Genomic DNA, 49,065 nt, shown 5'->3' on the forward strand with positions numbered 1-49,065 from the left:
ACCGGCACAAATCCATCCATAATTCTCTATTTTTGTAAAAGTAAAATCCATCCTGTAGACTTAACTCTTACAACATGGATTTTACTCTTACAAACTGGACGTTATTTTTACAAGTCACCTTTATTTTGATAGGTCAAAAAATCAAAAAGGCTTCCTTTTGAAACCTCCGCATTCACTCCTATTCTTTCAAAAACGAGATAATACCGACTGCCTTCTCATCACTCACATCTTTTCCCTTCTAAAGCTTCCGTCTTTACACCTCCGTTCCTCGGAATTCTGTCCCTTTCCGCATTCAATGCTCTAGTGACTCGTCACTCTGTTTCCTCTGACTTCGGTTCCTAAAGTTTCTGCTTTAGTCCTTTCCTCCGGTTACCTTTGACCACCCGGCCAGTAACCCAAAGGCATGCTCTCAATTTCTGCAATCGGTATTATCTATTTGTCTGTTCGGTTTGCATTTCTGGTGGACTCACCCTCTTTCTTTCAGTTACCAAAATCTTTATGACTTTAACCTTTTTATTTTTAAAGCTTGGAGGAATTTCTTCTCTCTTTGCTTTTGTTGTGTTTATTATAGCACGGTGGAAGATGGTTTGCAAGAATTTTCTGATATTTTTTGAAAAAAATTTTTTCCTTCACCTTTTGCTCTTTCTATATGTAAAAATCGGATTCAAAAAAATGCCCTGCTTCCGACCTTAATCATACAGCCGCGGAGCATGAATCTGCAAATTCCGGCAATTCGACACCGTATCTCCAGTTTCACGCTCCGTAGCTCCGCATTCTTATATCAATCAGTTATGGCATTTATGCCCGCCATCATGGCTGGCGCAGGTATGCCCTTCTCCATGGTGAGAGCATTGTGTATCCGGATCATAGCTCAGGCTTCCGGAAAGAAATGCCTGTACCTGCTCATCCGCATTTCCTGCCGCGCCGGGATAAAGAGTAATCCCCTGTTCCGCGAGAGCGGTCCGGGCTCCCCCGCCGATTCCTCCGCAGATCAGTGTATCTACGCCTTTTTCCTTTAAAAACCCCGCCAGGCTTCCATGTCCTTTCCCTCCAGTGGGAACAACCTCTCCGGAGAGAATTTTTCCGTCTTCCGCTTCATAAATTTTAAACTGCGACGTATGTCCAAAGTGCTGGAATACCTCTCCGTTTTCATAAGTGACTGCAATTTTCATTTTGACAACCTCCTTTTTGACAGCAACCTCTGCCTCTGGGACAGACTTCATAATTGCCGCCCTGTATGACAAGGGGTTTTCCATCCACCAAAGCCTCCGCAAGTTTTTTCCGCGCAGCGTTATATACTGCCTGGACAGTGGTTCTTGCCACACCCATCTGCTGTGAACATTCTTCCTGGTTATAGCCCAGCCGATCAATCAGACGAATAGTCTCATATTCATCGACTGTCATTTCAACAACCTCTGCTTGCGCGTCTCCGTCCAGCGGCCCGAATCGGCACCGCTTAGGGAGACCGCAGATTCTCCTGCACTTCTTTGGTCTTGGCATAACTTCTCCTTGTTTTCTGACTTATGTCAATTATAACCCCGTTTCTGACTTATGTCAATTACTCCCGCGAAACTCGCTCAACTTTTTTGCACAAACCTGAAATTACAGGAATATCAGGGACTAGCCGGTCTTCGCTTTGTATCCTCTTCGGAGCTAAACTCTCTGGTGGATACAAAACTTTCCCATTCGCAGGCCCGAATTTCACGATTTTTTTCGGATTCACGCGATTTTCAAAAAAACAGATCTTTCAACCCACAACTTTTGTATCCTTTTCCCTGTTTTTTGTCTTTCAGGATACAAAACAGGCATTCAGACCAGCCGGGAGCGCTGTGGAAAGGAAGATATATGCAGCCGAGACTTTCTGTGTGGGATTCTTAAAAGTTTATTATAAATAATCCCACCTTTTGCGGAATCCCCCGCATCTGTGTTATAATGATCCCTGTTTTCAGGAATACGCGCTCTGACTGCGAAATTTCGCATTCGCAACTGTTCCTGAATGAGAGATCATGCTGCAAAAGGAGGACAGCAAATACATGGATACTTTTCAGAACATCTTAGACGTGCTGGGGCCGTACTATACCACGGTTATCCGGTGGGTCTTCGTGCTTCTTGCTATCTTTATACTGGTAAAATCCATTAAGTCCCTGCTTCAGGCCAAAAACCCTTCTGAAATATGGGCATATATCGGAGGGCCCGACGGTTCCTCCACCCCGCTGAAGCATTGGGAAAATGTAATCGGACGCGCTTCCAGCGCCGACATTGTAGTAAACCTGAACAGTGTTTCCCGAAACCACGGAACACTGGTACGGGATGAAAACGGGAACTGGCGCTACAAGGATCTTCAATCCAAAAACGGATCCTATATCAACGGAGTAAAAGTCAAAAAGTCGATGCTCCTGAAGCCGGGGGATATCCTTACCCTGGGAGGCGCGAATTTCACGCTGATTCCGGTCAGCATTCAGGAAAAGCAGGAAAACATTCAAAAAAGAAAACGCAAAAGCAAACCGGTATCCCCGTGGACATCCCTCATTGCTTTGACGATTTTCCAGCTGCTGACCATCATTCAGTTCAAAGTCGCTTACGGCGAGGACTGTCCGGCTTCCATTCCAACTGCGTTTCTGGGATTGTGCGCGGTGATGTGGGTGTACTTCCTTCTCCTGCGTTCGTTCAAGCGGGTCGCCTTTGAGATGGAAACCATCGCCTTTTTCCTTTCCACCCTGAGCCTTGCGGTTACGGCTGTACATACAGGCAATGTTATGAAACAGCTTATCTGCGTAATTATGGGCGTTGTTTTGTTTTTTCTTCTATGCTGGTTTCTCCGGGATCTGAACCGCTCCAAAGAAATCCGGATGCTGATTCTGGGAGTGGGTGCGCTACTTCTTCTTGCAACGCTTTTGTTTGGTACAACCCATGGCGGCGCAAAAAACTGGATTGAATTCGGCTCATTATCAATCCAGCCAGGCGAACTGGTAAAAGTGGCATTTATCATCGCCGGTGCAGCTACACTAGATGAATTATACGAAAAAGGAAACCTAACAGTCTTTATGATTTTTTCTGCCTTCTGTATGGGCTGTTTTGCGCTTATGAGCGACTTTGGGACTGCAGCGATTTTCTTCGTGACCTTCCTGGTCATCGCCTTTCTGCGAAGCGGTGATTTTTCCAAACTGATTTTAATCGTAGGCGGCGTCGCATTGGCGGGGATGCTGGTGCTCACGTTAAAGCCTCATGTACGAGCCAGGTTCGCTGCATGGGGGCATGTCTGGGAAGATCCTCTCGGAAAAGGTTTTCAGCAGGTACGGGCCATGACTGCCGTTTCTAGTGGCGGCCTTCCCGGCTGTGGCGCGGGAGAAGGCTGGTTTCATACGACAGCCGCCTCCGATACGGATCTGGTTTTCGCTCTTTTATCGGAAGAGTGGGGGCTTATCATCGCCATCCTGGCAGTCCTCTGTATTGTAACACTTGGTGTGTTCGCGGTTCGCTCTATTATGGCTGGACGGTCCGCTTATTATAGCATCGCGGCCTGCGCCGCAACTTCATTATTCATTTTTCAAACAATGTTGAATGTCTGCGGAGCGTTGGATCTTCTCCCGTTTACCGGGGTAACGTTCCCCTTCGTCTCCAGCGGCGGAACCAGTATGATTGTATCCTGGGGGCTGCTTGCGTTCTTAAAGGCAGCGGATACAAGACAAAACGCCAGCTTTGCGGTACGCCTTGAGGGGAAAGAAAAAGGGGGAATGACATCGTGAGAAAAATTGAGAAACGGGCAATCATGTGCCTGATGCTGGCCGGAGTCCTCGTAATCGGCCTGGGGATTTTCACCTACCGTTATATCGCGGACGGCAGCGACTGGGCAGTGTATACAGCAAATAAACAGATTTACAATGATAAAGGTCGTTTGAAAAGGGGAACCCTCTACGATCGGAACGGCACGCTCCTGATGAGCAACACCAGCGGGAAAATGACATTCAGCGACGACTACGCGACACGGAAGGCAAATGTGCACCTGACCGGGGACCGAAGCGGAAACATCAACACCGGGGCAAATAAGGTATTCGCGAACAAACTGGCCGGTTACAACCATCTGACCGGAACTTATTCCCTGTTAGGAGAGGGGCGCAATGTAAACCTTTCCATTGACTCCGATATCTGTGTTACCGCGAATGAAGCCCTCGGCGACCGGCGCGGCACGGTAGGAGTCTACAATTACAAGACCGGTGAAATCATATGCCTTGTCAGCTCGCCGAATTACGATCCGGAAGATCCGCCGGAAAATCCGGATGATGAATCCGGGATTTACATGAACCGGTTCTTTTCTTCCACGTTTACCCCGGGATCGATTTTCAAGCTGGTAACGGCCGCCGCGTCCATCGAAAACAAGAGCGATTACGCTTCCTGGGAGTACACCTGCACCGGCTCGCAGAACTATGACGATGGCCGCGTAACCTGCCAGGACGCTCATGGAACGGTTAATCTGGAACAGGCTCTCGCCGATTCCTGCAACTGCTATTTTGGAGAACTGGCAAGACAGCTCGGTTCCGATCTTATGAAAGAATATGTAGAAAAAACCGGGCTGACGCTCAGCCGGGATGTAAACGGTATTTCTACCGCCCGGGGTTCCTTTGATTTCCCACAGACCGGCGCGGATCTGGCGTGGGCCGGAATCGGACAGCATAACGACCTGGTAAACCCCTGTACCATGATGACTTATATGGGCGCTATCGCGAATGGAGGCCGGGCCGTACAGCCGAAAATCCTGCACAGCGTTGACTTCAGCACAGGATTCCCTGCCAGCATCCCGTGGAAATGGTGGACCAAACGGATGATCGAAGAAGATACGGCGGAAATCCTGAAAAACCTGATGCGCAACAATGTGGAGGATAATTACGGAACTGACAATTTTCCGGGTCTGAATATCTGCGCCAAATCCGGAACCGCGGAAGTGCAGAAAAGCGAACGCCCCAACGCCTGGTTCGCGGGATTTCTTGATGATGACGATCACCCTTACGCCTTTATCGTGCTTGTGGAAAAGGGTGGGTACGGCAGCGATGTTGCCGGAAGCGTCGCCAATGAAGTGCTCCAGGAAATTGTAGAGAAATATTAATGAAAATCTGGGCGAAAAAAATCGCCAATCGCATTTTGTTCAAACACGGATTGGAGATAAGCAAAAAAGAACCATCACTTTTGGATTACAGTTCAAAAGTGATGGTTCTTTTATTTTGGGGAAGCACTCTTACAAACGCTGTCTGTAGAATGTCCATACGCGAATATTAGCGGTTATACGTTCCCACTTCGCTCAGTTCTTTAATGCAGTCGTCCCACCCTTGAATCAGCTTGTCGATATCCTCATCGGATGTTACAGGCGATACCAGCATCATATTGTGGAATGGAGTGATGATAATGCCTCTGTTGTGCAGATAAATATGGGTATAATACATCAGTTCCCAGTCAAAGTTGTTCTTGGCGTCGGTTCCGTTAACCGGGCTTGTCGGCATGAACTGCATCTCACATCTGGCCCCGGATCTGGTCAGACTCCATGGAACATTGTATTTTTTCAGTACCGCTTCCAGGCCGTCCGCCAGCCGGTTAAGTCCGCGGAACATCTTTTCAAAGGCCTCCTCGGTCGCTACTTTTTCTAACTGAGTGCGCATACACGCGATCGCGAACTGATTTGCCGCCAGGGTTCCGCCTATTCCCATCGGATCGGACACTCCGCCGTTTCCGTACATAGTGTCAATTTTATCCGCGACTTCCTTCGTGAATCCATACACCGCAATCGGAACTCCGCCGGCAATGGATTTACCAAGGGTTACAAAGTCCGGTTTCAGGCCATGGGCTCTTGTGTAGCCTCCGTAACCGTTTGACAGGGTATGGGTTTCGTCAATAATCATGTAGGAACCGTACTTCGTACACAGTTCCCTTACTGCTTCCAGATATCCTTCGGCAGGAAGCACCATACCGCAGTTTGTCATTACCGGTTCCAGCAGAACTGCCGCGCAATCCTCATAGGCCAGTTCCCGTTCCAGTGCCTCAACATCGTTAAATTCTACCACTCTTGTCAGCTGATCCTTGGGAAGGCCCGGATTGGAGTCATATTTTGACCGCAGACAAAGCTTACCGTCTTCTCCGATATGCGGGAGTGTTTCGTCCAGAGAACCATGATAGCATTCCTGCATAACTAAAATTTTCGGTCTGCCCGTCAGAGTTCTCGCGTTTCGGATGACATAACGGTTTGCTTCGGTAGCGGTCATCGCAACCTGCCAGTACGGAAGTCCGAACCGTTTGCTCAGATCTTTTCCGATTTCCAGAGAGTCTTCTGTCGGCATCATAGTCGTGATTCCCATATAAGCGCGTTCCGCAATCGTCTTGGCGGTCGCGTCCGGAGAATGTCCGAACATAGCACCGGTGTCACCGAGACAAAAGTCGATATATTCATTGCCGTCCACATCATAGCATCTTGCGTCCTTTGCCTTTTCCAGGAAGATCGGATGCTCGGTTCCCCAGTCTGCCATCCATGGCATCGGAACTCCATCCAGAAGATTTTCGTGCGCTTTATCAAAGAGCGCTTTGCTCTTCGGTGTCCGCTTCATGAATGTTTCGTTCTCTCTCGCTCTCAGCTTATCCAATTCTTCTTTAGTAACCAGTCTGTAAGGACTTAATTTGTCTGTAATCATTTTTATTCTCCTTTTTATCGTAAACAGTATATGAAACGTTGCTTAATGTTTCACTCATAATAATTAGCAAATATTATGCCAATTCACTTTAAATTGTTCATTCAAAGAACTCTTTCCTATAAATCCATTGGAATTTCAAGGCAGTTTGATTCTTCTCACAAATAGCGGCTTCTCCTGGAATTCCCGGAGTTTATAAAAATTTTTAAAAATTGTCAAGTTTGATAAGTTTGCTTGTCAGATTTGACAAGTGCTTTGCGAAAGGATCCATAAATCGAGCTTTAATAATACAGCTCCGACGGTCCTTTATATTCCTGAATGGTGTTGCCGCCATCCACCACCAGAGCTTCTCCGGTAATGTAAGAGGCTTCTCTGGAAGCCAGAAAAACAATCGCGTTGGCAACTTCCGAGGCGTCTCCGCCCCGCCGCATAGGCGTATTCAGACCGCCTGCCGCCTCACTTTCCGTTTGGGAAGCGGTGGCAATCCACCCCGGGAGTACGCTGTTGACAGTAATATTATGCACGCCTACTTCGATGGCCAGAGAACGGCTCATTCCCAGAATACCGGCTTTCGCCGCGCTGTAGGCGGCTTCTCCGGGATTGCTCACAACCGGACCGGTAACCGAAGATACGTTAACAATTCTGCCATACTTATTTTCCACCATGTACGGAAGCGCCTGCTTGGTCACATTGAAGCATAAGGTCAGATTGCGGCTGATGGAAGTATCCCAGCTTTCGTAGGTGACATTTAAAAAGTCTGTAAAGTCTTCTTCTTCCCCCACCTGGGTCATACCGGCGTTGTTGACCAGCACATGCAGTCCGCCAAAATCGGCAATGACCTCTTTCATCATCCGGGCGGTCTGCTCTCGGTCCATAAGATTGGCAATATAACCTTTCGCCTCAATTCCCATATCCTCCAGTTCCCGCGCCCGCTTGAAAATCCGGTCTGTAGTGGCTACCAGGGCGATTTTTCCTCCCAGGCTTCCAAAAATTTTCGCCGCGTTAAACCCGATCCCGGTCTCACTGCCCGCTCCGGTAATCAGGCACACCTGATCCTTAAAATTTACAAAAGATTTCATTCTTTTTCCTCCTTACTTTTCCAGGCTCGCCAGAATCGCGTCGATCATCTGGTTTGCCGGGCCTGCTTTCAGGCCGCCGTCAATATAAATATCTTCACCGGTAATGTACTGGCAGTCATCCGCCGCCAGGAAATGATACAGCGCCGCCGCTTCTTCAGCTTTGCACATTCTTGCCAGCGGAGTCTGAATCCCCATTACCTGCAGCTCCGTCTCACAACCGTCCGCGTAAGCCATCGGCGTATCGATGGTATTCGGGCAGATGCAGTTTACCCGAATTTTCCGGGGCGCCAGCTCAATGGCCGCGACCTTGGTAATGCCCACCACAGAGATCTTACTCATAATGTACGGCCCATAGCCCGCATAGTCCCCGTTGGCCGAATTGGAAGCGGTGTTGAGAATCACCCCGCCGTCGTTCATATATTTCTGTCCGTATTTAATTCCGAAAACCACGCCCATAACATTGACATGGAATAACGATTCATAGGTTTTGGAATCGGCGTTTTCCAAGAGTTCCTCCGGACAGATAATGCCCGCATTATTGACTACAATATCCAGCTTACCATACTGCTCTGCCGCGGATTTCATCAGGTTTTCCATATCCGCCTCGCAGCTGACATCCGTCTTTACAAAATGGCAGCCCAGTTCCCTGGCAAGCTCCGCTGTTTTTTCATTGATATCCGCCATAGTCACATTCGCGCCCGCTTCTTTAAAACGTTTCGCGGTGGCGTATCCGAGACCGGATCCGGCTCCGGTTACAACGGCGTTTTTACTTTTCAGTGAAAAAAATTCCATTTTTCATTCTCCTTTTTTATCTTGCTTAGAATTTCACTCTGTTTCCACTCACCCTAAGTAAAATGCAAAATACGTGCCAAAGCAAAAAAATGTGAATTCACTGAAAATATCGTGGTTTTTTGGGCCACTCTGCGTTAAAATTGTCATATATGAAAACTTTTCCTGTCAGATTTGACAAGTAGAAAGAGGAGGATTTGACTATGACACTTTCCTTAATCCGTGATACCGTCCAGCAGGCGGCGCAGGCGATCACCGCCGCTCTGGATCTGGAAACCGAAATTGTAGATGAAAGCCTGAAAATCATCGGCGGGACGGGTCGCTACGCGGAAAAAATCGGATCTTACGAAGAAAACGGGGACCTCGATTCCCCCTTTGTTTACGCAAGCTGTCTGCGAAATGGCAGGGAATACATTACCTTTGAACCAGGTTCGGAAACCTTTTACGCGGCGAAGGAAAAAGAAATGGCGGAAATCTGCTGTCCGATCCAAATCGAACAGAAAGCAATCGGCCTTATCGGGCTGATTGCCTTTACCCCGCAGCAGCGCCAGCTGATGATTGAAAAAACTTCCGAACTGACGACCTTTCTCCGTATCATGGCGGAACTGATTGCCGGAAAGCTTGTCATTTCCCAGAGCAATATCCATTTGCAGAATACGCTGTCTTCCCTGCTCTCTTCCTCTGACGAAAGCGCTTCTTTCCAAAATATCATCAGTGTAAGCGATGTCATGGAAAAGGTAAAGCAGAGGGCTCTGCAGGTTTCCCAAAGTGATTCTACGATTCTGATTACAGGAGAAAGCGGGACGGGAAAAGATCTTCTGGCCCGCTGCATCCACGAGGAAAGCCCCCGCTCAGACAAACCATTTGTATCGGTTAACTGCGCCGCCATACCGGAAATGCTGCTGGAAAGCGAATTATTCGGCTATGAAAAGGGAGCCTTTACCGGCGCGCAGAAAGGCGGAAAGCTGGGGAAATTTCAGTTGGCGGATCACGGAACCCTCTTTCTGGATGAAATCGGAGATATGCCCCTGCATCTTCAGGTCAAGCTGCTGACCTGCCTGCAGAACCATCAGGTGGATCCAGTAGGCGGCGAAACTCCAATTAACGTGGATGTACGTATCATTGCCGCCACGAACAAAAATCTGGAAGAGATGATTGAAAAGAAGCAGTTCCGTGAAGACTTATATTTCCGTCTGAATGTCATTCCCATCTACCTTCCTCCCCTTCGCCAGCGTCCGGAAGATATTGAACTCCTTCTTACCCACGCGATCCGGAAATTCAGCCAGAAGCTGGATAAGCCGGTATCCGCAATTGAGCCGGAAGCCCTCTCCGCGCTGCTCTCCTACCACTGGCCCGGCAATGTTCGGGAAGTGGAGAATGTCATTGAATACGCGATCAATATGGAAAACTCGTCGTCCATCGGCCTTTCCAGCCTTCCGGACAAAATCCTTTCCCGCACATCCGCCGCGGCCTCCACAAGAGGCGGACTCCTGAAAGATCAGCTTGCCTGCGCGGAACGGGAAATTATCGCCGAGTGCCTTTCCCGCACCGGACACTCTCTGGAGGGCAAACGAAAAGCCGCGGAGATTCTGGGAATCAGTGAATCCACTCTCTACCGGCGGCTTCGCGCGCTGGATTTATTATGAAATCCGTTATAAAAACCGTTCGATTGAAATAAAAATCCGGTCTTTTCTGGTCCTGGCACCTATTTCCCGGAGAAAAGCCTTTCCCTTTCCCCGCAGAACCAGCTTGTCCCCCTCCTTTACCGGGGCGTCCGTCTTTTCCGTCTGGGCGCTGTTGACAAAGACAAGGCCGGATCGGATGGCCTCCGCGGCCTTTGCCCTGGAAAGACTGAAAGCCGATGAAATCACATTATCCAGCCGCAGGGAAGCAACGGTATCCTTGTGGGTCACACTGCGGACTTCCGGTATCCTCAGCTCGGAAAGAGGCACTTCTTTCAGCTTCAGCGCCACCCTCCCCGCCTGGCTGTAGTGAAGGAGCAGAAACTCTGCCATCTCTTCCAGCACCAGAATATCTGCGCCGGTTTCATGAATCAGGATGTCCCCGATCATTTCCCGTTTAATTCCCAATCCGGTGAGAGACCCCAGATAATCCCGATGGGAAAGCCTGGCGCTGCCCGAAAGAGTTTCCGCCCGCACCACCCGCAGGGGAGCGTCCTCTTCCGAAGCGTAATCCGGCAGGAACAGCGCCATCGTCCGCTCCGCGTCTTCATACCCGCCGAAAAAAACGCACCGCACTTCCGGCGCGCTCCGCTCAAGCTGTCTGCAGCGCGCTTCCACAAGGGATCGCTGCCGCAGATCGAGAAATCCCGTATTGGTCAGCATATACTGCTGGCTGCACTGGCGGAATTTATCTTCCGCCGCGGCCAGCAGAATCGAATCTTCTTTTTCTTCGTGTCTCATTGTGTTTCCTATTTATAAGATATCTCCGTATTGTCATCCACAACCTGAATCCAGGTCGTTCCTACATTCAGTTTGAATTCCTTTCCTTCCTTATCTGTAAAGATGGTAGGGGAATCCAGATCCTCCCGCGACCACTTTCCTTCCGCCACAGTACCGTTTGTAAAGAGCATCGCGTCGCCCCCGGCGGTCATATTAATTTTGAGACGCCCTTTTTCATCCAGCACCTTGGACTTCACCTTCTGAACCAGGATGTTTCTCGTCGTAATCTGCTCGCCGGTTTCCTTATCCGTATAGACTTCTCCGCCTACGGAACGTCCGTACAGCCCGGTTTCCTCATCGTATTTATAATTATTTTCATTCACCGGATAGTTGATATCGATGTTTACCGCGGTTTTTCCTTCCTGGCTCTGTCCGTCACGGAAGAACTGGAATTCCCGCACCTCCTGCTCTTCATCCCATCCCTTCTCCCGGATCAGATTCCAGACATCCTTTCCTGTGGTATAGGAATTGTGGGGCGCCGCCCGATCCGAAGATCGGTAGAACATGTTTCCATAGGAAAAGGCGCTGATATACGGAATGATATTTTTCTCCAGATAGGCTTTTGCCTGCGGGCTCCATCCATGATGGACAAATACCGCCTTGTATTCTCTTGCCATATCGATGAAATACGGCCTGGCGCTCCTGGCCGGTCCGATTTTATCGGGAACCTGACTGTAATAAATAGGTTCCAGACGGCTGGAACCGCCTTCTACCGGAAACTCATAGACAATATCAGCCTTTGAGATTCCGGACTGAGGCCTTGCCAGACCGGAATCATTGTCTGTGGACAGAATAAAAGGCCTGGACGGAAGTTCCGTCACAATTTCGCCGGTAAGCGGATTCGTCTTCGGATCTTTGATCTCCGGCCAGTCGCTGTAGCCTCCTCCCAGGAGAGCGAAGGACGCGGCTCCGCCCCCGACTACCAGTACCGCCAGCACCACCAGGAGAATCTTCATGCTCCTGTTTTTCTTTTTTCTTCTTACTTTTCTGCCTGAACGCATGTTATCTTTTTCCCTTTCCGTTCTTATCTTTTTTTGTTATACTATTATATATTATACCAATAAATCTTTTTTAGGAAAGGATCTTTTAGCTATGAAGTATACTTATATTCCGCAGGGCGTCTGCTCCACCAAGGTGGACTTTGAAATTGAGGACGGCGTTGTCAAAAACGTAAGCTTTCTCGGAGGCTGCAACGGAAACCTGAAAGCCATCTCCGCGCTGGTAGAAGGAATGCCCGTGGATGAAGTGACAAAAAAACTTTCCGGAATCAGCTGCGGCATGAAATCTACCTCCTGCACGGATCAGCTCGCTACCGCGCTGAAAAAAGCGGTGGAAAAATCCAGCGAAGGAGCCGGATCGGAATCTCAGCAGTAGATTGCCGGAGGTCTACACCATGAACACATTTCTTATTAAACTGTGTGTGAAAGATTATCAGAACACGGACGATCCGGCAGTCCGCGAGCGATATGGAAAATTCGCGGGAATCGTTGGAATTCTATCCAATCTGATTCTCTGCACCATGAAAATTGTAATCGGACTGATTTCCAGCAGCATTGCTATTGTCGCTGACGGAATCAACAATCTGGCGGACGCGTCCTCTTCTATCATTACACTGATCGGGTTCAAGCTGGCCGCCGCTCCGGAAGATAAGGATCATCCGTACGGACACGCCCGGATTGAGTATCTCACCGGACTTTTTATTTCCGTACTGATCATCGTGCTGGGTCTGCAGCTGCTCAAATCTTCCTTTGACAAAGTACTGCACCCGGATCCTCTGTCGTTCAGCTACACAACGGTTATTATACTTGCTGTGGCAATTCTCATCAAGGTCTGGCAGGCCTCCTTTAATATTCATATCGGAAAGCGGATTCATTCCGTAGCCCTGATGGCAACCGGTACTGACAGCCGCAATGACGTGATTTCCACGGCCGCTGTTCTTCTGAGTATTTTCGTCGGCAAGCTGTTTCACATCCAACTGGACGGGATTATGGGATGTCTGGTAGCCCTATTCATCATCTGGTCGGGAATTCAGCTGATTCGGGAAACCTCCAGTCCCCTGTTGGGAGAAGCCCCTGATGATGAGCTCGTGTCAGCTATCGAGAAAGAGGTTCTATCTCAGGAAGGAGTTCTGGGAATTCACGATCTGGTCGTTCATAATTACGGTCCCGGAAAAGTTTTCGCTTCTATTCATGTGGAAGTAGACGCGAAGGGAGATCTTCTTGAAAGCCATGACCGGATTGACAACATCGAACGAATGATAAAAAATGATCTGAACATTGAATTCACCGTACACATGGATCCTGTAGAACTGGATAATCCAATGGTTCAGCAGCTCTACGGCACGATTTCCTCTGCCATCCGTCCTTTTGACGGGGTGGAAAGCATCCATGATCTGCGTATTGTTCCGGGAAAAACTCATACCAACGTGATCTTCGACGTGGTGCTTGCCCCCGGCTGTGGTCTTTCGGAAGAGGATGTTTATGAAATTATCGAAAAAAAGGTAAAGGAAGTAGACCCTTCCTATTTTATTGTCATCACCTTTGATCGCGGTTATACCAACCTTCAGATGCCGGACAGAAAGGAGGAAGATGCCCATTGAAGATTTCTACCCGCGGGCGTTATGCCCTTCGCTTTATGATGGATCTCGCCCTCCACGGCGGAGAACGTTATATACCGCTGCGGGAGATTTCCGCGAGACAGGACATTTCTCTGAAATATCTGGAGCAGATCGTCTCCCTTTTTCAGAAAAACGGTTTTCTGAAAAGTACCCGGGGCGCGTCCGGCGGCTATCGGCTCGCAAGACCGGCGCGGGACTATACAGCAGGGGATATTCTGCGTATCACCGAAGGCCCTCTGGCTCCGGTAGCCTGTCTGGAAACGGAAGCCAACGACTGCCCCAGAAAAGATGCCTGCGGAACCCTGTCGTTCTGGACCGGACTTTATCAAGTGATCAACGACTATGTAGACAGTGTGACGTTGGCAGATCTCTGTGAAAGACAAAAGGAATTCGGACCGGACTTCTGTATTTAATTTTTTAAAAAAGGAAATTCCTGTTGACACAGCAGGAATTTTATATTATTCTTAATTCATACTATTTCTATATGAATTATATGTTTTGTTCAAAAGGGGGATATTCTATGAAAAAAGAGACTTACCGATTTGAAACGCTGCAGGTACATGCCGGCCAGGAACAGCCGGATCCTGCTACCGGCGCGAGAGCGGTTCCCGTTTACCAGACGACCTCCTACGTCTTCCGGGATTCAGCCCAGGCCGCCGCGCGTTTTGCTCTGGAAGAGGAGGGTAACATCTACGGGCGCCTGACCAATCCTACCCAGGAGGTTTTTGAAAAACGCATTGCCGCCCTGGAAGGCGGGATCGCGGCGGTAGCGACCGCTTCCGGCGCGGCGGCTCTGACCTGCGTGTTTCAGAACCTCGCCAAGGCAGGAGATCATATTGTCGCTTCCCGCAGCATCTACGGCGGAACATACAATCTTCTGGAACATACACTCCGGGAGTTCGGCATTTCCACTACCTTTGTCGATCCGGCCGAAAACGGAGCCGTGGAAGCCGCGATCCGCGATAACACAAAGGCGGTGTTTATTGAAACCATCGGCAATCCGAGGGCAGTGCTGACAGATATTGAAAAAACCGCGGCTGTCGCCCATAAGTATAAAATTCCTCTGATTGCAGATAATACCTTTGCCACGCCCTTTCTTCTGAGGCCCTTTGAGCATGGCGCTGATATTGTCGTCCATTCCGCCACAAAATTTATCGGCGGCCACGGTACGGCTCTGGGTGGCGTGATTATTGACAGCGGCAACTTTGACTGGGAAGATGGAGGGAAATTTCCGCAGCTGACGGAGCCAACCGACTGCTACCACGGGGTAAGCTTTACAAAGGCCGCCGGAGCGGCTGCTTTTACCGCCCGAATCCGCGCGGTTTTACTGCGGGATACCGGGGCGTCGCTGGCGCCTCTTCACGCGTTTTTATTCCTGCAGGGGTTGGAAACGCTGTCGCTGCGCCTGGAGCGCCATGTGGAAAACACGCTGAGAATTGTGGATTTCCTGCGAAGCCATCCACTGGTCTCCTCGGTCAGCCATCCGTCGCTTTCCGATCATCCACAGCACGATTTATACCGGCGATACTTCCCGAAGGGCGGCGCCTCCATCTTTACCTTTGAAATCAAAGGAGGCCGGAAGGAAGCGCATAAGTTTATCGACAGCCTGCGGATCTTTTCGCTTCTTGCCAATGTAGCGGATGTAAAATCCCTGGTCATTCATCCTGCCAGCACGACTCACGCCCAGCTCAATGAACAAGAGATGAGGCAGCAGGGAATCACGGAAGCGACCATACGGCTGTCTGTCGGAACAGAGCATATTGACGATCTCATCGCGGATCTGTCGCAGGCATTTAAGGAGGTTGAAAGATTATGAGGATTTACAAAAACATTTTAGAGCTGGTCGGGCATACCCCGCTGCTGGAGCTCTCACGGTTCAGTAAAGAATACGGGCTGAAAACGCCTCTGCTGGCAAAGCTGGAAGCCTTTAATCCGGCGGGAAGCGTCAAAGACCGCATCGCGAAAAATATGATTTTACAGGCAGAAAAAGAAGGGTATCTGAAAAAGGGCTCGGTCATTATCGAGCCTACCAGCGGAAACACCGGGATCGGACTCGCCTGCGCGGCGGCGGCCAGAGGTTACCGGATTATCCTGACTATGCCGGAGACCATGAGCGTGGAGCGCAGAAAGCTTCTGGCCGCTTACGGCGCGGAACTGGTTCTGACAGATGGAAGCAGGGGGATGAAGGGCGCCATCGAAAAAGCCGCGGAGCTGGCGGAAAGCACCAAAAACGCCTTTGTTCCGAGCCAGTTTACCAACGCTTATAACCCGGCTGCCCACGAAGAATCGACCGGACCTGAAATCTGGGAGGATACCGAAGGCCGGGTGGATCTTTTCGTCGCGGGCGTAGGCACCGGTGGAACGATCACCGGAACCGGCCGTTATCTGAAAGCGCAGAATCCGGACATCCGGATTGTGGCAGTAGAACCCTCGGATTCCCCGGTTCTCTCCGGCGGAACTCCCGGTCCCCATAAGATTCAGGGAATCGGAGCGGGATTTGTGCCGGATGTGCTGGACGAGAAAATCTATGACGAAGTGATGCCGGTATCTCTGAGCGACGCCTTTTCCGCCGCCCGCGCCCTGGCTCATACGGAAGGGTTCCTTGCCGGCATTTCTTCCGGAGCCGCGCTTCACGCCGCCGCCCAGCTGGGAAAACGGAAAGAAAATAAAGAAAAACAGATCGTCGTTCTGTTGCCGGATACCGGCGAACGCTATCTGTCGACGGATCTGTTTAAATAAAGAGTTTCCGGTTGGAGATTAGAATATCTGCCTTTCCGGTTTTTATAAGATGCGCGGCCTGCACTCTGAAGTTTACCGTCCATACCGCGGTTTTCAGAGCGCAGGCTTTTATTTCGGGAAGGAGCGCGGCCAGCGTATACTTGATGCTGAGGCCATGAATTCCTTCTTTTTTATATTCCTCCAGACGCTGACGTTTTAACATTTCACGTTTTTTCGCGAGAAGAAACAGTTCGGTTCCCTGCTTTGTATACGGTCGTACTTTCCGCAGATTTTCCCGTCCAAAGCTCTGGAGAATAATCTGCCTGTCGGAAAGCCTGTCATAGATGGTTTTCATCAGCACTTCCGCCCCGTTTTCTGTTAACCTTGAGTTTCCCTTGATCTCAATGATCGGAACCGCGCGGCTTGGCGCCAGCGTTTCCAGATATTCCTCCAGGGAGGGGATTTTCAGGGTGCCTCCATAGCTTTGGATGTTGTTTCCGCTGATGACCGGAAAACTGCTGACATTCTCTTTTGTAAGCTCTGTGGTTTTTACATCCGCGCCGCACATCCGCTTTAGCGTTTCATCATGAAAAACGAAAAATTCCGGTCCCCTTTTCCCCTTTCCTTCCCAGATATCGCATTCCACCGCGCCAAATCCGGCTTTCACAGCTTCTTCAAAAGCCGGAATCGTATTTTCCGGCGCCCGGCTGCTGTATCCCCGATGGGCCGCGTAGAGCGGAATCTTCATGTTTCCACGTCCTTTCTTTTCAGGCTCCTATCTGCCTTCCCTTTTGTCCGCTTCCTTTCGCAGCAGGGCAATCTCCGCCGCGTAGCCTTCCAATTCGTTGGGAGTTTCCAGGATAAAAGGCAGATCTTTCAGCCTGGGATGGGTGATGACATTTACAATGGTATCAAGTCCCAGGCAGCCTTCTCCGATCTTCGCGTGACGGTCTTTTTTCGCGCCTTTCGGATTCTGACTGTCGTTGATGTGCATGGCACGCAGCTTATCCAGCCCTACGATCCGATCAAATTCCTCCAGAACGCCGTCCAGATCGCCGATAATATCGTAGCCCGCGTCGCTGACGTGGCAGGTATCCATACACACGCCTAGCTTTTCTTTCCGTTCCACCCGATCGATAATTGCCGCCAATTCTTCAAAGCGTCCGCCGATTTCACTTCCCTTGCCGGCCATGGTCTCCAGCAGAACAATGGTACTCTGCTCCGGGGTCAAAATCCGGTTGAGCAAATCCGCGATCCTTTCAATTCCAACCTCCGTCCCTTGCCCCACATGGCTTCCCGGATGAAAATTATAGTAGTTTCCCGGTGTATATTCCATCCGTTCCATATCTTCACTCATGGCAATATAGGCGAAATTCCGCACCTTCTCGTCTTTGGAACAGGGGTTCAGCGTATAAGGCGCATGGGCCACCAGAGTTCCGAAGTTATGTTCGCTCAGCATTTCCCGCAGCGCCCGCGCGTCCTTCTCGTCAATGGCCTTCGCCTTCCCTCCCCGGGGATTTCTTGTAAAAAAGGCAAAGGTATTCGCTCCGATTTTCAGCGCGTCCTTTCCCATATGCGCATAGCCTTTCGCGGCCGATAAATGACATCCTATTTTCAGCATATTCCTTCTCCTCTTGTATCATTCCTTTTTTAATCATACCACAGATCGAGTGGATTTAACATCCTCGGCACCGGAGGACAGGAGATTTTCGAGCGCTGTTTTCACCAGTTCACTATCTACGCAAAGGCTCCCTTTCTTTTTTGAGGAAAATGTTTTATACTTAGGTTAAGAATGACAAAAAGGGGATTTGGATCATGCAGCATGAAATTTTCAGAAGACACGATTTACTGCGGCCCAACGGGACACTCTGGGAGGCGGGATACGCCACAAGTCCGGTGCTTGCTTACGACCGCTCGAAGATCCGGGCGGGAAAGCTTCAGATTAAGGAGTGGGATTCCTATCTGATTCTAAGTCCGGACTTCGCGCTGGAGCTGACCGTCGGAGATAATTCCTACATGGGCTTTGATCGCGTCGCTTTCATGGATTTTAAAAAGACGCGGGCGCACACAAAAAGTTCGGTGCGTTTTTTCCCTATGGGGAGCACAAAGATGCCTTCCTCCACGGAGGGCGGAGATACAGAAAGTTTTCGCAGGAATCATTTTCTCTGTTTTCGTAAGGAGCCGGAGCGCCGATATCTTCGTTTTCGCATGGAACGCTTTTGCAGCGGACAGCCTGTAGAAGGAGAATTGTCTCTGACAGAACCGGAAGGGGACTCCATGGTTCTTGCTGTTCCCTTTGACGAAGCTCCCTTCGGTTTTTACTATAACCAGAAAATCTGCGGAATGCCGGCAGAGGGAGAAGTGACTTTCCAGGATCAGACTTACCGCTTTGAGCCATCCACTTCTTTCGCGATTCTCAACTGGGGACGGGGCGTATGGCCCCGCTGCAGCAGCTGGTACTGGGCAGGAACCTTCGGCGTTCTTGATGAGATTCCCTTTGCCTTTAATATCGGCTATGGATACGGAAACGATGCCGAGGCCACGGAAAATATGCTTTTTTACAACCGGAAGGCTCACAAGCTTTCTCATGTAACCTTTAATATCCCCACTTCAAACGGCCGGGACAATTATATGGAACCCTGGTTTTTCACCAGTGACGATGAGCGTTTTAAAATGATCTTTCATCCGATTCTGGATTGCGGTTCCAAGACCGGATTTGCCTTCCGAAAGTCCAGAAGGCACCAGGTTTTCGGGCATTTTACCGGAAGAGTGACTTTGGACGACGGAACGGTTCTCAATATCAAAAACTTCCTCGGAGTTGCCGAGAAAGTTTTCAATAAATGGTAGGGATTAAATTTCTTTCAGCAGGTTGACCATTTCAATGGCCGAAGCCGCCGCTTCACTGCCCTTGTTGCCGGCTTTTGTTCCCGCCCGCTCGATGGCCTGCTCGATGGAGTCTACGGTCAGCACGCCGAAGATCACCGGAATTTCACTGTCCAATCCGACGGCGGCAATGCCTTTGGACACTTCCGCGCTGACATATTCAAAGTGGGCGGTGGCTCCCCGGATCACCGCTCCCAGACAGATGACCGCGTCATACTTTCCGCTCTTTGCCATTTTCTTCGCGGTCAGGGGAATTTCAAAAGCTCCCGGAACCCACGCCACGCTGACGTCCGCTTCATCCGCTCCATGGCGCCTCAGAGTATCCAGCGCTCCCGACAGCAGCTTGCTTCCGATAAATTCATTGAACCGGCCTACGACAATTCCCACTTTTATCCCTTTGGCGATTAAATTTCCTTCTAATACTTTCATTTTTCTCCTCCTTAATTGTTAACATGAGTGGAGCACATGGCCCATTTTTTCTTTCTTGGTGTGCATATAAAATTTGCTCTCCGGCTTGACTTTGGTTTCAATCGGAACCCGCTCCACCACGTCGATTCCGTAGCTTTCCAGCCCGTGAATTTTGTCCGGATTGTTTGTCATGACCCGCAGCTTTGTAGCTCCCAGGTCTTCCAGGATCTGCGCGCCTACCGTGTAGTCCCGCAGATCCGGCGCGAAGCCCAGAGCCAGATTGGCTTCCACTGTGTCCATGCCCTGATCCTGCAGAGCATAGGCTTTCAGCTTATTGATCAGTCCGATGCCCCGGCCTTCCTGCCTCAGATAAACCAGCACGCCCCGACCTTCTTTGGCAATCATCCGCATGGCCGCGTCGTACTGATCGCCGCAGTCGCATTTGGCGCTTCCCAGAGCGTCTCCGGTCAGACATTCGGAATGAACTCTTGTCAGAACCGGCTCTCCATCCGCCACATCTCCCATTGTCATGGCCACATGGTGCTCCCCGTTGAGCTTATTGATGTAGCCGTAAATCCGGAATTTTCCGTATTTAGTCGGAAAATTGGCTTCCACGACCCGTTCCATGATCTTGTCGTGGCGTTTCCGGTAAGCGATCAGGTCTTTAATGGTAATGAAGGTCAGTCCGTGCTCCCTGGCCAGTTCCATCAGTTCGGTTTTTCGCATCATGGTTCCATCTTCCCGCATGATTTCACAGCACAATCCACATTCCTTCAATCCCGCGAGGCGCATCAGATCCACAGTCGCTTCTGTGTGCCCGTCCCGTTCCAGGACGCCTTTTGCCTTTGCCTCCAGGGGAAACATGTGGCCCGGGCGCCGAAAATCACAGGGCTGCGCGTCGTCGTCCACACATTTCATAGCTGTAAAGGATCGTTCGTGAGCGGAAATTCCGGTCGTCGTATCCACATGGTCGATGGATACGGTAAAGGCAGTGGCGTGGTTGTCTGTATTGTTGGCAACCATCTGGGAAAGCCCCAGCTTCTGGGTCATCTGGCTGCTCATCGGCATACAGATCAGCCCTTTTCCGTAGCAGGCCATAAAGTTTACATTTTTCGGCGTGGCAAATTCCGCCGCGCAGATAAAGTCTCCTTCGTTTTCTCGATCCGGGTCATCGGTGCATACGATAATTTTTCCATCTCTCAAGTCTTCCAGGGCCTGCTCAATCGTCGCGAATTCACTCATTTGTTATTCCTCCTCTGTATTCTGTCTAAAATCCGTTTTCTCTTAAAAATTCCAGGTCAATGCCGCTTCTTTTCTTCTCCGGCTCCTGCGGGAGCATCAGCCGTTCCACATATTTGGCGATGATGTCCGTTTCCAGATTGACCATGTCGCCTGTCCGCCTGGCAAGCAGCGTGGTTTCTTCCCCTGTATGAGGGATAATCGAAACCCGGAACCCGTTTTCCCTTACCTCCGCCACAGTCAGGCTGATTCCGTCGATGGCGATGGAACCCTTTTCCGCAATGTACCGGAACAAGGCGGCGCCGCAGGAAATGGTCACCCAGATGGCGTTGCCCTCTCTCTGCATGTTTTCTACCGTTCCGGTGCCGTCGATGTGGCCGCTGACAATATGGCCTCCAAAGCGTCCGTTCGCTGCCATGGCCCGTTCCAGATTCACCCGGCTGCCTTTTTTCAATGTTCCCAGGCTGCTTCTCCGCAGGGTCTCCGCCATGACATCAGCCCGGAACCAGTTTTTTTGAAATTCAGTAACCGTAAGACAGACGCCGTTCACCGCGATGCTGTCTCCCAGATGGACATCTTCCAGGACTTTATCCGCCTGAATCACCAGGTTACCTCCGTTCTGTTCTTTGAGAACTCCCATCTCTTCTATAATTCCTGTGAACATTCCTCTCTCCTTTCCGGCTTTCCCTGGATCATCAGATCCTCGCCGATTTTCTGTATCTCAAGATGTTCGACCCGGATCGCCTGGCTCATTTTTTCAAAGCCCTTTCCTTCCACCGGGGTTTTGGCTTCTCTGCCGCCTACGATCTTAGGGGCGATAAAGCTTACGATCCGATCCACGATTCCCTGCCGCAGAGCCGCTTCATTCAAGGCGCCTCCCCCTTCCAGGAGAATGCTGTCGATTTCCCTCTCGCCCAGCTTTTTCATTAAATCCGCCAGGTCAATGCCATCTCCCGCTTTTTCCGTTATCAGGACCCGGCTTCCCAATTCTTTACGTTTCCATGGATCGCAGTCTTCGGCAGCCGCGATGATGCAGTTGTCATCCTTCAGCACCTTGGCGTCCAGCGGGATGCGCAGATGAGTATCCGCGATAATCCTCACCGGGTCCCGTCCGCCTTCCAGCCGGCAGGTGAGCCGCGGATCGTCGGCAAGGACGGTTCCGATTCCCACCATAATTCCGGTCAGCCGATTCCGCATTTCCTGTACCGCCCGGCGGGATTCCTCTCCGGTCACCCATTTGGAATCGCCTGTACAGGCGGCGATTTTTCCGTCCAGCGTCATGGCGGTCTTCATTACGACAAACGGCGTTTTCGTTGTGATGTATTTTAAAAAAATCTCGTTGATTCTGCGGCATTCCTCTTCCAGAATCCCGCTTTCCACGTGAATTCCCGCGGCTTTCATCATCCGGACGCCTCTTCCCGCCACCTTGGGATTCGGGTCCAGAATACCGATATGCACTCTCTTGATTCCGTGCCCGATAATCGCCTTAGCACAAGGGGGCGTTCTGCCGTAATGGGAGCACGGCTCCAGCGTCACATACATATCCGCGCCGCGAACATCTTCTCCCCGCCGGGCAGCGTCTTCAAAGGCGTTGATCTCCGCGTGGTTTTCCCCGCATTTTTTATGCCACCCTTCACCGATGACCGCGCCGTCTCTGACGATTACCGCCCCGACTACCGGGTTGGGCGAGGTTCTGCCCCTTCCGCGCTCCGCCAGCTCAAGAGTCCGCTTCATATATTCTTCTGCTGTCATATCTTCTCCCTCCCCGCAAAAAGAAAAACTCCGACACAAACTTCGGAGTTTCAGCTAAAATACCGCTCTGAAATGAAAAACCCTGAGAAAAATTCTCAGGGTAAATTTAACAAATCAAAAAGCTGCTTGACATCTTCTCTCATCCAGACTTTACTGTCGGCACCGGAATCTCACCGGTTCCTGCGCAAACGCGCTCGCGGGCTTTACCGCCGGTATGGAATTTCACCAAACCCCGAAGACCTGTTATTCAGTTCACAATCTATTATACGCTACTTTTGGGGATTGTCAATAGCTTACACTTACGTTTTTGCTGCCAGGGCGCATGTGCGGGATTTTTTTGAGGTTGTTACTGTTCGTCATGCTTTCGCCGACCGCTTTAATGGAGCGCATGTTTATATGATACAGTTATTACCCGTGAGTTTGACGCTTCAATTTTAGCTTCATAAACCAAATGCATTGAAAGAACACTGATTGCGGCGAATTTTTTGTCAAATCTTATGATGATAAAAGCTTGTCATCCCTGTAATATCAAGGAATAACAAGCTTTTTATCTAACTTAAGTGTCAAAAATGAAATTGTCAAAGGGAAAATTTATTTGCATATATTCATAATCTTATTTTCTCTAAAGTCAGCCTCTCTCGATGCACAGTCTTTATCATGATCCGGAATCGTTTTATAAACAGGCGCATCTGCCCAGTTATTCGCATACGGCATCGGTGGATTAAAGAATTTCAATTGTCTGAGGAACTGATCCGTATAACAGGTTCCATATCGTCTCGCATCTCGTACGCGATCGATATCCAGCGTCATTGTTAAGGAAGCAGGGGTTGAGCCCGCTTCATACAGCACCATTCCATCAGGGCCACATACAACTGAATGTCCATACGCATAGCTTCCCAAATATTCTCCTGTCATATTCATGGAGATAAAGTACGCCTGATTTTCAAGTGCCCGTACACGGGGAATTGATTTACAGATTTCATATAGTCCTTCCGGATCGATTGCGGGTTTAATCAGTACTTCCGCTCCCATAAGCGCAAGATTTCTTGATATTTCCGGAAAACACCAGTCATGGCAGTTAAGTACGCCGATTTTAATATCCTTTTCCTTTATATCAAACGTACAATATTCCCTTCCCGGAGTAATAATATCCTCTACAGGATAATACGGACACATCTTCCGGTAGACATCAATCAGTTCCCCCTGCGGATTAAAAATCGGAATCGAGTTATAGCGAAGCGTTTCGCCATTGGATTCTTTTACTTCCAGCATACTGCCCGGTATGAAATAGATTCCATATTGCTTTGCAATCTTTGACAGTTCTTCGGTCACTTTTCCCGGAATCGGATCGCCTCCGATTTCCGTCTCATCACCGGACCAGAAACGGCCAATTGCCATCTCTACGCCCACGATAAGCTCCGGTTTGTTCATCTGGATCATCAGATTGTCTACATCTCTGTGAATCCTCGCCAGACAAGTCTCAAAGTCCATACTTGTTCCTGCGCTTTGAATCATTCCCACATTTAAATATCTGCTCATTCTAACTTCTCCTTTCAGATCCTTTTACATCTCACAGTTACGTTACCTATAATCAAACTTATTTCTGCCATCCCTTTAAAAGAATTTCAGCAAGTTAAGTAAGCAGGATACGGTAATCGCCACACCCATGATATATCCTGCATTTGCCACTATATACATACATGGCGCAGCAGAATCAAACATAAATTTCGCCTCTTCCTCGTTTCTCGCAGAACGTCTTGTAACCTCTGTCGTTACAATCATGACCCCTGGCATCAGGAACATGAGTCCCATCCCTGCAGCCGCTGACAGCCAGAAATCATATCCTAAAAGTTTTCCGCAGATACCGCCTCCCAGGGCAAGTCCCAATGTCGCAAGGACAAGCGTCGCAACGACTGGAAGCAGAGAGGCCAGCAGTGCCTGAGGAGTACAATCATTGATCGACTGCATGATCCAAATAATAAAAACCGATATTACAAATCCATACGAATGAGATCTGTCTAACAGATTCATTCTTAACGCACCTACCGCGCATCCGATCAATCCTAAGAAAAACGCATATATACAATTGCTTACCCCTGTTAGATTTGCCAGCCAGTACGCACCCAGAGACAGAATTGCCAGCTCAAACAACACAAATCCATCTTCTTCCAGCTTTCGTGGAACCCAACATCTTATTTTTCTGCTGGGATTATCTTCTGAACCATACGGAACCCCATCTGCAGTCAGCCGCTCTTCTTTTGGTGCTGATTTTCTTGCTGCAGCTTCCAGCAGATACTGATCCTGCGCTCTTAACCTTCCGGTAAATTTTTTCAGCATAATTGATGCAATCGGCTGTCCATATAAATCTACGGTACACATTATGATGGCAGGAATGCCGATTAACGCCACGACTCCAAGATCTGTAAGTTTCTGAATAGCCAGAATCCCTGCAATCGCTCCGCCGCCGCAGGCAGCTCCCGCTCCTGCCAGCATTTTATCAAATCCAAAGAGCAGTCCTCCTATACCGACAGTGGTAATCAGACCTCCCGCAAGTGCCGCAATCGCAATGATCACGCTTTTAATTTCCTTAATATAGTCGCCCGGAGGTACAGAGGTTCCCAAATGTACAATAAGGAACAGCATTGACAACTCTCCGATATACGCAAATCCGGATTCTTCCGGAAATCTCGTAGGCATCCCGATCCAGGTGAGAATCATATAAAGAATCAGGGCTGCTGCCATAGAAGGGACGAATGCCTTTGTAAAAGAAGAGACCATCTCGCCAACACCCAATATTCCCAGACAAATTGCCGCAGCTAGTACTATATCCATTCTTTTCTCTCCTTTCTTTCACTCTGCTATTTGCACAGCAGTTTTGCAGATTTTCATTGTTTCATAGCACCTGACAGTGCCCTTCCTATTTCCCTCCTTTCTCCTCACATTTCCCGCACTGTCGTTTTGTCTGTGCCTTTATATTCGAAAATCGAATAATACACTGGTTCCATTTCCATCTGATTTAAAACGAATATGGCCCATCAGTTTTTCTTCTACTATTTTCTTAACAAGCGCAAGTCCCGTTTTTTGATGTTCACTGACCATGGAACCTTTTTCTTCCACCGGTTTCATTCCATCACCATCATCCGATACAAGCACCGATGAATACAGAGTTCCGTACATTAATAGAATGTTAATCGTACCGCTTCCGGACGTGACAAAGGCATGTCTTGTGGCATTCGTCACCAACTCATTGATAACCAGCATGATCGGAGTAGCCTTTGTCGAAGCGATTGGAATTTCATCGCCTTCAACAGTAATTGTTATCCCTGGTTCATCCTCTTCGATCTGCATTCGATAAAGATTCACAAACTTTTCTACCAGTTCTTTCAGCTTCACCTCTCCAACGTCCCCTACCAGAACAGATTCATGGATCAGCGCAATACTGTTGATCTTACTGATATCTTCTTTGAGCAGCCGTTTGGTTTCCTCTGTCGTACTTCTTCTTGCCTGCATGTTCAGGATGCTGCTTATCATTTGCAAATTATTCTTGATTCTATGATGCATTTCCCATACAATGACATCGTTATTGGCATCACTGTTATGCAAATCCGGTAGTCCACTGTTCTCATGATTGAGGAACATGGTTGTAAGCTTTTCCGTCGTTTTTCCCATTGTTTCCATTTTTCTTTCCATATTCACATTGCCGGTAATGTCACTTTCCTGGATCATAACCGCAATGATATTGCCCTCTTCATTTTTAATGGGAACTACTCTTTGAAGTACAAACTTATCTTCCTGTGTAAAGGCCTTTTCATCTCGTATTACAACCCCCGTTTTTTTCACAGCAAACACAATCGGCTCATTATGCGGCAGCACATACTGACCGGTTATCTTTGCGTTATACTGAGAATTCGTTTCCGGCCGTTCATGCGCGACTACTACCGCCTTTGTTTCATCTTTGAAAAAGCAGTCTATAAAAATATCCGTATTGAGCATCAATGAAAAATAGTTTAAATTTTTCTCAATGGATTCCAAAATTTTGATGTCACTGTCCGTCAAATCCGTATACTTACGGCATAATTCTCTTAACATGTCTCGCTCTCCAGTTTTTCTAAGTTCACTTTTTCCCCTGATTGCCTTTATCGACTTCAATCTCATCAATAATCCCCACGATTGCTGCGTCAACAGGAAGTGTTTCCCTGCTAAACGCAGCTCTCGCAGTGCTTCCATTTACAACCAGCACCCGCTCTCCTATTCCGGCGCCTACCATATCCGCTGCAACAAAACTATCTTTTCCATTTTTTCCAAATGCATCAGTCTGCTGTACAACCATCAGCTTCATACCGCTTAGCGATTCTTCCTTTTTCGTTGCCCAAACATTTCCAATCACATTGCATATCATCATGAGACTGGCTCCCGCTATACGAATCGAATCGTAATATTGTTTTCTCTCGCTATATCCTTTGCGAGCGGCGTTAGAATGGTTCCCGATTTAAATGTCAGACTGCTGCAGGTACCTGAAACAAGGCGTTGAATTCTGCTTTCTGTAACCACTTTGAATTCCTCTGGCTTTTCCACAGGATCTGGCGGAGCATGATCCTGGTCATACATACCCGTATCGATACAGCAACGGTCACCCGCAGCAAATCCACATGCATTTGCCTCGTCGTAATCCATATGAAGCACATTTTGTGCATGTGCATCTGCTCGAACAATTACATCATGAAACGTTACCGCTCTGGCGGTATTAACGGTGACGCTGACATGCTGTCCATGATGAACTCCATATCGTTTTGCGTCTGACGGATTAATATGAAGGTGTATTTTAGCTATAATCGCTGCATTCTTCGCATCAACAGTATGCGCTCCGTTTCGTATCGCTATATCAGCAGCATCCTTCAAATCTCCAGAAAGCCTTACAGGAGCTTTAATTCCCAAAGTTCTTGCATCTGTTGCAGAAAGTTCCACCTGTGTTTTTTCCCGTACTGGACCGAGAACCGCCACCTGATTAATGGTTCCGCCCGGTCCTTCCAAGGCCACTCGTTCTTTACACACATACTGTCCCGGCTGTGACAGTGCCTTTTGTTTTGTAAGAACATATCCCTTCCCAAATAATTGTTCCACATGCTCCCGGCATAAATGCACATGCCTCCCTGAAGCCTCCACTGGAATTTCCTTCCCAGCATTACAGGTCGTCTGAGCGCACATATCTGGAGCTAAAGGCTCCTTATCTTCTAGTTCATTTACAATTTTTTCAACAATCTGTCTGATGATCTCTTCCTTCATAACTGCCCCCAATTACGTTTCGACAAATACCTGCAATAAAGAATATATATGGCGCTGCTTAATCGATTAAGCGCTCTCAGAATGTCATTTCGCTCTGCTCTATTCTTTGTATAAAATGCCTGTACCCCCGCAATCTCCAGTTCCCTCGATTTTGCGCGCAGTAAGTTAAGTTCTATACAGATTTCACCCATATGAAAATCTGGCGGCACATGTCCGACACCAATATATGTTTTCGGATGATGGGAGACACAGCGCAATTCATCTTCCTTCATTCCAAACAGCAAACATTCTCCTGTCGGTTTGTCCAAAACTTCTGCAGTCAGTATGTTTCTGCAATATCCAAGCAGTTCTTCCAGATTACGCAGCAGTTCATCGTCTCCGTACTTTTCTGCCAGTATCTGCGTCTTGAGGATTTCCGCCTGAAAGGTATCAAGCTTGCCGCGAAAGACAATCCTTGGATGGGTTTTGACTACCATCTCCTTCCCGCTGAGGCTGGTCATATACTCCTTTTTTTCTTCCTTCTTTTCCTCGGTTGATTCCTGATTTACATGAATATGATTGTTTCGGATAAATTCCACAGCTTTTCTGGAAAGAAAGCTGGATGCCGGAATTTTTATTTCCTGTCCCGCGCTCTGCTCAATAAGGGATTTCACATGTTCCACGCTAAGTACCTTCATAGGTCTGCCCTTCCGGTATTATTTTGCAGCAGGGATACTTTGCTTTCCTGCTGTGCAGATTGCGGGCAAAATAGGCTCTACTTCACCATGCGGCCTTGGAATCACATGTACAGAGATCAGTTCTCCGACTCTATCTGCAGCAGCTGCCCCCGCATCTGTTGCTGCTTTTACTGCGCCTACATCACCTCTTACCATTACTGTAACAAGCCCTCCGCCTACATGCTCCTTTCCAATCAATGTTACATTCGCAGCCTTTACCATCGCATCTGCCGCTTCAATTGAACCTACCAGTCCTTTTGTTTCAATCATTCCTAATGCCTGACTATTTTCCATCATGTTTCACCTCATCCTTTCTTTAAAATATTCTGTAAGACTTCTCTTGTGAGTCTTTCTATTTCCAATTGATCCAGACTCGCAGGATCGAATGGAGCCGGATTTGTCTCTGCGCCTGACTCTATACTGTCACTTGTGCGCAGTTCTTCCAGTTCTTTTACACCTTCCGCCACTCTCCGTATATTGATAAGATTCAAAGGTGTCACATTATCTGAAGTAGAACTGCCGCCTGCGGCTCCGCATCCAAGTGTAAATGCGGGAGCTAGATTTGTAGTTGCTCCGACACCGCCAAGGGCTGCCGCAGTATTAACCAGAAGTCTGGATATTGGTTTCTTCAAAGCAAATTCTCTGATAATGTTCCTGTCTTCTGAATGTATGGTCATCGTATGGCCGATCCCTTCATTTTCGAGCAATTTCATGCATTTATCACAGGCACCCTTCCAGTCATATTCTGTATAAAAAGCGAGAATCGGGCAAAGTTTTTCACGTGAGTAGGGATATTCCCGTCCCACTTCCGTTTGTTCTGCAATCAGTATCCGTGTATGCTGTGGCGTTGAAATTCCCGCCAGTTTGCATATCTGTCCGGCACTTTTTCCTACAATTTCAGGGTTCATTGTATGATTGGAACGCATGATTAGTCGGGCTACTTTGTCACATTCCTCTTTTGTCATGAAATATCCGCCTTGCTTTTTCAGTTCATCGATTACCCTTTCACGGATACACTCTTCTACAACGATGGATTGTTCGGACGCACAGATAGTCCCGTTATCAAAAGTCTTGCTGTCTATAATATGTTTTACTGCTTTCTTTATATCTGCCGTTCTTTCAATAAAAGCCGGACCGTTTCCCGGCCCCACTCCAATAGCCGGATTTCCGGAACTGTAGGCAGCTTTCACCATAGCTTCACCACCCGTCGCAAGTATCATGCCGGTATCTTTATGTCTCATCAGCACATTGGTTGCTTCCATCGTAGGCAGTTCTATGCATTGAACAATATGTTCAGGAGCTCCGGCTTTTGTCGCTGCTTCTCTTATTACATTCGCAGTATCCATAATACAGTTCCTGGCATTCGGGTGCGGGGAAATCAAAATCGCATTTCCTGCTTTCAATGAAATCAGTGATTTATACATCGTTGTGGAAGTCGGATTTGTGGATGGTATCAGTCCGATAATAATTCCCACAGGCACACCTATATCGATGATTCGTCTTTCAGCATCTTCACGAATGACACCAATCGTTTTCATATCCTTTATATACTCATACGTCATTCTGCTCCCCAGGAGGTTTTTCATTACCTTATCCTGCCAATTTCCAAATCCCGTCTCATTGCACGCATGCTTTGCCAACCGTTCTGCATTAGCTTCACATGCCTCTGCGACCGAATATACAATGTGATCAATCTGTTCCTGAGTATAATTTTGAAACTGTTTCTGCGCCTGTTTCGCTTTTTTCATGAAATCCCTAGCCTGCTGTATGGACTGCAAATCTCTATCAAATTCCATTTTGTCTCCTTTCTCTCAAAAAATTTTTGGATTATCTGAAATCCTGTTTATTATTTCCGAAAACGCACTGCAGGCTTCCTCACAGTCTTCTCGACTTCCCGTTAACAGTCCTCCGGCAAAATTGGTTTCTGTAGGAGGCCCATAAAAGACTTTCATGTGGACATCTGCGCGTTTTAAAGCTTCATCCAACCCACAGATAGCCTCATTCGGCGGGCCAATCAGGTATGCGATCGGCTGTCCCTTTGGAATTCCCGCAACTTCTGACAAATAACTTCCTGTCTGGGAGATGCAGTGGGCAAAATACGTTACCCGGTTCTCATCATCCGCACTGTAAAAAAAAGCTTCTTGTTCCATGTAGTACACTGCGGTTTTCAGACCGCATTTAATATCTTCCGGACTTTGGCCTGCCAAAATTCCTATAAATTCGCCCGCCAGTTTTGTCGATGCATTTAAAGCTCCTGCATACATAGATTTCGCATATATCACTCTTACATTGGATTCTTTTGTCGCCTCGTCCATTGCTGCATAGGAAACGTCATCCAGATCAGTTGTCAGAATCCCGAGGCTTGGCAAGTGATCCGGAGCGTGCAATGCTCGCAGCAATTCTTTTTCTGCGTTTGGAATCATCTGTATACTCAATACATTCGCTTTAATTTTATCGCCCTTCATCTATTCTTCCTCTATCGTCTCAAGTCTACACCTGTCGCCTGTTCTTCCAATGCCTGGCAGATAATATCAACCGCGTATGCTCCCGCTTCAACAGGCTGAATTCCATTTTCATGTATGTTGGAAATCACGGTACGCTTAGATTCCGGTATACCAACCCTTGCTTTATATGTTATATATGCACTCATACTGTCTGCAGCCGCCAATCCCGGTCTTTCGCCTATCAGAGCACATGTTAGTTCCGCGTTTAAAAGCTCTGAAATCGAATCCATAGTTGGCACTCTCCCATATTTCAGAAAAAATGGAGTGCCGGTTTCGATGCCTCTGTCTTTTAAGCCTTCTATCATTACAGGCAGCAGATCACCTGCATTACTTTCCACTGCCATATTGCTGAGTCCATCGGACACATAGATCTGTACTCTTGGATTTTTCACACATTTATCCGAAAGAGTCTGCACAGCCTCCTCAGACAATTGTCTTCCCAAATCGGGTCTTGTAAGATGTTCTTCTATTGTCCGGCATTTGCTTTGTACTTGAAACAAGCCCAGTTCCTTTAAAACATGTTCGTCTACACTGCAGAGGACCGCATCTTTGGCGCTGGCATGATCGGCTCTCAGTTTCAGAAGTGTCCCGGTTCTAAGGCGGGGACCTGCTTTTCCAACACCGATCCTGGCGGAAGTCTTTTTTTTCATCTGTTCTACCATATCATCATCAAGAAAAGACATGTCCGGGCTTTGTATATGATTTTCCGTACCAGCACGTTCTGCAAGAATCTTTAAAATTTCTGTTGTAATTCGATCAATTAGTTCCGTTTTATTCATATTCTCACCCCAATGTCCGGGAATCTTTAAATATGCTTAAATCCCCTGCCCTCTCTGTCAGTTTTCCATTCTGCATAATACCCATATGCTCCAGCCACGCCTCAAACTCTTTTGATGGCCTCAATCCTAAAATTTCTCTCACTGCAGCCGCGTCATGATACGAATTTGTCTGATAATTGAGCATAATATCATCTGAGGCCGGAACGCCTATTATATAGGTAACTCCTGCCGATGCAAGCAGTAACGTTAAATTTTCAATATCGTTTTGATCCGCATCCATATGATTTGTATAACAGCAATCACAGCCCATAGGGATTCCTGTCAGTTTTCCCATAAAATGATCTTCCAGCCCTGCTCGTATCACCTGTTTGCTGTCATACAGAAATTCCGGTCCTATAAATCCCACCACGGTGTTCACCATAAACGGATTAAACTTTTTCGCAAATCCATAGCATCTTGCCTCCATGGTCACCTGATCACTCCCAAAATTAGCTCCTGATGACAGTTCCGATCCCTGTCCTGTTTCAAAGTACAAAACATTCGGGCCTTTTGCAGTCCCCCTATCCCTTAATAGTTCAACTGCCTCTTCAATCGTATATGTACTGAAGCCAAACGCTTCGTTCCCCTTTTGTGATCCTGCAATGCTCTGGAATATCATATCTGCTGGCGCTCCACGTTTGATGGCTTCGATCTGTGTCGTAATATGGGCGAGTACACATTGCTGTGTCGGGATCTCCCACTTATGCTTTACTTCATCAAACCGTTTCAGAATTTCCGTCGTATTAGACACCGAATCTGTAACAGGATTCAGACCGATAACTGCATCTCCAATCCCATAACTCAATCCTTCATATAGCGATGCCGTAATCCCTTCCAACCCATCTGTCGTGTGATTCGGCTGCAATCTTGTTGACAGCGTCCCTACAGCACCAATTGTGGTATTGCATGTACTTTCCACATGCATTTTATGCGACGCATAAATGAGGTCCAGATTTGACATGAGTTTTGTTACTCCTGCAATTACTTCTGCTGTCAGTCCTCCTCTCAGTTCCTTTATTGTTTCTTCATTTGCTTCATAGCTTAATAGCCATTCCCTTAGCTGCGCAATCGTCCAGTTTTTTATTTTGTTGTAGGTATCTTCACATACACTATCCTGAATGATTCTCGTCACATCATCCGTGTCATAATCCACTGCCGGCGCGTTCCTTAAATCGGAAACGAGAAGTTCTGACAGAACTTCTTTTGCCGCTACTCTTTCGCTGTCATTCTCTGCAGCAAGTCCTGCCATTTCATCTCCTGACTTCTTTTCATTCGCTTTTGCCATTACTTCTTTAATTGATTCAAAATGATAGGTTCTGTTTCCTATTCGTGCTTTATACTCCATACTCCCCACCTTTACCCAAACACCAATGTTTTTACAACGATTGGCAGTGTTGTTCCATTCATGATCGGCTTTCCTATATCCACATAATCTCCCTCATGAACCTTTACACGATCCATACAAAGGATCTCTCTTTTTCTTCGTAGATAACGCTTTATCGTCTGCCCCAGGGATTTCGCCATATCGCTGTATGTTAAGACTATCAGCGGACAGTTTTCCTCTTTTATTTGATCCGCACACCTTGCCAGGCATCTGGCAAGATTACAAAGCTCCCTATAAGATACTTTTCCGCTGCCTTTCAGGAATAACAACATTTTTTCACTCCCAATCTGGCGGGAAAACCAGGCCCTTTCTTCCTCCAGCAATCTAGATGCCCCTCTGCAGGCCGCATGTTCCGCATCGATACTCACAATCAGGACAGGAAGATTTTTCAACGGGAAAAGATTCTCGCTATAAAGAATTGTACTGCCACTGACCTCCGTTAAGTGAATCCCTGCCCCCACTACGGTTGCTCTTATAGTTTCTCTCGGCTCAATCCATTTATAATCTGTCATCAGACGGCTTTCTCTTATGGAACGCGCCAGAATCACTCCTAAGTCATGAAACTTGTAAGCATCTTTTGCAGGATGATAGATACAATCTGCTACGCCCCCTGAAAAAGAAATCACATCAACCCTGCCTATTGATTCCGGAAGCCTTGCTCCTGAAGTTAAAATCTGTTCTGTCAGCTTACGTCCATCTCTCTCCAGTACCTGTACCAGGGTTTCTGCCATAAGATCCGTCACTTCTTTAAGAGTCTCATAAGAAACCTTCGTCTGATTTATAAGGAAGTCCATATTAAACCACTTCCGGATCAAAGATTTCCATCTTGGGCTCACATAGGTCAGGCGCTTGTCCTTGTCATAGCAGATCAGTCTCCCACCAATATCCAAGCATGTTTTATCTACAAGCTCCCCGCATCGGAAAACAGACAAGTTCGTCGTTCCTCCTCCAATATCAAAATTGGCAACGGTACAGTTTTCTTGTTCTGAGTATGTTTCTGCTCCCGCACCTCTTCCGGATATGATGGACTCAAGATCAGGTCCTGCCGTGGTCACAACAAAATTTCCGGCAAAGGAACTCAGTTTATCGCTGATTTCCTTTGCATTTTCTTTAAGTAAGGACTCTCCTGTAATGATCACTGCCCCTGACTCTACATCTTCTGCTTTAATTCCCGCGTTTTCATATTCCCTTTTTATAATCTCCGCGATCTTGTCCCCATCCAGATGATTCTCATCAATAGAAGGTGTCAGATACACTTTACTTTTATATAAAATGTGTTTTTCTGTGATGCTGATATCCGGAATCGCTGTAAATCCTGAACGGTTCCCAAAAGTAAGTCTGCTGACCACCATGCTTGTTGTCGTTGTTCCAATATCAATCCCCACACTGATAATCGAATTCATTTCTGTCTCCTACCAAAAAAAGCTTCTGACAACCAAACGGTTATTAGAAGCTTCTTTGCTTTATAATTGAACATCGTTGTACAATTTACTATTTATTTTTAATGCTGTCACTCATGATAATGATTTCTGCAACCTTATCCATCGAGAGGCGTTTATTCATACTCACCTTGCGCATATACGCATAGGCACTTTTTTCGTCCATATTTTGCTTGTTCATGATGATACCTTTTGCCCGTTCAATGGTCTTGCGCTGTTTCAATTCCCTTTCTTTTTTCTGAATCTCCTTTTGCGCATCAAGCAGCTCATTATACCTCTTCCAGGCAATTTCGATCGTAGGCGCCAGCGAATTCTCAGGGACTGGCTTTACTATATACCCCATAACTCCAAAGTCGCCAGCTTTTTTAACAAAGTTTTCATCGCTGTATGCCGTCAGCATAACTACGCAAATCTTTGCGCCTTCCTCATAAAGTATTTTCGCTGCGCTAAGTCCGTCAAGCATTGGCATTTTAATGTCTAACAGGACAATATCCGGATTCAGCTTATGACATAGTTCGATCGCATCAAATCCGTCATCTGCCTCTCCCGCAACTTCATACCCTGCTCCTTCCAGAGACTCCTTTAGATCCAGCCTCGTTATGGTGTCATCATCCGCAAGAACAATTCTCTTTTTCATACTCGCCCTATTTTCCGTCAAAAAAGGCTTAGATACAACATCTAAGCCTCATCGCATCATTTTTTGTACTCCTTTGTACAATGTCATTCTACTATATCCTTACATCGTTGTCAATCAATTTACACCTATTTTTCAAATTTTTCTGATTTTCTAAATTCCCAAAGTAAATTCCAGATCCCCGGAGCTCCGAAGTTAGATGAGTGCAAAACAACCCGTCAATCGTTGAAATGATCAGAATTTTTTGTCTCATCATTGCATTTTATATATGGCTTTATATAATAGAACGATACAGAGAGGAGTGCTCTGACAGACCAATACGAAGATCCCATCGCTCATCTCAAACAGCGAGCGAAAGATTCGACTGCTATAAAAAAGCTGCACGCGAAAAGGAAATTCAACCCATGGCAATCGATATGGAAGCCCGTCTGAAAATTGAAACCAGGCATATTCGCAATGTCAGATATCTCATGCCGAAATTACTCTACAAAAATCTCAAACTAGATTGCTTCTGGATCAAAACGGGATTCCCGTTGCCTATAATCTCTTTCCAGGGAATGAACCGGAGAAAGTCCATATGCGCCCCGTCCTCAGCCAGGTAAAGACGCACTTTAAGAATTGCCGTATCCTTCATGTTACGAACAGGGGTCTCAACACTTCCGATAATATTTACTGGCTGAACGGGAATCACCGCAGCGAAAGCAACCAATCCAAAGGAAGCGTATCCTATATAAAGAACCTTGCCTTTGACAAGACACACAGGCGAAATCATTGAAGGCAGAAGTCTGCAGTTGAACATAGATGAAATGCCGTTTTGCTTTGAAACTTGAGATTATATGCTTCTTTTTGAAATTGTCAATGGAAATTTTTAAAGAAGCACTGTCATATAAAGAAGCAGAAACACGATTCCCTCTTCTTCTTTCCGATCTCTGGTATGCAAAACATAGGGAAAATGGAGGATAGTGTGTAATTCTTTCCGGATTTGGCTTCAATCGGGATATATGATCGATACTCCGCGTTTGCAAAAGCTTCCACTATATAACTTTTTCCAACACGACGCGCTCCGTCGATCAATAACGCAGTCCTCCCCGCACTATCCTGTTTCCAGCGTTTCAAGTCATTGTAAATCTTCCTTTTCATACCTTCTCATCTCCCGTAACACGAAATCAAGATTTTTTGTCAAAATAAATCGATAAATCAACAAGAAGCCCGGTCCTGCGGTAAATCGCAAGGCCGGGCTTCTCTGTGGTTCTATTGTTAATGTTAAAAGAATGCCTGTTTTATACATAGATCTGTCCGGCAGAGCGGCAATATTCGTCAAACTCTTTCCGCAGGCTTTCTCTAAATTTCGGGTGGGCAATCTGGATCAACGCTTCTGCCCGTTGTTTGATGGATTTTCCAAACAGCGCCGCGATTCCGTATTCGGTAACGACGTAGTGAACATCTTGTCTGGTTGTTGTCACCGGCGTCCCCGGCTTGAGCATAGCGGATATCCGTGAAACCTCTCCACCCTTTGCGGTAGACGGCAGAGCGATAATCGGTTTTCCGTTTTTGGCCTGTTCGGCGCCCCGGAGGAAATCCAGCTGCCCGCCTACGCCGCTGAAGGTTTTACTGCCAATGGAATCGGCCACCACCTGCCCCATAAGATCCACTTCCAGGGCGGAATTGATCGCCACCATATTGTCATTTTGAGCGATCACCGCCACATCATTGGTGTAATCCACCGGCATCAGCTGAATCATGTTGTTATGATCCACAAATTCATACAGCTCTTTTGTTCCCTGTACAAATGTGGAAATAATCTTACCTCGGTTAATGGACTTGCGCCGTCCGTTGACAATCCCAGCTTTTACAAGGGGCACCAGATTATCAGAGAAAACTTCCGTATGGATACCAAGATCCTTTTTATCCTCCAGGAATTTCAAAATAGCGTTGGGAATGGTTCCCTGGCCCATCTGGAGCGTCGCCCCGTCTTCAATCAGGGTGGAGATATTGTATCCGATTTTTTCCGCTACTGGGTCATCGCTGCGGATCAGCGGAATTTCATAGATATCTTCACTGTGCTCCACAAAAAAGTCGATATCAGAAACATGCACCAGTGTGTCGCCGCACAAATGGGGCATCTTATCATTTACCTGGGCGATGGCCACTCTTGATTTTTCAATAGCAACCCTCGTCTGATCGCAGGAAGTTCCCATATTCACATACCCGCTTTCATTGGGCGGCGTCACTTGCACCAGCGCGATGTCACAGGGAAGATGTCCCTCGCGGATCGCTCTGGGCTGCGCGTAAAAATGAATCGGCAGAAATTCGCCTCTGCCCTCCTGAATACAAGTCCGATTGTTCTTCCCGCAGAAAAAGCTGACATTGACAAAAGAGTCTTTATATTCCGGAGCCGCGTATGGAGCGTCGCCAATATTCAGCCCCTGCACGATCTTAACGTCCCTCAGTTCGTCTTTCCGCTCCATCAGCTTGTTAATCAGGTGCTGCGGTTCCGCGGCCGCGTGAGCGGGAACGATGGCATCTCCCGATTGAATATGACTCAGCGCTTCCTCAGCGCTTACAAGTCTTTCCTGATATATTTTTTTCCAGTCCATTTTTCTCTGTCCTTTCTCTGTCCTTTAACGCATAGCCAGTGTCACCAGTCCGGTTGTGGAAACTTCGCCGTGATTATAAACCACTGCCGAGCAAGTGACGACTGCCTTTTCCTTGTTTTCCTTTTCAATGGAAGCTTCGATTGTAATGGTATCCCCCGGGTTGATCTTTTTCTTAAAGGAAACCTTATCGATCCCGATGAAAAGCGGCACCTTTCCTTTATAAGCAGGCATTGACAGCAGCAGTACGTCCGCTGTCTGAGCCATGGACTCCACGGTCAGCACTCCCGGCATTACCGGTTCTCCCGGAAAATGCCCCCGGAAAAAATCTAACTCCGGATCCAGATACAGGGTTGTTTTGATACGCTCTCCCTCTACCATTTCCAGCACTTCATCAATTAAAAGCATCGGTTCCCTGTGGGGAATAACCGTTTTAATCTGCTCTTTATTCATTTTCATTTCTATCACCCATCCTTTTTATGACTAATTTCCCAGGCAAGTACCGCCGCCCCCACAGCGCCGACTGCCTGGCTGCAGGGGGCTACTTCGATCTCTGTTTCCATTTCGTCTGACAATGTACGCACCATATCCTGATTAAGCGCGACGCCTCCCGTCATGAGGACTTTTGGTTCAAATCCAACTCGCCCAACCATCCCCACTACCCTTTTGGCAATCGCCCTGTGGGCGCCTCTCGCGACATCCTCCCTTTTTTCCCCTTCCGAAAGGCGGGAAATCACTTCACTTTCCGCGAAGACCGTACACATACTGCTGATAGGCACTTCCTTGGTGGACTGCTGGGCCAGATCGGAAAGCTCGTCAATCCCGCAGCCCAGCACCCTGGCCATAACCTCCAGAAAGCGTCCGGTTCCGGCCGCGCACTTTTCATTCATGACAAAATTTACAACCTGTCCGCCCGGTCCGATTTTAATAACTTTCGCGTCCTGCCCTCCGATATCGATAATCGTCCGTACGTCCTCTGCCAGAAAGACCGCTCCTTTGGCATGGCAGGTAATTTCCGTGATCTGCTTATCCGCTGAGTGGAAATGAATTCTTCCATAACCGGTAGCCACAACATATTTCAGATCCTCTCTTTCAATTCCCGCCTGCCGGAGGGCGTCTTCGAATACCTGATCACAGGCATTTGACCCTGTTCCCAGATTGAGAACGGAAACTGCCGCAATCGTCTTCTGCTCATCAATAACAACGGCCTTTGATGAGGATGATCCTATGTCAATTCCTAAATACATGCCTTCTCTCCTCTCTACAGCCTGCGAGTCAAATAAGCATTTCCGCAAAGCTCTGTACTCTGGTACGAATCTGTTCAAAGGAATCCAGCTGCTGATCGATTTCCAGATAAAGATGAGGAATTCCCGCTGCTTCCAGCTCTTTCTTATAAATCGGATAATCGAATTCTTCCGGATCGCAGAACTTCATCATGAATACAACAACCGCGTCCGCGTTTCTTTCCCTTACCAGATCGATAAGCATCTGTCCTCTTGTCTTTTCCGCTTCATACAGGAAGGTGTCCCCCTTCTGATCCGCAATGCGCCCGGCCATCCTTTCCCAAAAGTCTCCGACTTCCCGGCCTTTCGTACGGAACTGTCTTGATTCCTGAGCGAGATCATCTCCTACTATCGCAATCTGATTTTCCTCAAAGATATCCAGCAGCGAATCCGGTTCGGCAATCAGCCCTGTCGCAATGACCCGTTTCCCAGAAAAGGGCTGCTTTTCTTCCTGCTTGAGTCCCTCCAGGATAGTCCGGATATCTTCCAGATATTCCTTTTTATCCAGGAACCATCCGGCTTTCAGAATCAGATGCCTGGTCTTTGCTCCGATGATCTGCGGATAGTCAGCGGCAGCCTCGGAAAAGCGGCGCATCGTCTCCCGATAATCCTCGTACAAGTTCCAGGCTTCCTCCAGCTTGTCATCCGAGATTTCATGTCCCGCTAATGTTTCTACTTCAACCTTTACACGTCGGAATTCTTCCGTCAGATAAGTGAAGCCGGCGTCGGTATTCCGATTTTGGGGATAGACGATGGGGATAATCGGAATATGGGGTACCGCCACCTTCCAGTTTTCGCAGATACATTTCAGCGTATCGCAGAAGGTCGGGAGCACAACACCCTTCAGCATGTTATAGGTTCCTTTCATTCCGTATTCGATATTGGAACGCATAATGGAGCAACAGAAACTCTGAAGGTATTTATCCGCTCTCTTCAGTTCTGTAGGGCCGCCCCACATTCCCACCGGGAGCATCCCTGCCGCGTAAATAATTTCCTCCGGCGTGTAAATGGGAAAACATCCGACTGCCGCCTTACCTGTTTTTCCAATGGAGTCCGCGACGGTTTTATCCGGATAAAGCGCCGCGGTTTCCAGTTTTTTTATTACGTCTCTATAATTCATCTCAGCCCCTCCTACGCGCTTCTTTGTTCTTTTCCATCATTTCCACCAGAGCCTGAATTCTGGTTTCATACTGAGCCTGGGAAAAATTCCGTGGATCCGTCTGATCCCCGTCGAAAACAACCGATGGAACGCCTGTGGCCTCCGCTACTCTTCTCTGAACCTCGTACTGACGGAAATCCATCAGCTTGCAGCTCCGGTTGGAATGGTAAACAATTCCCTCCACAGAAAAATCCTCCACCAGTTTTTTCATATTGTCTGTATCGTAATCCAGATTGCGGTTGGCGTAATTGGAAGCGTAAGCCTTTGCCATTCCGTCGATATCACCGGTCTCATAGCGCACATTCCAGGACTCCGGATATGTAGATGTCACCATGTTGATCCCGTATTTTTTCAGAGTTTTAAAGGTAACGGAAAGATGGGGCCAGCAGGCGATTCCGTCCCAGATCACCCGGTATTTTTCTTCCGCTGACTTCCAGGGGCCCAGTCCCGCCTTTGCCTTAGCTTCCATCTCGTCATGCCAGAGTTTGAACAGCTTGTGCCCATCTTCGTTTCCCCGCATGCAGACGATCATCGCCATGTAGTTAAACATATCAAACCCGTTCAGCGGCGATGGCGTCACCTTCGCCCAGTCGGTAGCTTTTTTCCACCATTCACAGGTAGCATTGGAAAGCTTCATCACTTCCCGGAATTTATCATAATCGAATTTTTTCTTTGTAAAATCCTCCAGCTGCGCAATCGCGTATTCAATCTGGCCCTTCATATACTTAATGCTGTGCTCCGGCACTTCATATGTATGGTTAAAAGGCATATCAAACATAATCAGCGGAATCTGCAGTTTTTTAGCCAAATTTTCAGACCATTTAATAACGGTATTGCAGATGTTGCTGCAACAGAAAATTAAATCCGGCAGAGGGATATCCTGCGCCTGCGCGTGTTGGATATCCGTATAGCCCATATTGACTCTGGCATAGGAGCAGATATCCCCCGAGTAGCCTTCCGCCTCCGAGTGTTCAATAAAGGTCAGCGCCTCTTTTCTCGCTCCGATAGCCGCGGCGTGATTCTCCGGATAAACTGTTACCAGATCCATCGTTTCGAGTAGCTCCTGCGGGCAAATGGAGGTGGCCCAAACAACAGGCTTCCCCTCTTTTTTGGCCTGCAGGGCGCCCTCGTAATGCTTTTCCACAAGGTGGTTCAGCATTTCTTTTGAGGTCATTTCCTTGGTGTCCATATCAACTTCCTCCTCTTTTCTACCTGTTCTGGAATTCGGGTTTTCTTTTTTCCAGAAACGCTTTCATTCCTTCTTTCTGATCCTCTGTGTTAAAAAGTTTCGCCCAGTTTTCCGCCTCAATTTGGATGCCTCGTTTCCAGTCGGGCTCTTCCTGGCCCGCCCGGATCGTCCTCTTTGCTGCCGCCAGAGCGATCGGCCCTCTGCGGCAAAGCTTTTCCGCCAGTTTCATGGCATCCCGCAGGACTTCTCCATCTTCGGAAATACGGTTTACAAGGCCTATGGCAGCCGCCTTTTCCGCGGAGATAATATCTCCGGTAAATATCAGCTCTTTTGCCGCGGCCTCTCCAGTCACTCTGGGCACCCGGATCGTTCCTCCCGCGCCGGGCATGATTCCCAGTGTCACCTCCGGAAATCCCATCTTGGCGCTTTTTTCCGCAATGCGGATATCGGCGGTCATAGCAAGTTCCATCCCGCCTCCCAGGGCATAGCCCTCAATGGCGGCGATAACCGGAATCGGCAGTTCCTCGATTTTATCGTATGTGGGAGAGAATACAAACGCTTTCGCCGCTTCTTCATCACAGTCCGCCATATCCTTAATATCCGCTCCCGCCGCGAAGTTTTTCTCACTATGAAGAATCAGACACCGAATTTCCGGATCTTTGCGAACCCGCTCTACAAGAAGATCCATCTCGTCTACAAGCTCTCTGCTCAGAGCATTGAGGGCTTCGGGCCGATCCACACTGAGAACCGCAATCGCTCCCTCTTGTTTTAATACTATCTGACCCATTCCAGCCTCCTATTTCTTCTCATATTCGTAGAATCCGGCTCCAGTCTTTCTTCCAAGCCTTCCCGAGTCAACCATCCGCTGAATCACCGGGCTCGGACGGAACCGGTCGCCATAGGCTTCAAAGAGGATCTGATCCACGCTCTGATTCAGATCGTGTCCGGTAATGTCCAGCAGCGCGCAGATTCCCATTGGATGCCCCAAACCGTATTTACAGATCTTATCAACGTCTTCCGGTGAACATACCCCCTCTTCAATCAGACGGCACGCCTCCAGATAAAAGCAGTGAAACAGGCGGTTGAGTCCAAAACCAACCACATCCTTTACTCTCACAGGCTCCTTTTCAATATGGGCCAGCAGCTCCGAAACCTTATCCGCGGTTTCCTCTTCTGTCAGAAGCCCCGGAATCACTTCCACCAGTTTCATAACGCTTGCCGGAGAATTGAAATGGGTGCCGATAAACCGTCCCTTTCGATTCTCTTCCACGGCTGCCGCCAGCTTTGTAATGGAAATACTGGATGTATTGCTGGCGAAAATGGTACTTTCTTTACAGATTCCATCTAGCTGACGGAAGATCCCCTGTTTAATCTCCAGGTTTTCTAAAACCGCCTCCACAATAAGGTCACAATCTGCCATAGCCTTTAAATCCGCGGTAGGCGTTACGCGTCCCAGGATTTCCTCTTTTTCTTCTTCTGTGATCTTCCCTTTCTTTACATTCTTATCCAGTACCGTTTTTTGTTTTTCTTTTCCTTTCTCCGCGATTTCCAGAGACGTATCGCTCAGAATGGTTTCCATACCCGCTCTGGCAAAACAGAGGGCGATTTCCGCGCCCATCATTCCCGCGCCTACAACTCCTATTTTCTGAATCATGTTTCTCACGCCTTTCCTATCTCAGATTCTCAATTAAAGTGGATATGCCCAGCCCGCCTCCGCAGCAGGAGGAGAACATGCCGTATTTCCCGCCCCGCCGCTCGAGTTCCTTCATGGTAAAAATACATACCCTCGCTCCCGACGCTCCATTGGGATGGCCGAAAGCAATGGCTCCTCCGTTGGGATTCCAGTTTTCCATATCGATTTTCTTTCCGGTCATGTTCTCCATCTGCCGAATTACACTCAGGTTCTGGGCGGCAAAGGCTTCGTTGCACTCATATACATCGATATCATCCAGACTAAGTCCTTCTCTCTTCAAGATTTTACAATTGGAATAGGCGGGGCCAATTCCCATCAGCTTCGGATCCACGCCCACATCCAGGCCGGTGATCCATTTGGCCATAGGCCGATATCCCAGTTCTTCCGCCTTTTCCCGACTCATCATCAGTACGAAGGCCGCACCGTCGTTTCTTCCGGAGGCATTTCCCGCGGTAGTCACGCCGCCTTCCATTACCGGACGCAGTTTTGCCAGGCCTTCCATATTTGTATTTTTTCTTGGATGCTCATCCGCATCAACTATAACGGTCTCGCCCTTTCTGGAATATTTCACTTCCACAGGAAGAATCTCTTCTTTAAAATATCCCTTTTCAATAGCCGCGGCCGCTCTTGTCTGGGAGCGCAGCGCAAATTCGTCACATGCCTCCCTTGTAATCCCCCACTTTTCCGCCATAAGATCGGAAATCTCTATCATAGAAAGATCGTCTTCGTCAGTGGGCGCCAACCGCAAAGGCGCTGCTGACGGCGCAATCCCTTTGTACGGCTCCACTGCTGTGGAATATTTGTAATAGGTCTGACTGTGGGCTTCCGCGCCGCCGCAGACCGCTGTGTCGATGAGCCCCGCCTGAATCTGCAGGGCCGCGTTGTTGATACAGGCAATGGAAGATCCGCACTGCATTTCGATAAAGGTCGCGGAAGTCTCATAAGGGAGCCCCGCCAGCAAGCTGGCGTATCTGGCAAAATTGTGGGTATTCAGATCGCCGGAAGCGCTTCCGGCAAATACCGCGTCCACATTGCCCCGTTCCAGAATCCCTGTTTTTTCACAAAGTCCTTTTATCGTCATTCCCGCAAGCTGGACAGGGGTATAGGGGCGCAGAGCCCCTCCCATCCGTCCGAAGGCGGTCCGCATTCCATCTATTATTACAACTTCTCTCGCCATTTCATCGCCTCCATTATACTTCGTCCCACTGAGCAATCAGTTCCGGTATTACCTTTTTCAGATCTCCGCAGATAGCGTAATCGGCCAGCTGCATCATAGGAGCGTCCGGATCTTTGTTGATGGCTACAATGATGTCTGAGGTCTGCATACCCGCTAAATGCTGGATTGCTCCGGAAATACCGCAGGCAAAATAGATCTTCGGCTTTACGGTTGTTCCGGTCTGCCCCACCTGATGGCTGGCGTCGATCCACCCGGAATCTACAGCCGCGCGGGATGCTCCCACAACGCCTCCTACTTTATCCGCAAATTCCCGGATTAATTTAAATCCGTCAGCGTCGCCTAATCCTCTTCCACCGGAGCATATAATCTGCGCGTCTGTAAGAGAAACAAGCTCCTTCGCTTCTTTCACTACATCCATCACTTCTACATGGATCTCTTCTTCCGTCAGGGCGCATTCCAGTTTTATCAGTTCTCCCTTTCTTGCGCTGTCTTTTTCTCTCTTTTCCATAACCCCCGGCCTTACGGTCGCCATCTGCGGTCTGGTATTCGGCGTAACGATAGTCGCCATCAGGTTTCCCCCGAAGGCGGGTCTGGTCTGCTTTAGACCCTTATTTCCGTCTTCCGCGTCCAGTCCCGCGGTACTTGCGGTCGTATAGGTTTGCAGATAATGGATATAATTTCCCGTATTAATATCAAGCCGCGTACAATCCGCTGTCAGCCCGGTATCCAGCCTTGCCGCGATTCGCGGCGCCAAATCCCTTCCAATATGCGTGGCTCCGAAAATGACAATCTCCGGCTTTTGCTCGCGAATTGCCTCTGTAATCACTTTCGTATATCCGTCTGTCGTGTAATGGGCCAGCAGCGGATTACGAATCTGGTACACCCGGTCGGCTCCGTAAGCGTAGAGTTCCTCCACCAGATGGTCGGTTTCATTTCCCACCAGAAGCGCGCATACCTTCGTATCTCCGCCGATCTCCCTTGACAGACGATAACCTTCTCCAATCAGTTCCAGCGCGACATTCATCAGTTTTCCATCCCGCTGTTCGGTATATACCCATACGTTTTTGTAATCGGAAAAATCCGCCATTTTTTCTTCCTCCTTGCTGTTAAATGATGTGTTTCTTTCTCAAATCTTCCAGTAAATTCGCCGCCTGTTCCTTTGGCGTATCTCCCTCTACGGTTATCCCTTTTCCCTTCGGCTTTGGCGTAAAGGAGCGGAACACATTGGTAGGAGAAGCTTTCAGCCCTACTGTTTCCTTATCCACACCGATGTCGTCCGCGCTCCACACCTTGATATCCGCTTTAGCGGCTTTTAAAATTCCCGGAACAGACATGTATCTTGGGGTATTCAGTTCTTTAATAGCTGTAAGAACACATGGAAGCTTGACTCTGAGCTTCTCATAACCGTCTTCCAACGCTCGTTTTACCACTACGCTTCCGTCTTTTTCCAGTGAGAACTCCTTTACATAAGTTACCTGCGGAACCTGTAATTTTTCCGCAATCTGAGGTCCAACCTGGGCAGTGTCGCCATCAATCGCCTGCCGTCCGGCAAAAATCAGATCATACGCTCCTATTTTGCGGATTCCCGCTGCCAGGGCATTGGACGTGGCCCAGGTGTCGGATCCTCCCAAAGCTCGATCGGAAAGCAGGATCGCTTCGTCAGCGCCCATTGCCAGACATTCCTGGAGCATTTCCTTCGCCTGAGGAGGCCCCATTGTAATAACGATGACTTCCGTATCCGGTATCTCGTCCTTGATCTGCAGCGCCTGTTCCAGCGCGTTGGCGTCATCATTATTTAAGATGCTGGGCACACCGTCGCGGACCAGAGTTCCGGTCTCCGGATTAATTGTAATTTCATTGGTATCTGGTACCTGTTTCGCGCATACTATGATTCTCATTTCTGTTTCCTCTCCTATTTAAAAATGTCTCCTGAAATAACCATCTTCATAACTTCCGAGGTTCCTTCGTAAATCTCCGTGATTTTCTGATCCCGGTACATCCGTTCTACCGGATAATCCTTGATATATCCGTAGCCGCCATGGAACTGTACCGCTTTATCCACTACATAAGAAGCCACTTCCGAGCATTTGAGCTTGGCCTGGGCCGCCTCTACCGTACTGGAAAGCCCCCGGTCTCTGCGATTTGCCGCATTGTACAGTACAAACCGAGCCGCGTCGATCTCCGTCTTCATATTTGCCATTTCAAAGGCAAGAGCCTGGAATTTATTAAGACTTCTCCCGAACTGCTTTCTCTGTTTCATATAGTCTACGGTCTGGTCAAAAGCTCCCTGGGCAAGTCCCAGCGCCTGAGCGGCAATCCCCAGACGGCCTACATCCAATGAGGACATGGCAACCTTAAACCCTTTGCCAAGAGGTCCCAGAAGATTTTCTTTTGGTACAACGCAGTCTTCAAAGACCAGTTCCGCCGCGATAGAACCGCGGATTCCCATTTTGTTTTCCTTTTTTCCTCTGGAAAATCCCGGCATTCCCTTTTCTACGATAAAAGAGCTGATGCCTTTGTTTCCCTTGCTTTTATCGGTCATGGCCATTACGACATAGACATCGGCGATCCCGCCGCCGGAAATAAAAATTTTACTTCCGTTGAGCAGCCAGTGATCCCCCATATCTTTGGCAGTTGTCTGCTGCATCGCCGCGTCGGTTCCCGCATTGGGCTCGGTCAGCCCGAAGGCGCCCAGATGTTCGCCGGATAACAGCTTTGGAAGGTACTTTCTCTTTTGTTCCTCGGTTCCGTAGGTGAAAATCGGCCAGCAGCACAGCGCGTTATGGGTCTGGACGATAACGCCGTGGGAAGCGCACACCTTAGAAATCTCCTCGACCGCCATAATATAAGTCAGATAATCCGCCCCGGCGCCTCCGTATTCAGCCGGAAACGGCATCCCCATCACTCCTAGTTTCCCAAGCTTCGCTACGGTTTCATAAGGATAGGCCGCTTCCGCATCCATCTCCTCGGCAATCGGTTCGATTTCGGTTTCGGCAAATTCCTTCAGCATCTTTTTTACCATTTCCTGTTCTCTTGAATAACTGAATTCCATCTGTATTCCTCCTCACATTTATCCATATTCTTATTTCTTATCTACCCGATCAAAATAATTGACAACTAAATATATTTCAAAAATTATGCCAATTTTATAAAAATTGCATTAATCTTTAGAATCCTTGAATTCCAACACGTTTCGCAGATCTCTGCTTCCCCGGAGCTTTGATTTTTTTGATGCATAAATTATATTGATGTTTCTGCGCATCACTTTCAGGCAATAAAAAATCCGCGCTGCCGAATCCTCTTCGGTACGCGGATTTTCATACAGATAATACAGAGCAGGCGGAAAACAGCGGAGAGTTCTTCTAAAGTCCATATTTCTGAAGCTTTCGAACCACAGTCGATTGGTTTACCTTTAGTTTTTCCGCAATCGCTCTGGTCGTACTGCAGCTTTCCTTTGTTTTTTGAAAAATCAACTTTTCCAGAGCTTCCGTCGCCTCGCTGAGAGACATATCTTCACTGTTCTCCATAACAGTATCGATCATTTTTTGCATTGGATTTTTCATCTTCTGCGTTACCCAGGGAAGATCCTCGGTCTGCAGATAATCGTTGTTACTTACAATCACCATGTTCTCGATCACGTTTTTCAGCTGACGCACATTTCCGACCCATGGGTATTTTTTTAATTCTTCCATTACTTCATAGGTCAGCAATTTCTGTTGGTTGTACATTTTATTATATTTATGTAAAAACAGGGACGCCAGAGGAATAATATCATCCACTCGTTTTCGCAAAGCAGGCACTTCGATCTGCACTACATTCAATCGGTAATACAGATCCTCACGAAAGGTCCCTTCTTCCACCATCCTGGCCAGATCCCGATTCGTCGCCGCGATGATTCTTACATCAACCGTCTTTGTCTCCAGAGCTCCTACGCGGCGAACCTCTTTGTTTTCGAGGAAGCGCAGCAGCTTTACCTGAAAATCCAAAGGCGTTTCCCCAATCTCATCGAGAAAGACGGTCCCACCGTCAGCCGCTTCCAAAAGACCTTCTTTTCCACTCTGCATCGCACCTGTAAAGGCTCCCTTTTCATATCCGAACAATTCCGACTCCAGCAGATTCGATGGAATCGCGCCGCAGTTCAGCGTAATAAAGGGAGCCTCATTCCTCAGGCTATTACTGTGAATAAATTTTGCCATTTCTTCTTTTCCGACTCCCGATTCTCCCAAGATCAGAACGGTAGCGTGAAAGTTAGCGACTTTTTCGGCCAGTGTCAGCACATCCTGCATTTCTCTGCTTACCGCGAGAATTGTGTTTTTTCCTTCCTTTTCATCATTTCCCGCATGGTCGGAAAAACTTTCTAAATACTGCTTTCCCATTTCTCTGGATTGCTGCAGCTCTTCGGTTAGTTCATAAATCTCTGTGATGTCTCTGGCATTAATAACGATTTTTTTAATATCCCCTGGTATATTGTAATTGACTCATTTAGCAAGTCATCTACAAGATACACTGGTATATTGTAATTGACTCATTTAGCAAGTCATCTACAAGATACACTTTCCTTTCTATCAACCTTCTTC

47 protein-coding genes and 1 riboswitch are annotated in these 49,065 nt (G+C 48.0%); of the genes, 9 read left to right on the forward strand and 38 right to left on the reverse strand.

Annotation, left to right across the window (positions count from 1 at the left end):
* Positions 1 to 785: 785 nt before the first annotated feature.
* Entirely contained in the window at positions 786 to 1,172 is a 387-nt protein-coding gene (locus H9L42_RS14910; protein ID WP_187304208.1) for a NifB/NifX family molybdenum-iron cluster-binding protein, read from the reverse strand.
* The gene (locus tag H9L42_RS14915) at positions 1,150 to 1,500 is read right to left on the reverse strand and encodes a DUF134 domain-containing protein (protein ID WP_187304209.1); all 351 of its coding nucleotides are present in this window, start codon (positions 1,498 to 1,500) and stop codon (positions 1,150 to 1,152) included. The genes H9L42_RS14910 and H9L42_RS14915 overlap by 23 nt, the downstream gene beginning before the upstream one ends.
* 533 nt (positions 1,501 to 2,033) lie before the next feature.
* Between H9L42_RS14915 and H9L42_RS14920 the strand changes: the two genes are divergently transcribed.
* Positions 2,034 to 3,746 (forward strand): FtsW/RodA/SpoVE family cell cycle protein, encoded by a 1,713-nt coding sequence (locus tag H9L42_RS14920; protein WP_187304210.1) that lies wholly within the window; start codon positions 2,034 to 2,036, stop codon positions 3,744 to 3,746.
* Complete coding sequence (locus H9L42_RS14925; protein WP_187304211.1) at positions 3,743 to 5,101, forward strand: penicillin-binding transpeptidase domain-containing protein; 1,359 nt, start codon at positions 3,743 to 3,745, stop codon at positions 5,099 to 5,101. The genes H9L42_RS14920 and H9L42_RS14925 overlap by 4 nt, the downstream gene beginning before the upstream one ends.
* Positions 5,102 to 5,267: 166 nt before the next feature.
* On the opposite strand, the gene H9L42_RS14930 is transcribed toward H9L42_RS14925, so the two are convergent.
* From H9L42_RS14930 to H9L42_RS14940, 3 genes are all read right to left on the reverse strand, one after another.
* On the reverse strand, positions 5,268 to 6,671 hold the full coding sequence (locus H9L42_RS14930; RefSeq protein WP_187304212.1) for a transaminase: 1,404 nt from the start codon (positions 6,669 to 6,671) through the stop codon (positions 5,268 to 5,270).
* A gap of 278 nt (positions 6,672 to 6,949) precedes the next feature.
* Positions 6,950 to 7,747, reverse strand: coding sequence for an SDR family NAD(P)-dependent oxidoreductase (locus H9L42_RS14935; protein WP_187304213.1), 798 nt, complete (start codon positions 7,745 to 7,747; stop codon positions 6,950 to 6,952).
* A 12-nt stretch (positions 7,748 to 7,759) separates the two neighbouring features.
* On the reverse strand, positions 7,760 to 8,539 hold the full coding sequence (locus tag H9L42_RS14940; protein ID WP_187304214.1) for an SDR family NAD(P)-dependent oxidoreductase: 780 nt from the start codon (positions 8,537 to 8,539) through the stop codon (positions 7,760 to 7,762).
* Positions 8,540 to 8,739: 200 nt separating this feature from the next.
* Here H9L42_RS14940 and H9L42_RS14945 point away from each other — a divergent pair, with 200 nt between their 5' ends.
* Positions 8,740 to 10,182 carry a sigma-54 interaction domain-containing protein gene (locus H9L42_RS14945; RefSeq protein WP_187304215.1) on the forward strand — a complete coding sequence of 481 codons (1,443 nt, stop codon included), beginning with the start codon at positions 8,740 to 8,742 and terminating at the stop codon, positions 10,180 to 10,182.
* 6 nt (positions 10,183 to 10,188) lie between these two features.
* Here the strand turns inward: H9L42_RS14945 and H9L42_RS14950 are convergent, their stop codons facing one another.
* Both H9L42_RS14950 and H9L42_RS14955 read right to left on the reverse strand, forming a co-directional pair.
* Complete coding sequence (locus H9L42_RS14950) at positions 10,189 to 10,959, reverse strand: YlmH family RNA-binding protein (RefSeq protein ID WP_187304216.1); 771 nt, start codon at positions 10,957 to 10,959, stop codon at positions 10,189 to 10,191.
* Positions 10,960 to 10,967: 8 nt separating this feature from the next.
* Positions 10,968 to 11,999, reverse strand: coding sequence for a DUF3048 domain-containing protein (locus H9L42_RS14955; RefSeq protein WP_187304217.1), 1,032 nt, complete (start codon positions 11,997 to 11,999; stop codon positions 10,968 to 10,970).
* Positions 12,000 to 12,090: 91 nt separating this feature from the next.
* Here H9L42_RS14955 and H9L42_RS14960 point away from each other — a divergent pair, with 91 nt between their 5' ends.
* The 5 genes from H9L42_RS14960 (at position 12,091) to cysK (ending at position 16,354) form a co-directional block, all read left to right on the forward strand.
* Positions 12,091 to 12,372 (forward strand): TIGR03905 family TSCPD domain-containing protein, encoded by a 282-nt coding sequence (locus H9L42_RS14960; RefSeq protein WP_187304218.1) that lies wholly within the window; start codon positions 12,091 to 12,093, stop codon positions 12,370 to 12,372.
* 19 nt (positions 12,373 to 12,391) lie between these two features.
* Positions 12,392 to 13,597, forward strand: a complete 1,206-nt coding sequence (locus H9L42_RS14965; protein WP_187304219.1) for a cation diffusion facilitator family transporter — start codon at positions 12,392 to 12,394, stop codon at positions 13,595 to 13,597.
* A complete protein-coding gene (locus H9L42_RS14970) occupies positions 13,594 to 14,028 on the forward strand; it encodes an RrF2 family transcriptional regulator (protein WP_187304220.1) in 435 nt (144 codons plus the stop codon). Before H9L42_RS14965 ends, H9L42_RS14970 begins: the two co-directional genes overlap by 4 nt.
* 107 nt (positions 14,029 to 14,135) lie before the next feature.
* Positions 14,136 to 15,431, forward strand: a complete 1,296-nt coding sequence (locus H9L42_RS14975) for an O-acetylhomoserine aminocarboxypropyltransferase/cysteine synthase family protein (RefSeq protein WP_187304221.1) — start codon at positions 14,136 to 14,138, stop codon at positions 15,429 to 15,431.
* Positions 15,428 to 16,354, forward strand: coding sequence for a cysteine synthase A (gene cysK, locus H9L42_RS14980; RefSeq protein WP_187304222.1), 927 nt, complete (start codon positions 15,428 to 15,430; stop codon positions 16,352 to 16,354). Before H9L42_RS14975 ends, cysK begins: the two co-directional genes overlap by 4 nt.
* Here the strand turns inward: cysK and H9L42_RS14985 are convergent.
* Both H9L42_RS14985 and H9L42_RS14990 read right to left on the reverse strand, forming a co-directional pair.
* Positions 16,347 to 17,081, reverse strand: coding sequence for a glycerophosphodiester phosphodiesterase (locus H9L42_RS14985; protein ID WP_187304223.1), 735 nt, complete (start codon positions 17,079 to 17,081; stop codon positions 16,347 to 16,349). The two genes, cysK and H9L42_RS14985, sit on opposite strands and share 8 nt — an antisense overlap.
* 27 nt (positions 17,082 to 17,108) lie before the next feature.
* The gene (locus H9L42_RS14990; RefSeq protein WP_187304224.1) at positions 17,109 to 17,954 is read right to left on the reverse strand and encodes a deoxyribonuclease IV; all 846 of its coding nucleotides are present in this window, start codon (positions 17,952 to 17,954) and stop codon (positions 17,109 to 17,111) included.
* Between the two features lie 194 nt (positions 17,955 to 18,148).
* Between H9L42_RS14990 and H9L42_RS14995 the strand changes: the two genes are divergently transcribed.
* The gene (locus tag H9L42_RS14995) at positions 18,149 to 19,180 is read left to right on the forward strand and encodes a DUF2804 domain-containing protein (protein WP_187304225.1); all 1,032 of its coding nucleotides are present in this window, start codon (positions 18,149 to 18,151) and stop codon (positions 19,178 to 19,180) included.
* 3 nt (positions 19,181 to 19,183) lie between these two features.
* Here the strand turns inward: H9L42_RS14995 and ribH are convergent, their stop codons facing one another.
* From ribH to H9L42_RS15140, 29 genes are all read right to left on the reverse strand, one after another.
* Positions 19,184 to 19,645 carry a 6,7-dimethyl-8-ribityllumazine synthase gene (gene ribH / locus H9L42_RS15000; protein ID WP_187304226.1) on the reverse strand — a complete coding sequence of 154 codons (462 nt, stop codon included), beginning with the start codon at positions 19,643 to 19,645 and terminating at the stop codon, positions 19,184 to 19,186.
* A gap of 18 nt (positions 19,646 to 19,663) precedes the next feature.
* Complete coding sequence (locus H9L42_RS15005; protein WP_187304227.1) at positions 19,664 to 20,866, reverse strand: bifunctional 3,4-dihydroxy-2-butanone-4-phosphate synthase/GTP cyclohydrolase II; 1,203 nt, start codon at positions 20,864 to 20,866, stop codon at positions 19,664 to 19,666.
* Between the two features lie 25 nt (positions 20,867 to 20,891).
* Positions 20,892 to 21,527 (reverse strand): riboflavin synthase, encoded by a 636-nt coding sequence (locus H9L42_RS15010; RefSeq protein WP_187304228.1) that lies wholly within the window; start codon positions 21,525 to 21,527, stop codon positions 20,892 to 20,894.
* Positions 21,509 to 22,615 (reverse strand): bifunctional diaminohydroxyphosphoribosylaminopyrimidine deaminase/5-amino-6-(5-phosphoribosylamino)uracil reductase RibD, encoded by a 1,107-nt coding sequence (gene ribD / locus H9L42_RS15015; RefSeq protein WP_187304229.1) that lies wholly within the window; start codon positions 22,613 to 22,615, stop codon positions 21,509 to 21,511. The genes H9L42_RS15010 and ribD overlap by 19 nt, the downstream gene beginning before the upstream one ends.
* A 127-nt stretch (positions 22,616 to 22,742) precedes the next feature.
* A riboswitch (FMN riboswitch) is annotated at positions 22,743 to 22,859 on the reverse strand.
* A 347-nt stretch (positions 22,860 to 23,206) separates the two neighbouring features.
* A complete protein-coding gene (locus H9L42_RS15020; RefSeq protein ID WP_187304230.1) occupies positions 23,207 to 24,154 on the reverse strand; it encodes a carbon-nitrogen hydrolase family protein in 948 nt (315 codons plus the stop codon).
* A gap of 75 nt (positions 24,155 to 24,229) precedes the next feature.
* On the reverse strand, positions 24,230 to 25,447 hold the full coding sequence (locus H9L42_RS15025; RefSeq protein WP_187304231.1) for a hypothetical protein: 1,218 nt from the start codon (positions 25,445 to 25,447) through the stop codon (positions 24,230 to 24,232).
* A 138-nt stretch (positions 25,448 to 25,585) separates the two neighbouring features.
* Positions 25,586 to 26,704, reverse strand: a complete 1,119-nt coding sequence (locus tag H9L42_RS15030; RefSeq protein WP_187304232.1) for a sensor histidine kinase — start codon at positions 26,702 to 26,704, stop codon at positions 25,586 to 25,588.
* Positions 26,705 to 26,729: 25 nt separating this feature from the next.
* Positions 26,730 to 27,017, reverse strand: a complete 288-nt coding sequence (locus tag H9L42_RS15035) for a EutN/CcmL family microcompartment protein (RefSeq protein WP_187304233.1) — start codon at positions 27,015 to 27,017, stop codon at positions 26,730 to 26,732.
* A 14-nt stretch (positions 27,018 to 27,031) separates the two neighbouring features.
* The gene (gene pduL, locus H9L42_RS15040) at positions 27,032 to 27,898 is read right to left on the reverse strand and encodes a phosphate propanoyltransferase (protein WP_243235820.1); all 867 of its coding nucleotides are present in this window, start codon (positions 27,896 to 27,898) and stop codon (positions 27,032 to 27,034) included.
* Complete coding sequence (locus H9L42_RS15045) at positions 27,895 to 28,575, reverse strand: hypothetical protein (RefSeq protein WP_187304234.1); 681 nt, start codon at positions 28,573 to 28,575, stop codon at positions 27,895 to 27,897. Before H9L42_RS15045 ends, pduL begins: the two co-directional genes overlap by 4 nt.
* Before the next feature lie 18 nt (positions 28,576 to 28,593).
* The gene (eutM, locus tag H9L42_RS15050) at positions 28,594 to 28,908 is read right to left on the reverse strand and encodes an ethanolamine utilization microcompartment protein EutM (protein WP_187304254.1); all 315 of its coding nucleotides are present in this window, start codon (positions 28,906 to 28,908) and stop codon (positions 28,594 to 28,596) included.
* An 11-nt stretch (positions 28,909 to 28,919) separates the two neighbouring features.
* Positions 28,920 to 30,410 (reverse strand): acetaldehyde dehydrogenase (acetylating), encoded by a 1,491-nt coding sequence (locus H9L42_RS15055; protein ID WP_187304235.1) that lies wholly within the window; start codon positions 30,408 to 30,410, stop codon positions 28,920 to 28,922.
* A gap of 15 nt (positions 30,411 to 30,425) precedes the next feature.
* Complete coding sequence (gene eutL / locus H9L42_RS15060; protein ID WP_187304236.1) at positions 30,426 to 31,079, reverse strand: ethanolamine utilization microcompartment protein EutL; 654 nt, start codon at positions 31,077 to 31,079, stop codon at positions 30,426 to 30,428.
* A gap of 11 nt (positions 31,080 to 31,090) precedes the next feature.
* The gene (eutC, locus tag H9L42_RS15065; protein ID WP_187304237.1) at positions 31,091 to 31,897 is read right to left on the reverse strand and encodes an ethanolamine ammonia-lyase subunit EutC; all 807 of its coding nucleotides are present in this window, start codon (positions 31,895 to 31,897) and stop codon (positions 31,091 to 31,093) included.
* A 4-nt stretch (positions 31,898 to 31,901) separates the two neighbouring features.
* Positions 31,902 to 33,281 carry an ethanolamine ammonia-lyase subunit EutB gene (locus tag H9L42_RS15070; RefSeq protein WP_187304238.1) on the reverse strand — a complete coding sequence of 460 codons (1,380 nt, stop codon included), beginning with the start codon at positions 33,279 to 33,281 and terminating at the stop codon, positions 31,902 to 31,904.
* 11 nt (positions 33,282 to 33,292) lie between these two features.
* On the reverse strand, positions 33,293 to 34,723 hold the full coding sequence (locus H9L42_RS15075) for an ethanolamine ammonia-lyase reactivating factor EutA (protein ID WP_187304239.1): 1,431 nt from the start codon (positions 34,721 to 34,723) through the stop codon (positions 33,293 to 33,295).
* 88 nt (positions 34,724 to 34,811) lie between these two features.
* Entirely contained in the window at positions 34,812 to 35,396 is a 585-nt protein-coding gene (locus H9L42_RS15080) for an ANTAR domain-containing response regulator (protein ID WP_187304240.1), read from the reverse strand.
* A 1,277-nt stretch (positions 35,397 to 36,673) separates the two neighbouring features.
* On the reverse strand, positions 36,674 to 37,990 hold the full coding sequence (locus H9L42_RS15085; protein WP_187304241.1) for an acetyl-CoA hydrolase/transferase family protein: 1,317 nt from the start codon (positions 37,988 to 37,990) through the stop codon (positions 36,674 to 36,676).
* A gap of 24 nt (positions 37,991 to 38,014) precedes the next feature.
* Positions 38,015 to 38,446, reverse strand: a complete 432-nt coding sequence (gene fabZ, locus H9L42_RS15090; RefSeq protein WP_187304242.1) for a 3-hydroxyacyl-ACP dehydratase FabZ — start codon at positions 38,444 to 38,446, stop codon at positions 38,015 to 38,017.
* A gap of 5 nt (positions 38,447 to 38,451) precedes the next feature.
* Complete coding sequence (locus tag H9L42_RS15095; protein WP_187304243.1) at positions 38,452 to 39,234, reverse strand: acyl-CoA dehydratase activase; 783 nt, start codon at positions 39,232 to 39,234, stop codon at positions 38,452 to 38,454.
* A 28-nt stretch (positions 39,235 to 39,262) separates the two neighbouring features.
* The gene (locus H9L42_RS15100) at positions 39,263 to 40,390 is read right to left on the reverse strand and encodes a 2-hydroxyacyl-CoA dehydratase subunit D (RefSeq protein WP_187304244.1); all 1,128 of its coding nucleotides are present in this window, start codon (positions 40,388 to 40,390) and stop codon (positions 39,263 to 39,265) included.
* Between the two features lies 1 nt (position 40,391).
* Complete coding sequence (locus H9L42_RS15105; RefSeq protein WP_187304245.1) at positions 40,392 to 41,618, reverse strand: 2-hydroxyacyl-CoA dehydratase subunit D; 1,227 nt, start codon at positions 41,616 to 41,618, stop codon at positions 40,392 to 40,394.
* A 19-nt stretch (positions 41,619 to 41,637) separates the two neighbouring features.
* Positions 41,638 to 42,405: an enoyl-CoA hydratase/isomerase family protein gene (locus H9L42_RS15110; protein ID WP_187304246.1), complete on the reverse strand. Its 768-nt coding sequence runs from the start codon at positions 42,403 to 42,405 to the stop codon at positions 41,638 to 41,640.
* 9 nt (positions 42,406 to 42,414) lie between these two features.
* Positions 42,415 to 43,272 carry a 3-hydroxyacyl-CoA dehydrogenase family protein gene (locus H9L42_RS15115; RefSeq protein ID WP_187304247.1) on the reverse strand — a complete coding sequence of 286 codons (858 nt, stop codon included), beginning with the start codon at positions 43,270 to 43,272 and terminating at the stop codon, positions 42,415 to 42,417.
* 16 nt (positions 43,273 to 43,288) lie between these two features.
* A complete protein-coding gene (locus H9L42_RS15120; protein WP_187304248.1) occupies positions 43,289 to 44,488 on the reverse strand; it encodes a thiolase family protein in 1,200 nt (399 codons plus the stop codon).
* A 13-nt stretch (positions 44,489 to 44,501) separates the two neighbouring features.
* The gene (locus tag H9L42_RS15125) at positions 44,502 to 45,575 is read right to left on the reverse strand and encodes an electron transfer flavoprotein subunit alpha/FixB family protein (protein WP_187304249.1); all 1,074 of its coding nucleotides are present in this window, start codon (positions 45,573 to 45,575) and stop codon (positions 44,502 to 44,504) included.
* A 19-nt stretch (positions 45,576 to 45,594) separates the two neighbouring features.
* The gene (gene etfB / locus H9L42_RS15130; protein WP_187304250.1) at positions 45,595 to 46,386 is read right to left on the reverse strand and encodes an electron transfer flavoprotein subunit beta; all 792 of its coding nucleotides are present in this window, start codon (positions 46,384 to 46,386) and stop codon (positions 45,595 to 45,597) included.
* A gap of 14 nt (positions 46,387 to 46,400) precedes the next feature.
* Positions 46,401 to 47,540: an acyl-CoA dehydrogenase gene (locus tag H9L42_RS15135; protein ID WP_187304251.1), complete on the reverse strand. Its 1,140-nt coding sequence runs from the start codon at positions 47,538 to 47,540 to the stop codon at positions 46,401 to 46,403.
* A gap of 310 nt (positions 47,541 to 47,850) precedes the next feature.
* Positions 47,851 to 48,864 carry a sigma-54 interaction domain-containing protein gene (locus H9L42_RS15140; protein ID WP_187304252.1) on the reverse strand — a complete coding sequence of 338 codons (1,014 nt, stop codon included), beginning with the start codon at positions 48,862 to 48,864 and terminating at the stop codon, positions 47,851 to 47,853.
* Positions 48,865 to 49,065 lie beyond the last annotated feature (201 nt).

Origin of the sequence: Zhenpiania hominis, assembly GCF_014333425.1 — a bacterium.
In the GTDB taxonomy this organism is placed as follows: domain Bacteria; phylum Bacillota; class Clostridia; order Peptostreptococcales; family Anaerovoracaceae; genus Hominibacterium; species Hominibacterium hominis.

Bases quoted from the DNA above. Each gene is read 5' to 3' on its own strand.
- H9L42_RS14910 (WP_187304208.1), bottom strand. From the start codon at position 1,172: ATGAAAATTGCAGTCACTTATGAAAACGGAGAGGTATTCCAGCACTTT.
- H9L42_RS14915 (WP_187304209.1), bottom strand. From the start codon at position 1,500: ATGCCAAGACCAAAGAAGTGCAGGAGAATCTGCGGTCTCCCTAAGCGG.
- H9L42_RS14920 (WP_187304210.1), top strand. From the start codon at position 2,034: ATGGATACTTTTCAGAACATCTTAGACGTGCTGGGGCCGTACTATACC.
- H9L42_RS14930 (WP_187304212.1), bottom strand. From the start codon at position 6,671: ATGATTACAGACAAATTAAGTCCTTACAGACTGGTTACTAAAGAAGAA.
- H9L42_RS14935 (WP_187304213.1), bottom strand. From the start codon at position 7,747: ATGAAATCTTTTGTAAATTTTAAGGATCAGGTGTGCCTGATTACCGGA.
- H9L42_RS14940 (WP_187304214.1), bottom strand. From the start codon at position 8,539: ATGGAATTTTTTTCACTGAAAAGTAAAAACGCCGTTGTAACCGGAGCC.
- H9L42_RS14945 (WP_187304215.1), top strand. From the start codon at position 8,740: ATGACACTTTCCTTAATCCGTGATACCGTCCAGCAGGCGGCGCAGGCG.
- H9L42_RS14950 (WP_187304216.1), bottom strand. From the start codon at position 10,959: ATGAGACACGAAGAAAAAGAAGATTCGATTCTGCTGGCCGCGGCGGAA.
- H9L42_RS14955 (WP_187304217.1), bottom strand. From the start codon at position 11,999: ATGCGTTCAGGCAGAAAAGTAAGAAGAAAAAAGAAAAACAGGAGCATG.
- H9L42_RS14960 (WP_187304218.1), top strand. From the start codon at position 12,091: ATGAAGTATACTTATATTCCGCAGGGCGTCTGCTCCACCAAGGTGGAC.
- H9L42_RS14965 (WP_187304219.1), top strand. From the start codon at position 12,392: ATGAACACATTTCTTATTAAACTGTGTGTGAAAGATTATCAGAACACG.
- H9L42_RS14975 (WP_187304221.1), top strand. From the start codon at position 14,136: ATGAAAAAAGAGACTTACCGATTTGAAACGCTGCAGGTACATGCCGGC.
- cysK (WP_187304222.1), top strand. From the start codon at position 15,428: ATGAGGATTTACAAAAACATTTTAGAGCTGGTCGGGCATACCCCGCTG.
- H9L42_RS14985 (WP_187304223.1), bottom strand. From the start codon at position 17,081: ATGAAGATTCCGCTCTACGCGGCCCATCGGGGATACAGCAGCCGGGCG.
- H9L42_RS14990 (WP_187304224.1), bottom strand. From the start codon at position 17,954: ATGCTGAAAATAGGATGTCATTTATCGGCCGCGAAAGGCTATGCGCAT.
- H9L42_RS14995 (WP_187304225.1), top strand. From the start codon at position 18,149: ATGCAGCATGAAATTTTCAGAAGACACGATTTACTGCGGCCCAACGGG.
- ribH (WP_187304226.1), bottom strand. From the start codon at position 19,645: ATGAAAGTATTAGAAGGAAATTTAATCGCCAAAGGGATAAAAGTGGGA.
- H9L42_RS15005 (WP_187304227.1), bottom strand. From the start codon at position 20,866: ATGAGTGAATTCGCGACGATTGAGCAGGCCCTGGAAGACTTGAGAGAT.
- H9L42_RS15010 (WP_187304228.1), bottom strand. From the start codon at position 21,527: ATGTTCACAGGAATTATAGAAGAGATGGGAGTTCTCAAAGAACAGAAC.
- ribD (WP_187304229.1), bottom strand. From the start codon at position 22,615: ATGACAGCAGAAGAATATATGAAGCGGACTCTTGAGCTGGCGGAGCGC.
- H9L42_RS15020 (WP_187304230.1), bottom strand. From the start codon at position 24,154: ATGAGCAGATATTTAAATGTGGGAATGATTCAAAGCGCAGGAACAAGT.
- H9L42_RS15025 (WP_187304231.1), bottom strand. From the start codon at position 25,447: ATGGATATAGTACTAGCTGCGGCAATTTGTCTGGGAATATTGGGTGTT.
- H9L42_RS15030 (WP_187304232.1), bottom strand. From the start codon at position 26,704: ATGTTAAGAGAATTATGCCGTAAGTATACGGATTTGACGGACAGTGAC.
- H9L42_RS15035 (WP_187304233.1), bottom strand. From the start codon at position 27,017: ATGATGATATGCAATGTGATTGGAAATGTTTGGGCAACGAAAAAGGAA.
- pduL (WP_243235820.1), bottom strand. From the start codon at position 27,898: ATGAAGGAAGAGATCATCAGACAGATTGTTGAAAAAATTGTAAATGAA.
- H9L42_RS15045 (WP_187304234.1), bottom strand. From the start codon at position 28,575: ATGAAGGTACTTAGCGTGGAACATGTGAAATCCCTTATTGAGCAGAGC.
- eutM (WP_187304254.1), bottom strand. From the start codon at position 28,908: ATGGAAAATAGTCAGGCATTAGGAATGATTGAAACAAAAGGACTGGTA.
- H9L42_RS15055 (WP_187304235.1), bottom strand. From the start codon at position 30,410: ATGGAATTTGATAGAGATTTGCAGTCCATACAGCAGGCTAGGGATTTC.
- eutL (WP_187304236.1), bottom strand. From the start codon at position 31,079: ATGAAGGGCGATAAAATTAAAGCGAATGTATTGAGTATACAGATGATT.
- eutC (WP_187304237.1), bottom strand. From the start codon at position 31,897: ATGAATAAAACGGAACTAATTGATCGAATTACAACAGAAATTTTAAAG.
- H9L42_RS15070 (WP_187304238.1), bottom strand. From the start codon at position 33,281: ATGGAGTATAAAGCACGAATAGGAAACAGAACCTATCATTTTGAATCA.
- H9L42_RS15075 (WP_187304239.1), bottom strand. From the start codon at position 34,723: ATGAATTCGATTATCAGTGTGGGGATTGATATTGGAACAACGACAACA.
- H9L42_RS15080 (WP_187304240.1), bottom strand. From the start codon at position 35,396: ATGAAAAAGAGAATTGTTCTTGCGGATGATGACACCATAACGAGGCTG.
- H9L42_RS15085 (WP_187304241.1), bottom strand. From the start codon at position 37,990: ATGGACTGGAAAAAAATATATCAGGAAAGACTTGTAAGCGCTGAGGAA.
- fabZ (WP_187304242.1), bottom strand. From the start codon at position 38,446: ATGAAAATGAATAAAGAGCAGATTAAAACGGTTATTCCCCACAGGGAA.
- H9L42_RS15095 (WP_187304243.1), bottom strand. From the start codon at position 39,234: ATGTATTTAGGAATTGACATAGGATCATCCTCATCAAAGGCCGTTGTT.
- H9L42_RS15100 (WP_187304244.1), bottom strand. From the start codon at position 40,390: ATGAATTATAGAGACGTAATAAAAAAACTGGAAACCGCGGCGCTTTAT.
- H9L42_RS15105 (WP_187304245.1), bottom strand. From the start codon at position 41,618: ATGGACACCAAGGAAATGACCTCAAAAGAAATGCTGAACCACCTTGTG.
- H9L42_RS15110 (WP_187304246.1), bottom strand. From the start codon at position 42,405: ATGGGTCAGATAGTATTAAAACAAGAGGGAGCGATTGCGGTTCTCAGT.
- H9L42_RS15115 (WP_187304247.1), bottom strand. From the start codon at position 43,272: ATGATTCAGAAAATAGGAGTTGTAGGCGCGGGAATGATGGGCGCGGAA.
- H9L42_RS15120 (WP_187304248.1), bottom strand. From the start codon at position 44,488: ATGGCGAGAGAAGTTGTAATAATAGATGGAATGCGGACCGCCTTCGGA.
- H9L42_RS15125 (WP_187304249.1), bottom strand. From the start codon at position 45,575: ATGGCGGATTTTTCCGATTACAAAAACGTATGGGTATATACCGAACAG.
- etfB (WP_187304250.1), bottom strand. From the start codon at position 46,386: ATGAGAATCATAGTATGCGCGAAACAGGTACCAGATACCAATGAAATT.
- H9L42_RS15135 (WP_187304251.1), bottom strand. From the start codon at position 47,540: ATGGAATTCAGTTATTCAAGAGAACAGGAAATGGTAAAAAAGATGCTG.
- H9L42_RS15140 (WP_187304252.1), bottom strand. From the start codon at position 48,864: ATGGGAAAGCAGTATTTAGAAAGTTTTTCCGACCATGCGGGAAATGAT.